This is a genomic window from Agromyces ramosus (assembly GCF_004216665.1).
Lineage (GTDB): Bacteria > Actinomycetota > Actinomycetes > Actinomycetales > Microbacteriaceae > Agromyces > Agromyces ramosus.
Genome location: NZ_SGWY01000001.1, coordinates 899033 through 956703 on the forward strand (window position 1 = coordinate 899033; position 57671 = coordinate 956703).

General features: G+C 69.9%; 51 protein-coding genes and 1 pseudogene (2 of these 52 running past the window's edge). 19 read left to right on the forward strand and 33 right to left on the reverse strand.

Features of this window, described 5'->3' with window-relative positions:
- From nrdE to nrdH, 3 genes are all read right to left on the reverse strand, one after another.
- Positions 1 to 298 carry the 5' portion of a class 1b ribonucleoside-diphosphate reductase subunit alpha gene (nrdE, locus tag EV187_RS04225; RefSeq protein ID WP_130351737.1) on the reverse strand. The gene continues 1835 nt to the left of window position 1, outside the view, so 298 of the gene's 2133 nt are visible here — the first part of the coding sequence; the start codon lies at positions 296 to 298; its stop codon lies beyond the left edge, outside the window.
- A 5-nt stretch (positions 299 to 303) separates the two neighbouring features.
- Positions 304 to 720, reverse strand: a complete 417-nt coding sequence (gene nrdI, locus EV187_RS04230) for a class Ib ribonucleoside-diphosphate reductase assembly flavoprotein NrdI (RefSeq protein ID WP_130351738.1) — start codon at positions 718 to 720, stop codon at positions 304 to 306.
- A gap of 70 nt (positions 721 to 790) precedes the next feature.
- Entirely contained in the window at positions 791 to 1024 is a 234-nt protein-coding gene (gene nrdH / locus EV187_RS04235) for a glutaredoxin-like protein NrdH (protein ID WP_130351739.1), read from the reverse strand.
- Positions 1025 to 1434: 410 nt separating this feature from the next.
- On the opposite strand from nrdH, the gene EV187_RS18300 reads away from it, so the two are divergent.
- Together EV187_RS18300 and EV187_RS04240 are read left to right on the forward strand one after the other, a co-directional pair.
- On the forward strand, positions 1435 to 1626 hold the full coding sequence (locus EV187_RS18300; RefSeq protein WP_165391103.1) for a hypothetical protein: 192 nt from the start codon (positions 1435 to 1437) through the stop codon (positions 1624 to 1626).
- 26 nt (positions 1627 to 1652) lie between these two features.
- Positions 1653 to 2450, forward strand: coding sequence for an alpha/beta fold hydrolase (locus EV187_RS04240; protein ID WP_130351740.1), 798 nt, complete (start codon positions 1653 to 1655; stop codon positions 2448 to 2450).
- Positions 2451 to 2580: 130 nt separating this feature from the next.
- On the opposite strand, the gene EV187_RS04245 is transcribed toward EV187_RS04240, so the two are convergent.
- The 6 genes from EV187_RS04245 to EV187_RS04275 form a co-directional block, all read right to left on the reverse strand.
- Entirely contained in the window at positions 2581 to 3621 is a 1041-nt protein-coding gene (locus tag EV187_RS04245; RefSeq protein WP_130351741.1) for a LacI family DNA-binding transcriptional regulator, read from the reverse strand.
- A gap of 104 nt (positions 3622 to 3725) precedes the next feature.
- Positions 3726 to 4775 (reverse strand): galactofuranose ABC transporter, permease protein YjfF, encoded by a 1050-nt coding sequence (gene yjfF, locus EV187_RS04250; protein ID WP_130351742.1) that lies wholly within the window; start codon positions 4773 to 4775, stop codon positions 3726 to 3728.
- Positions 4772 to 5818 (reverse strand): ABC transporter permease, encoded by a 1047-nt coding sequence (locus EV187_RS04255; RefSeq protein WP_130351743.1) that lies wholly within the window; start codon positions 5816 to 5818, stop codon positions 4772 to 4774. The genes yjfF and EV187_RS04255 overlap by 4 nt, the downstream gene beginning before the upstream one ends.
- Positions 5815 to 7473, reverse strand: a complete 1659-nt coding sequence (locus EV187_RS04260) for a sugar ABC transporter ATP-binding protein (RefSeq protein ID WP_130351744.1) — start codon at positions 7471 to 7473, stop codon at positions 5815 to 5817. Before EV187_RS04260 ends, EV187_RS04255 begins: the two co-directional genes overlap by 4 nt.
- Before the next feature lie 132 nt (positions 7474 to 7605).
- A complete protein-coding gene (locus tag EV187_RS04265) occupies positions 7606 to 8586 on the reverse strand; it encodes an ABC transporter substrate-binding protein (RefSeq protein WP_207221729.1) in 981 nt (326 codons plus the stop codon).
- 1038 nt (positions 8587 to 9624) lie between these two features.
- Positions 9625 to 10206, reverse strand: coding sequence for an HhH-GPD-type base excision DNA repair protein (locus tag EV187_RS04275; RefSeq protein WP_130351746.1), 582 nt, complete (start codon positions 10204 to 10206; stop codon positions 9625 to 9627).
- 139 nt (positions 10207 to 10345) lie between these two features.
- Between EV187_RS04275 and EV187_RS04280 the strand changes: the two genes are divergently transcribed.
- Positions 10346 to 10735, forward strand: a complete 390-nt coding sequence (locus tag EV187_RS04280; RefSeq protein WP_130351747.1) for a VOC family protein — start codon at positions 10346 to 10348, stop codon at positions 10733 to 10735.
- Between the two features lie 44 nt (positions 10736 to 10779).
- Here EV187_RS04280 and EV187_RS04285 read toward each other — a convergent pair whose 3' ends face one another.
- From EV187_RS04285 to EV187_RS04360, 17 genes and pseudogenes are all read right to left on the reverse strand, one after another.
- Positions 10780 to 11838, reverse strand: a complete 1059-nt coding sequence (locus EV187_RS04285; RefSeq protein ID WP_207221730.1) for a LacI family DNA-binding transcriptional regulator — start codon at positions 11836 to 11838, stop codon at positions 10780 to 10782.
- An 11-nt stretch (positions 11839 to 11849) separates the two neighbouring features.
- A complete protein-coding gene (gene araA, locus EV187_RS04290) occupies positions 11850 to 13373 on the reverse strand; it encodes an L-arabinose isomerase (protein WP_130351748.1) in 1524 nt (507 codons plus the stop codon).
- Between the two features lie 46 nt (positions 13374 to 13419).
- Positions 13420 to 15036 carry a xylulokinase gene (locus EV187_RS04295; RefSeq protein WP_130351749.1) on the reverse strand — a complete coding sequence of 539 codons (1617 nt, stop codon included), beginning with the start codon at positions 15034 to 15036 and terminating at the stop codon, positions 13420 to 13422.
- Complete coding sequence (locus EV187_RS04300; protein WP_423190866.1) at positions 15033 to 15710, reverse strand: L-ribulose-5-phosphate 4-epimerase; 678 nt, start codon at positions 15708 to 15710, stop codon at positions 15033 to 15035. Before EV187_RS04300 ends, EV187_RS04295 begins: the two co-directional genes overlap by 4 nt.
- Positions 15711 to 15745: 35 nt before the next feature.
- Positions 15746 to 15892: a hypothetical protein gene (locus EV187_RS18305; RefSeq protein WP_165391104.1), complete on the reverse strand. Its 147-nt coding sequence runs from the start codon at positions 15890 to 15892 to the stop codon at positions 15746 to 15748.
- Between the two features lie 257 nt (positions 15893 to 16149).
- Positions 16150 to 17391 (reverse strand): multiple monosaccharide ABC transporter permease, encoded by a 1242-nt coding sequence (gene mmsB / locus EV187_RS04305; RefSeq protein ID WP_130351751.1) that lies wholly within the window; start codon positions 17389 to 17391, stop codon positions 16150 to 16152.
- 30 nt (positions 17392 to 17421) lie between these two features.
- The gene (gene mmsA / locus EV187_RS04310) at positions 17422 to 18951 is read right to left on the reverse strand and encodes a multiple monosaccharide ABC transporter ATP-binding protein (protein WP_130351752.1); all 1530 of its coding nucleotides are present in this window, start codon (positions 18949 to 18951) and stop codon (positions 17422 to 17424) included.
- A 140-nt stretch (positions 18952 to 19091) separates the two neighbouring features.
- Positions 19092 to 20168 carry a multiple monosaccharide ABC transporter substrate-binding protein gene (gene chvE, locus EV187_RS04315; protein WP_207221766.1) on the reverse strand — a complete coding sequence of 359 codons (1077 nt, stop codon included), beginning with the start codon at positions 20166 to 20168 and terminating at the stop codon, positions 19092 to 19094.
- A gap of 314 nt (positions 20169 to 20482) precedes the next feature.
- Positions 20483 to 21187: pseudogene (locus EV187_RS04320) on the reverse strand (L-ribulose-5-phosphate 4-epimerase); the annotation flags it as partial.
- A gap of 249 nt (positions 21188 to 21436) precedes the next feature.
- Complete coding sequence (locus EV187_RS04325) at positions 21437 to 22456, reverse strand: LacI family DNA-binding transcriptional regulator (protein ID WP_130351754.1); 1020 nt, start codon at positions 22454 to 22456, stop codon at positions 21437 to 21439.
- 108 nt (positions 22457 to 22564) lie between these two features.
- Complete coding sequence (locus EV187_RS04330; protein WP_242609425.1) at positions 22565 to 24028, reverse strand: MFS transporter; 1464 nt, start codon at positions 24026 to 24028, stop codon at positions 22565 to 22567.
- A gap of 28 nt (positions 24029 to 24056) precedes the next feature.
- Entirely contained in the window at positions 24057 to 24887 is an 831-nt protein-coding gene (locus EV187_RS04335; RefSeq protein ID WP_130351755.1) for an aldo/keto reductase, read from the reverse strand.
- Positions 24888 to 24950: 63 nt separating this feature from the next.
- Entirely contained in the window at positions 24951 to 25898 is a 948-nt protein-coding gene (locus tag EV187_RS04340; RefSeq protein WP_130351756.1) for a cyclase family protein, read from the reverse strand.
- Positions 25895 to 27313 (reverse strand): APC family permease, encoded by a 1419-nt coding sequence (locus tag EV187_RS04345; RefSeq protein ID WP_242609426.1) that lies wholly within the window; start codon positions 27311 to 27313, stop codon positions 25895 to 25897. The genes EV187_RS04340 and EV187_RS04345 overlap by 4 nt, the downstream gene beginning before the upstream one ends.
- 82 nt (positions 27314 to 27395) lie before the next feature.
- The gene (locus tag EV187_RS04350; protein WP_130351758.1) at positions 27396 to 28187 is read right to left on the reverse strand and encodes a slipin family protein; all 792 of its coding nucleotides are present in this window, start codon (positions 28185 to 28187) and stop codon (positions 27396 to 27398) included.
- A gap of 123 nt (positions 28188 to 28310) precedes the next feature.
- Positions 28311 to 29474, reverse strand: coding sequence for a cystathionine gamma-synthase (locus EV187_RS04355; RefSeq protein WP_130351759.1), 1164 nt, complete (start codon positions 29472 to 29474; stop codon positions 28311 to 28313).
- Between the two features lie 46 nt (positions 29475 to 29520).
- Positions 29521 to 30888, reverse strand: a complete 1368-nt coding sequence (locus EV187_RS04360) for a cystathionine beta-synthase (protein ID WP_130351760.1) — start codon at positions 30886 to 30888, stop codon at positions 29521 to 29523.
- A gap of 243 nt (positions 30889 to 31131) precedes the next feature.
- Between EV187_RS04360 and EV187_RS04365 the strand changes: the two genes are divergently transcribed.
- Both EV187_RS04365 and EV187_RS04370 read left to right on the forward strand, forming a co-directional pair.
- The gene (locus EV187_RS04365; protein ID WP_242609427.1) at positions 31132 to 31815 is read left to right on the forward strand and encodes a DUF3105 domain-containing protein; all 684 of its coding nucleotides are present in this window, start codon (positions 31132 to 31134) and stop codon (positions 31813 to 31815) included.
- 2 nt (positions 31816 to 31817) lie between these two features.
- The gene (locus EV187_RS04370) at positions 31818 to 32489 is read left to right on the forward strand and encodes a DUF305 domain-containing protein (protein ID WP_130351761.1); all 672 of its coding nucleotides are present in this window, start codon (positions 31818 to 31820) and stop codon (positions 32487 to 32489) included.
- A gap of 34 nt (positions 32490 to 32523) precedes the next feature.
- On the opposite strand, the gene EV187_RS04375 is transcribed toward EV187_RS04370, so the two are convergent.
- Positions 32524 to 34431, reverse strand: a complete 1908-nt coding sequence (locus EV187_RS04375) for an ABC transporter ATP-binding protein (protein WP_423190875.1) — start codon at positions 34429 to 34431, stop codon at positions 32524 to 32526.
- Positions 34432 to 34629: 198 nt separating this feature from the next.
- Between EV187_RS04375 and EV187_RS04380 the strand changes: the two genes are divergently transcribed.
- Entirely contained in the window at positions 34630 to 36417 is a 1788-nt protein-coding gene (locus tag EV187_RS04380; protein ID WP_130351762.1) for a hypothetical protein, read from the forward strand.
- Positions 36418 to 36571: 154 nt separating this feature from the next.
- Positions 36572 to 37636 carry a hypothetical protein gene (locus EV187_RS04385; RefSeq protein ID WP_130351763.1) on the forward strand — a complete coding sequence of 355 codons (1065 nt, stop codon included), beginning with the start codon at positions 36572 to 36574 and terminating at the stop codon, positions 37634 to 37636.
- 15 nt (positions 37637 to 37651) lie between these two features.
- On the opposite strand, the gene EV187_RS04390 is transcribed toward EV187_RS04385, so the two are convergent.
- The 4 genes from EV187_RS04390 to EV187_RS04405 form a co-directional block, all read right to left on the reverse strand.
- Positions 37652 to 39343, reverse strand: a complete 1692-nt coding sequence (locus EV187_RS04390) for an alkaline phosphatase D family protein (protein ID WP_130351764.1) — start codon at positions 39341 to 39343, stop codon at positions 37652 to 37654.
- 114 nt (positions 39344 to 39457) lie between these two features.
- Entirely contained in the window at positions 39458 to 40450 is a 993-nt protein-coding gene (locus EV187_RS04395; RefSeq protein ID WP_130351765.1) for a carbohydrate ABC transporter permease, read from the reverse strand.
- Complete coding sequence (locus EV187_RS04400) at positions 40447 to 41415, reverse strand: carbohydrate ABC transporter permease (protein WP_130351766.1); 969 nt, start codon at positions 41413 to 41415, stop codon at positions 40447 to 40449. Before EV187_RS04400 ends, EV187_RS04395 begins: the two co-directional genes overlap by 4 nt.
- A gap of 112 nt (positions 41416 to 41527) precedes the next feature.
- Complete coding sequence (locus EV187_RS04405) at positions 41528 to 42886, reverse strand: ABC transporter substrate-binding protein (protein ID WP_130351767.1); 1359 nt, start codon at positions 42884 to 42886, stop codon at positions 41528 to 41530.
- Between the two features lie 269 nt (positions 42887 to 43155).
- On the opposite strand from EV187_RS04405, the gene EV187_RS04410 reads away from it, so the two are divergent.
- The 8 genes from EV187_RS04410 (at position 43156) to EV187_RS04445 (ending at position 52456) form a co-directional block, all read left to right on the forward strand.
- Positions 43156 to 44175 (forward strand): LacI family DNA-binding transcriptional regulator, encoded by a 1020-nt coding sequence (locus EV187_RS04410; RefSeq protein ID WP_130351768.1) that lies wholly within the window; start codon positions 43156 to 43158, stop codon positions 44173 to 44175.
- Between the two features lie 377 nt (positions 44176 to 44552).
- Complete coding sequence (locus EV187_RS04415) at positions 44553 to 45482, forward strand: carbohydrate ABC transporter permease (protein ID WP_130351769.1); 930 nt, start codon at positions 44553 to 44555, stop codon at positions 45480 to 45482.
- 148 nt (positions 45483 to 45630) lie between these two features.
- The gene (locus tag EV187_RS04420) at positions 45631 to 46401 is read left to right on the forward strand and encodes a carbohydrate ABC transporter permease (RefSeq protein WP_242609471.1); all 771 of its coding nucleotides are present in this window, start codon (positions 45631 to 45633) and stop codon (positions 46399 to 46401) included.
- Between the two features lie 107 nt (positions 46402 to 46508).
- A complete protein-coding gene (locus EV187_RS04425) occupies positions 46509 to 47843 on the forward strand; it encodes an ABC transporter substrate-binding protein (protein WP_130351771.1) in 1335 nt (444 codons plus the stop codon).
- Positions 47844 to 48005: 162 nt separating this feature from the next.
- Positions 48006 to 49928: a DUF6807 family protein gene (locus EV187_RS04430; RefSeq protein ID WP_130351772.1), complete on the forward strand. Its 1923-nt coding sequence runs from the start codon at positions 48006 to 48008 to the stop codon at positions 49926 to 49928.
- Entirely contained in the window at positions 49925 to 51058 is a 1134-nt protein-coding gene (locus EV187_RS04435) for a Gfo/Idh/MocA family protein (RefSeq protein WP_130351773.1), read from the forward strand. The genes EV187_RS04430 and EV187_RS04435 overlap by 4 nt, the downstream gene beginning before the upstream one ends.
- A gap of 130 nt (positions 51059 to 51188) precedes the next feature.
- Positions 51189 to 51635: a DUF805 domain-containing protein gene (locus EV187_RS04440; protein ID WP_130351774.1), complete on the forward strand. Its 447-nt coding sequence runs from the start codon at positions 51189 to 51191 to the stop codon at positions 51633 to 51635.
- A 200-nt stretch (positions 51636 to 51835) separates the two neighbouring features.
- Complete coding sequence (locus EV187_RS04445; RefSeq protein WP_207221731.1) at positions 51836 to 52456, forward strand: peptidoglycan-binding domain-containing protein; 621 nt, start codon at positions 51836 to 51838, stop codon at positions 52454 to 52456.
- Positions 52457 to 52615: 159 nt separating this feature from the next.
- On the opposite strand, the gene rplL is transcribed toward EV187_RS04445, so the two are convergent.
- Both rplL and rplJ read right to left on the reverse strand, forming a co-directional pair.
- Positions 52616 to 53005, reverse strand: coding sequence for a 50S ribosomal protein L7/L12 (gene rplL / locus EV187_RS04450; RefSeq protein WP_127792363.1), 390 nt, complete (start codon positions 53003 to 53005; stop codon positions 52616 to 52618).
- Positions 53006 to 53054: 49 nt separating this feature from the next.
- Positions 53055 to 53570 (reverse strand): 50S ribosomal protein L10, encoded by a 516-nt coding sequence (gene rplJ / locus EV187_RS04455; RefSeq protein ID WP_130351776.1) that lies wholly within the window; start codon positions 53568 to 53570, stop codon positions 53055 to 53057.
- A 460-nt stretch (positions 53571 to 54030) separates the two neighbouring features.
- On the opposite strand from rplJ, the gene EV187_RS04460 reads away from it, so the two are divergent.
- From EV187_RS04460 to EV187_RS04475, 4 genes are all read left to right on the forward strand, one after another.
- Positions 54031 to 55377, forward strand: a complete 1347-nt coding sequence (locus EV187_RS04460; protein ID WP_130351777.1) for a S8 family serine peptidase — start codon at positions 54031 to 54033, stop codon at positions 55375 to 55377.
- Positions 55378 to 55389: 12 nt separating this feature from the next.
- Positions 55390 to 55635 carry a hypothetical protein gene (locus EV187_RS04465; protein WP_207221732.1) on the forward strand — a complete coding sequence of 82 codons (246 nt, stop codon included), beginning with the start codon at positions 55390 to 55392 and terminating at the stop codon, positions 55633 to 55635.
- A 98-nt stretch (positions 55636 to 55733) separates the two neighbouring features.
- Positions 55734 to 56123: a RidA family protein gene (locus EV187_RS04470; RefSeq protein ID WP_130351778.1), complete on the forward strand. Its 390-nt coding sequence runs from the start codon at positions 55734 to 55736 to the stop codon at positions 56121 to 56123.
- A 105-nt stretch (positions 56124 to 56228) separates the two neighbouring features.
- Positions 56229 to 57671 carry the 5' portion of a DHA2 family efflux MFS transporter permease subunit gene (locus tag EV187_RS04475; RefSeq protein ID WP_130351779.1) on the forward strand. 381 nt of this gene lie beyond the right edge of the window, so only the first 1443 of its 1824 coding nucleotides appear in the window; the start codon lies at positions 56229 to 56231; its stop codon lies beyond the right edge, outside the window.

Sequence of the window (57671 nt, forward strand, 5' to 3'; positions counted from 1 at the left end):
CGAGGAACGTCTCGAAGCGGAACTTCTTCGAGTAGGCGAGGTCGTTGAGCTGCTGGATGAAGGCGAAGTCGTACTGTGCGAGCACCTCGGGCTCGTAGTACTGCTTCTCGACGAGGTAGTCGAGGCGCTCCTTCAGGGAGTGGAAGAAGACGGTGTTCTGGTTGACGTGCTGGAGGAAGTACTCGCGTGCCGCCTCGCGGTCCTTCTCGAACTGGATCTTGCCGTCTTCGCCGTAGAGGTTGAGCATCGCGTTGAGCGAGTGGTAGTCCATCCCGCTGCCCACGCGAGGCGCGTCCATGAGCGCTACGCCGTCAGTTGCCGCTGAGTTGACCAAAATGCGTCCAATCCTTCATCGACGGCGCGAACGTCGTCAGGGGTTCCGAATACTTCGAAGCGATAGAGGTGGGGCACCCCGGTCTTCGCGGCGATGATGTCGCCGGCGAGGCCGTAGGCGCTCCCGAAGTTGGTGTTGCCGGCGGCGATCACGCCGCGCAGGAGGGCGCGGTTGCGCGGGTCGTTCAGGAACCTGATGACCTGCTTGGGAACCGCGCCATGGCCGTCGCCACCGCCGTAGGTGGGCACGACCAGCACGAAGGGGTCCTCAGCGTGCAGCGCCTCGTCGCGCGCATGGAGCGGAATCCGCGCTGCCGGGCGGCCCAGTTTCTCGATGAAGCGCTTGGTGTTGCCCGAGACGCTCGAGAAGTAGACCAGGTTCGTCATGGTGCATCCTTCGCCGCATTCCCGTTGATCGGCTCTGCGATCCGTTGCCGCTGCCGTATCGGGCCGCGGCTCAGGCGAGACGAGAGGCGAGTTCGGCGATCTTGTCGGGACGGAAGCCCGACCAGTGGTCTTCGTCGGTGATGACGACCGGGGCCTGCAGGTACCCGAGTTCCTTGACCTGGGCGAGGGCGCTCTCGTCCTCCGAGAGGTCGAGCACTTCGTACTCGATGCCCTTGCTGTCGAGCGCACGATAGGTGGCGTTGCACTGGACGCAGGAAGGCTTGGTGTAGACCGTGACCGTCATGGTTTCCCCTCGTTCTCTTCGTGTTCTCGAGCCCCGGAGGAGCCCGCCCCCGTACTGCTGTTTTCGCTTCTTCAATACTACATCTAGTGTCTGCGGAACTGAACCGCCACAACATGCTGTAGTTACATCCCTGTAGTTTTCCACCGGGTTATCCACCGTCCATCCCCAACCGGATGCCCCGTGACCCGCGGATTCCCGCGGACCCCCGCCGGGTTATCCACAGTCTTCGGATTTCGAGAATTCTCGCCTGTGGACTGATCGCCCGGCGTGTCGTGATCCCGACACCTTGGGGCGATCGGATGCCGCTACCCCTACATATGGTGTTGTGACCTCAACACTGCCACTACCCACCGACATCGCCGGGGCTGGCCTGCGCGTGTCGCCCGGTGCGGTCGTGGCATCCGCTCGCCGTGTCGCCGGGTGTCGTCGCGGCATCCGCTCGCCGTGTCGCCGTGCGCGGTCGCGGCATCCGCCCGCGTGTCGCCCCCGCCGTGCGCGGTGACGTGACGCGAACCGTCCTCCGGCGCGCCGCGAACGACGATTCGCGTCACTTCGTCAGCCCGACGAACCCGATGGTGGAGGACGTCGGCCGGGCGGCGTAGCCTGTCGCCGACGCAAGGGGGCCCGAGTGACCGAGTTCGCGACATCCGCCGACGGCACGCGCATCGCGTACGACGTCGAGGGATCCGGGCCGCCCGTGATCCTCATCGGCGGGGCGATGCAGTTCCGTGCGTTCGACCCGACCACGAGCGAGATGGCGCAGCACCTCGCGGCCCACGGGTTCACCGTCGTGAACTACGACCGACGCGGGCGCGGCGAGAGCCCGGCGGATGCCCCGATCACGCTCGCCCAGACGATCGACGACCTGCGCGCGCTCACCGACGAGCTCACCGAGGGCGCGGATGACGCGGTGGCGCTGTTCGGCAACTCGTCGGGTGCCTCCATCGCCCTCGCCGCCGCCGCGGCGGGCCTGCCGGTGTCGAGGCTCGTGTTCTTCGAGGCGCCCCTCGACCCCGAAGGCGGCGAGGAGGGCGCGGCGTTCCTCGAGGAGCTCCGCGAGCGCATCGCGGCCGGCGACCGAGTCGGCACGCTCGAGGTCTACATGGCCGACATGCCGCCCGAGTGGCTCGAGGGCGCGAAGCAGAGCCCCGGCTGGTCGACGATGCTCGAGATCGCCCCGAGCCTCGAGCCCGATGCGGAGTCGCTCGCCTGGACGCAGTCGGCGCCTCGCGCCGGGCTGTGGGGCGGCATCACGGCACCGACCCTCGCGCTCGTCGGTGAGCAGACCCTGCCGATCATGACGTCGGCCGCGGCATCCGTGGTCGCTTCGATGCCGAACGCGCGCAGCCGCACCATCCCCGCGGCCGACCATCAGTGGGAGCCGCGCACGATGGCGCTCGCGATCGCGGAGTTCCTCGTCGACTGAGCGGATGCCGCGGCACGGCCTCGCCCGGGAATGCCTATCGCCGGTCGGAAGCCCGCACCGGAGGGACTCCCGCGGCGCAGCTGGATTCCCGCGAGACCGTGGCGGGGAGTCGCGCGGCGAGGGACGACCGTCAGGAGGTGACGGCGACCCGATCCCGCGTCGGCGCCGCCGTGCTGGTGCGCACGACGAGGTCGGGCACGCTCGGCGGCGGCATCAGCCGGTCGTCGTCGCCGAGCACGGCGAGCACCCCGGCCATGGCGTCCCGGCCGAGCGCGTCGAAGTCCTGGCGCACGGTCGTGAGCGGCGGGGCGAAGAACGCCGCCTCTGGGATGTCGTCGAACCCGACGACACTGACGTCGCCGGGCACCGAGAGACCGGCCTCGGCGAGCGCATGCATGACCCCGAGCGACATCTGGTCGTTCGAGACGAAGATCGCGGTCATCTCGCGGTCGGCGGCGAGTGCGCGTCCGTGCTCGTACCCGCTGCCTGGCGACCAGTCGCCGACGAGCGGCTCACGGGCCGGCAGCCCGTGCTCGCCGAGCGCAGCCGACCAGCCGCGCACGCGCTCCGCGGCATCCATCGCATTCGCCGGGCCAGCCACGTGCCGGATCTCCCGATGGCCGAGGGCGATGAGGTGGTCGACCGCGAGCCGGGCACCCGCGTACTGGTCGAGCCAGACGCGGTGCATGCCCCCGCGATCCTCCGAGGCCACGGCGATGATCGGCACGCCGAGCTCGACGCCATCGAGCGCGTCGAGCGCGGCGCGCTGGGCGGCGATGAGCACGATCGCCTCGACGTTCTGGCGCACGAGCAGCTCGGCGGCCGAGCGCATGCTCGGGGCATCCGTCTCGAGCATGCTCGCGGTGATCACCGAGTAGCGCGCGTCGCGCGCGGCCTCGTTGAAGTGCAGCGCCGTGCTCGACGGGCCGTAGTCGGGGGCACCCGTGACGATTAGGCCGAGCGTACGCGTGCGACGCGTCACCAGCGCGCGGGCCGCCGGCGACGGCACGTACCGCAGCTGCTTGATCGCCTGCTCCACCCGGGCCCGCGTCGCCGGCCGAACGTTGGGCAGGTCGTTGAGCACCCTCGAGACCGTCTGGTGCGACACGCCGGCGAGCCGCGCGACGTCGAAGATCGTCGCGACGCGCGCCTTGTCGTCCCGGTCGCTCACTCGCGCTGCGCTCCTGCCCCGCGCCCTCGGGCGCACTCGTTACGTCGATTATCCTGCCCGGGCACGGGGCCCGGGCGTCCTCCGCGCCGCGGAGCGGAAGCGGCTCAGCGCCGCCTGGCCGTCAGCACCTTCTGCAGGATGATGAAGACCAGGAGCAGGGCGCCGATGAAGATCTTCGTCCACCACGACGAGAGCGTGCCCTCGAAGGTGATGATCGTCTGGATCACGCCGAGCACGAGCACGCCGAGCACGGATCCCAGCACGAATCCGTAGCCGCCCGTGAGGAGCGTGCCGCCGATGACGACCGCGGCGATGGCGTCGAGCTCGGTGCCGATCGCGGTCAGCGGATACCCCGACAGCGTGTAGAAGGTGAACAGCACGCCGGCGAGACCGGAGCAGAACCCGCTGATCACGTACACGAGCACCTTGGTGCGCGCCACGGGCAGGCCCATGAGGAGGCCGCTCTGCTCGCCGCCGCCGATCGCGTACACCGTGCGACCGAACCGGGTGGCGTGGAGCACCCAGACGGCGATCGCCACGACGACCACGGCGATGATGACGCTCGGGGTGATCGAGAGGTTGCCGCCGAGCGGGATGCGGGTGACGGCCAGCTGCACGAAGGTCTCGTCGGTGATGGAGATCGAGCTCTGGCTGATCACGTAGCAGAGCCCGCGCGCGAGGAACATCGCCGCCAGGGTGGCGATGAACGGCTGCACCTTGAAGATGTGGATCATCAGGCCGACGAGCAGCCCGAGCACGCTCGTGAGCACGAGGATGAGCGGGATCACCACCGCGGGCGACCAGCCGGTCTGCAGCAGGCTCGCGGCGATCATGCCGCTGAGGGCCACGACCGCACCCACCGACAGGTCGATGCCGCCCGTCAGGATCACGAAGGTCATGCCCACGGCGAGCACGATGAGGTAGGAGTTGTCGACGAGCAGGTTGAGGAACACCTGGCCCGAGAAGAAGCCGCGATAGCGCACGCCGCCGACGATGAAGATCACGACGAAGAGCACCGCCGTCACGGTGACCGGGCCGTACTTCGGGCTGGTCAGCAGGTTCCGGATGCGCCGCGCCACACTCACGCGAGGGGTCGGGCCGGCCGGGCCTCCGGTGCGCACGGGACGCTCGGGAGCGTCGAGGAGCTTGGTCATGATGCCGCCACCCCCTTGCCGGCTCGCAGGGCGAGTCGTCGTCGGAAGCCGCTCAGCGCCTCGTTGGTGGTCGGCGATTGGAGCAGGCAGACGATCGTCACGACCGCCGCCTTGAACACCATCGTGGCGATCGGCGGGATGCCGACCGTGTACACCGTCGTGACGAGCGTCTGGATGACGAGTGCACCGACGAGCGTGCCCACGAGCGAGTACCGTCCGCCGGCGAGCGACGTGCCGCCGATCACCACCGCGAGGATCGCGTCGAGCTCGATGAACAGGCCCGTGTTGTTGGCGTCGGCCGCGGCCGTGTTCGCCGTGAGGATGAGGCCGGCGATCGCGGCGCAGAACGCGCTGAACGTGTAGACGACGAAGAGCAGCCCCCTCGCCCGAACCCCGGCCTGGCGGCTCGCCTCGGGGTTGATACCGACCGACTCGATGAACATGCCGAGCGCCGTGCGCCGCGTGACGAGCGCCGCGACGCCGAACACCACGGCGGCGATGATCACGGCGATCGGGACGCCGAACCAGAACCCCGAGCCCAGGGCCTTGAACGGCGGGCTGTTCACGGTGAGGATCTGCCCCTCCGTGATGAGCATCGCGACGCCCCGGCCCGCTGTCATGAGGATGAGCGTCGCGATGATCGGCTGGATGCCGAGCACCGCCACGAGGAATCCGTTCCACATGCCGAGCACGAGCGAGATGAGCAGCGCGACCGTCACGGCCACGGCGACCGTCGCCGGGTTCGCGGGTTCGGGCGACCCGAGGATGATCGAGCACGCGACCGCTCCGGAGATGGCGGCGACGGCGCCGACCGAGAGGTCGATGCCCCGGGTGGCGATCACGAGCGTCATGCCCACCGCGATGATGAGCGTCGGAGCGCCGTTGCGCAGGATGTCGATCAGGCTGCCGAACAGGTGCCCGTCGCGCAGCGTCACGGCGAAGAAGCCGGGGAACGCGACCAGGTTGATCGTGAAGAGCACGAGCAGCATCACGATCGGCCAGAACAGCCGGTTCGCGACGAGCCGGGCGAGCAGGGCGCTCATCGGCTTCCTCCTGTGGAGTCGGTGGTGGTCGGGTCGGGGTCGGATGCCGCGACGGGATCGTTCGCGCCGAGCGCCCCGACCGCGACGGCGACCGAGGCATCCGGATCGTCGTCGTCGTTCGAGCCCTCGGCGATGAGCGCGAGCAGCGAGTCGACGGTGAGCCCCTCGTTCTCGAGGTCGGCGACGACGTGGCGGTCGCGGAGCACCACGATCCGGTGACTCAGCCGCAGCACCTCCTCGAGCTCGGCCGAGATGAACAGCACGCTCATGCCGTTCTCGGCGAGGTTGAAGACGAGCTTCTGGATCTCGGCCTTGGCGCCGATGTCGATGCCGCGGGTGGGCTCGTCGAGGATGAGGAGCCGGGGTGCGATGGCGAGCCAGCGCGCGAGCAGCACCTTCTGCTGGTTGCCGCCCGAGAGGTTGCGCACGAGGGCGTCGGGATTGCCGGGACGGATGTTGAGCGCCTGGATGTAGCTCTGTGTGAGCTCGTCGCGGCGCTTGGCGGGGATGGGGCGGAACCACCCGCGGTCGGCCTGCAGCGCGAGCACGATGTTGTCGCGCACGGTGAGGTCGCCGACGACGCCCTCGTCACGCCGGTTCTCCGACGAGAACGCGATGCGGTGCGAGATCGCCTGGCGCGGGGTGCGGAGCTTCGTGGCCTTGCCGCGGATGACGAGCTCTCCCGTGTCGGCGCGGTCGATGCCGCCGAGGAGGCGCGCGAACTCCGTGCGGCCGGAACCGAGGAGGCCCGCCAGGCCCACGACCTCGCCCGCGGCGATCGGCAGGTCGGCCGGATGCACCGCGCCGCGGCGGCCGAGCTTCGTCGCCTGCACGAAGGTCGCGGCATCCGACTCGTCGACCACCACCGATCGGGCGCGCTGCTCGAGGTCGTCGAGTGCGGTGAGTTCCTTGCCGATCATCTTCTGCACGAGGTCGATGCGCAGCAGCTCCTCGACGAGGTACTCCCCCACGAGCTTGCCGTTGCGCAGCACGGTGAGGCGGTCGCAGATCTCGTACACCTGGTCGAGGAAGTGCGAGACGAAGAGGATCGCGACCCCCTGCTCCTTCAGCGAGCGGATGACCCGGAAGAGCTCGGCAACCTCGTCGGCGTCGAGGCTCGAGGTGGGCTCGTCGAGGATGAGCACCTTCGCCTGCACGTCGATCGCGCGGGCGATCGCCACGAGCTGCTGCACCGCGAGCGAGTGGTCGCCGAGGAGGGATCCCGGGTCGAGGTCGAGGTTGAGGCCCGCGAGCAGCTCGGTGGAACGGCGGCGCATGGCGCGCCAGTCGATCGAGCCGAAGCGGCGCGGCTCGCGTCCGAGCATGATGTTCTCGGCCACCGACAGGTTCGGCAGGAGGTTGACCTCCTGGTACACGGTCGAGATGCCCGACGCCTGCGCCTGGGCGGGACCGCTGAACGAGACCTGCTCGCCGGCGAGGGTGATGGTGCCGGCGTCGATGCCGTAGACGCCCGTGAGCGCCTTGATGAGCGTGGACTTGCCCGCGCCGTTCTCGCCCATGAGCGAATGCACCTCGCCGGGGAACATGCGGAAGTCGACGCCGTCGAGCGCCTTCACGCCGGGGAAGGTGATCGAGATGCCGCGCATCTCGATGACCGGCACGGCGACGGATGCCTGGGTCACGAGTCTCTCCATCGAGGTTGTGGAGGCATCGGCTCGATGCGATGCCGTGGGTCGAGAGTAGGGCACGGCGGGTGTGCGACATGGACGTCCGCACACCCGCCGAGCGTGAGCGAGCGGATGCCGCGGCATCCGCTCGCTCGGAACTCAGTACTGGCGGTCGGGCAGCGCCTCGATCGCCTGCTCCTGGTCGAACGTCGTCTCCTCGGTGATGATGCGCGGCTCCACCGTGCCGCCCTCGTTCAGGGTCTTGATGATGTCGACGAGCTGGTTGCCGAGCAGCGGCGAGCACTCCACGATGAAGTTGATCTTGCCGTCGGCGAGGGCCTGCATGCCGTCCTTGACGGCGTCGACCGTGACGATCTTGATGTCCTCGCCGGGCTTGAGGCCCGCCGCCTCGATCGCCTCGATCGCGCCGAGGCCCATGTCGTCGTTGTGCGCGTACACGAGGTCGATGTCGGGGTTGGACTTCAGCATCGCCTCCATGACCTGCTTGCCGCCGGCACGCGTGAAGTCGCCGGTCTGGCTCTCGATGACCTCGAGGTTCGGGTTCTGGCGGATCACGTCGGCGAAGCCCTCGGCGCGGTCGATCGCCGGCGCGGCGCCCGTCGTGCCCTCGAGCTGCACGATGTTGACCTTCTCGGTGCTGTCCTTGTACTGGTCGAGCACCCAGAGGCCGGCCTTCTTGCCCTCCTCGATGAAGTCGGAGCCGAGGAACGAGACGTACAGCGAAGTGTCCTTGCTGTCGACGGCGCGGTCCGTCAGCACCACGGGGATGCCGGCGGCCTTGGCCTCGTTGAGCACGGCGTCCCAGCCGGTCTCGACGACGGGCGAGAAGGCGATGTAGTCGACGCCCTGCTGGATGTACGACCGGATCGCCTTGATCTGGTTCTCCTGCTTCTGCTGCGCGTCGGAGAACTTGAGCTCGATGCCCGCCTCTTCGAACGCCGCCTGGATGTCCTTAGTGTTGGCGGTGCGCCAGCCCGACTCGGCACCGACCTGCGCGAACCCCACGACGAGTTCGTCGAGGGCCTTGGGGCCCTCCGATGCGGCACCCCCGCCGCCAGCGCAGCCGGCCAGCGCAACGAGCATCGCGCCCGCTGCGGCGATTCCCATGAGCTTCTTCATCAGCGTGAACCTCCTTGTTCAGTGGTGCCGGCGGCGTCGCGCTGCTGCGTTTCCTGGTGCGCCGGGCGGCCAGTCCGTCCTGGCCGCCCTCGAATGTTAGCGCTCACTTGTTAGCGCTCACAAGTACAACTTTCATAACGGATGCGTAACGCGGTCGCCTGCCCTGAATTCATGAGCCTCCGCGCCCATGGGAGGGCATCGGGGTGCTGTCCGCGACAGGCTGCGCAGTGGATCGACAGCCTGCGTCGGCTCAGATTGTGAGCGCTCAAACGACGCCGCACACGCGGCGGCTGGCGGCGACAGCAGCCTGCGGCGAGCGGCGAGCAGCAGGCCGGAGCGCGCGTGGAAGCCGGCGGCGAGCAGCAGACGGGACGCGGCAGACACCGAGGCGAGCAGCAGACGGAGGTAGGCGGCGGGCGGCGGGCGGCGGCATCCGTCAGCCGAGAGGAAATAGATACGGCGTTGGTCCGGCACCTCGCTACTTCGGCACTTCGGCACTTTGGCACTTCGGCACTTCGAGCTTCGGCACTTCGCCACTTCGGCACTTCGGCACGTCGGCACTGCCCCTTCGCGACTCTGCGACTTTGCGACTTCGCCACATCGCGACTTCGAGACTTCGATCGCGGAGGTTCCTGCGACGGTGCCACGCCATCGGCTGGGCAATACGCGACGCAATGCGGTCGCGACACGCTCCGTCAGCCGGGAAAGATGTCCCGCCCGCGAATGTCCGGTACTTCGGTACTTCGGATCGCGGAGCGAACGCATCCGCGGAGGGCAGCGACCGCCGCACTCGACCCCGGGCTCGGCGGCCGGCCGCCCGCAGGCCGGTGCGGCGCGGTGACGGCGCAGGCGTGTGAGACGGTCGGAGTGCAAGACCGCGAGGCTGCGAGACGGCAGGGGGTGCGAGACGGCGAGGCTGCGAGCCGGCGCGGCGCAGGTCAGGGCGGGGCGGGGCGGGGTGACGCCACAGGGCGATCGTTGCGACTGCGAAACGCCGCAGCCGAAGCGAGACGGCGGGCTCGCCCGCGCAGGCGACCCCTACTTCGACGCCTTCGCCGCCGCCTTGGCCGCCTGCTTCGTCGCGCGCACCTTGGCGAGCGATTCGGGGTCGACGATGTCGGCCACCGAGCGATGGCTCCCGTCCTCGCCGTACGCACCGGTGACCTCCCGCCATCCGGGCGCCTCGATCCCCAGCCGCTTGCCGAGCAGGGCGAGGAAGATCCGCGCCTTCTGGTCGCCGAAGCCGGGCAGCGCCTTGAGGCGCCGCAGCACCTCGGCGCCGTCGGGGTCGCCCTGCGTCCAGATCGCGGCGGCGTCTCCCCTCCAGTCGTCGACGATCGCCTGGGCGAGCGCCTGCACGCGGGCGGCCATCGAGCCGGGATAGCGGTGCACCGCCGGGGTCTGCTTGAACAGCTCGACGAAGCGCTCGGGATCGTAGGCCGCCACGACCTGGGGCTCGATCGAGCCGGCGCGCTCCCTGATCTTCATCGGCCCGGCGAACGCCGTCTCCATCGCCACCTGCTGGTCGAGCAGCATGCCGGTGAGCAGGGCGAACGCGTCGGTGCTGAGCAGCTCGTCGGCCGCGGTGTCTCCGGTGATGTGCAGTGCCATGCGCTCCATCCTTCCATCGCACGATGGCGCCGTCACGTGAGAGCTCGATCGACCAAGCGGACAAGAACTGACCGCATCGTTGCCTAGCCTCGGAGGAGGACGATTCGATGGGACGGATCGTGCCGAACACCCTACGAGGAGCGAACCCATGGACTGGAAGATCGAACTCATCCACGTGCCCGTCAGCGACGTCGACCGCGCGAAGGACTTCTACGTGAACAAGCTCGGCTTCAACGCCGACCACGATCGCACCGTGTACGAGGGGCTGCGCTTCGTGCAGCTGACCCCGCCCGGTTCAGCGTGCTCGATCGCCATCGGCGAGGGCCTCGGCGCCACGCTCGAGCCCGGCACGCTCGACGTGATCCAGGTGGTGATCCCCGACGCCGACGCGGCGCTGGCCGAGCTCCGCGCCAAGGGCGTGGAGGCGGACGGCGTCGACGAGCAGGAGTGGGGCCGCTTCGTCACGCTGAAGGATCCCGACGGCAACCGCTGGACCCTGCAGGAACTGCCCGACTACTCGGCGCAGGCTGCCGAGTGAGCTGACGAGCGGATGCCGCGGCGGATACGGCGGCGACCCGCGCCTCAGCGCGTCGGCGCCGCCGTGCTGCCCCGCACGACGAGCTCGGGCACGCGCGACGTGCGGTCGGGGGCATCCGGCTCATCGCGTAGCACGTCGAGCACCGTGGCCATGATGTCGCGGCCGAGCGACTCGAAGTCCTGCCGCACCGTCGTGAGGGCGGGCGTGAAGTAGGCCGCCTCGGGGATGTCGTCGAAGCCGATGACGCTGAGGTCGTCGGGCACGCGCACGCCAGCGTCGTGGCAGGCGTGCAGGAGCCCGAGCGACATCTGGTCGTTCGCGACGAACACCGCGGTCGCCGTGCCCTCCGCGAGCACCTCGCGTCCGGCCGCATCACCGGATGCCGCGAGCCAGTCGCCGACGATCGGGGCATGCACCTCGAGCCCGTGCGTCCGCATGGCATCCGCCCAGCCCCGGTGGCGCTCGGAGGCATCCATCGAGTCGACCGGACCCGCGACGTGGCGGATCTCGCGGTGCCCCAGCCCGACGAGGTGCTCGGTCGCGATCCTGGCCCCCCCGTACTGGTCCATCGACACCCGGTGCAGGCCCGGCGTCGGCTCCGACGCGACCACGATGAGCGGCACGCCCGCGTCGATGCCCGTGAGCACGCCCACGCCCTCGCGCTCGCCCGAGATGAGCACGATCGCCTCGACGCGCTGCAGCGCGAGCCGGTGCACGGCCTGCCGCAGCACCTCGCCGTCGAGCGAGCGCATGCTCGCCTGCGTCACGGTGTAGCCGGCCTCGTGCGCCGCCTCGTTGAAGCCGAGCGCCGCGTTCGAGGGGCCGTAGTCGGGTCGCCCCGCCTGGATCAGCCCGATCGATCCCGAGCGCCGCTTCGCCATGGCGCGGGCGGCGGGCGACGGGGTGTACGAGAGCTCGGCGATGGCCTGCTCCACGCGCAGCCGGGTCGATGCCGCGACGCCCGTGAGGTCGTTGAGCACGCGCGACACCGTCTGGTGCGAGACGCCCGCCCGACGGGCGACGTCGAACATCGTCGGCACCCCGGATGCCGCCGCCGGCTCGACCGGCTCGACCGGCAGGTCCGGGGCATCCGTGTCGCTCACGCCGTCCTCGCTCAGAACCCCTGCGCCAGCCGGTAGTACGCCTGGTTCCAGCGCACCTCGTGCTGGAAGCCGGGCAGGGTCGTCTGCTCGTCGATCACCAGCAGCTCGACGTTCGCCATCTCGGCGAAGTCGCGGAACACGTCGACGCCGACTGCGGTCGACATCACGGTGTGGTGCGCGGCACCCGCGGTGAGCCAGGCGGCGGCACTCGTCCGGAAGTCGGGCGCCGGCTTCCAGACGGCCCGGCCGACGGGGAGCTTGGGCAGCGGATGCCGCAGCTCGACGTTCTCGACGACGTTCGCCGTGAGGCGGAACCGGTCGCGCATGTCGCTCATCGCGACCACGACGGCTGGGCCGGGATCGGCCGTGAACACGAGGCGCACCGGGTCCTCCTTGCCGCCGATGCCGAGCGGGTGGATCTCGAGGGTCGGCTTCGTCGTGGTGAGCGACGGCGAGACCTCGAGCATGTGCGCGCCGAGGATGAGCTCGTCGCCGGGCGTGAGGTCGTACGTGTAGTCCTCCATGAGGGAGGCGCCGCCGGGAAGCCCGGCGCCCATGACGTTGGCGATGCGCACGAGCACGGCGGTCTTCCAGTCGCCCTCGGCGCCGAAGCCGTAGCCCTCCGCCATGAGGCGCTGCACCGCGAGGCCCGGCAGCTGCTTCAGGGCGCCGAGGTCCTCGAACGACGTGGTGAAGGCGCCGAAGCCGCCCTCCTCGAGGAACGAGCGCAGGCCGAGCTCGATCGCAGCGCCGTCGCGCAGCGACTGGTGCCGGTCGCCGCCCGTGCGCAGCTCGGGCACGACCTCGTAGAGCTCCTCGTACTCGGCGACGAGCGCGTCGACGTCGGACTCGGCTGCCGCGGCGACCGCGTCGGCGAGCTCGTTGACGCCCCACGTGTTGACCTGCACGCCGAAGCGCAGCTCGGCCTCCGTCTTGTCGCCCTCGGTGACCGCGACGTAGCGCATGTTGTCGCCGAAGCGGGCGAGCTTCATGCTGCGGGATGCCGCGAGTCCGGCCGCGGCGCGCTGCCACGTGCCGAACTCCGCCTGCACGCGCGGGTCGGACGCGTGGCCGACGATCGTCTTGCGAGGCACGCCGAGGCGGGTCTGGATATAGCCGAACTCGCGGTCACCGTGCGCGGCCTGGTTGAGGTTCATGAAGTCGAAGTCGATCTCGCCCCACGGCAGTTCGACATTCGCCTGCGTGTGCAGGTGCGCGAGCGGCTTCTGCAGCGCGTCGAGGCCCGCGATCCACATCTTGGCGGGGCTGAACGTGTGCATCCACGCGACGAGGCCGATCACGTGGTCGGCCGCGTTGGCCTCGAGGGCGGTGCGGCGGATCGCCTCGGAGTCGGTGAGCACCGGCTTCCACACGACCTTCACGGGCACGCCGGATGCCGCGTCGAGCGTCTCGGCGACCTGTCGCGACTGGTCGGCCACCTGCTCGAGCGTCTCGGGACCGTAGAGGTGCTGGCTCCCGGTCAGGAACCAGACCTCGTACCCGTCGAGCGAGGTGGTGAGGGGCGTGCGGGTCATGTGTGTCTCCCTGGTGCGATGTTCGGTGAATCGGAGGCGCGCTGGGTCACAGCGCTTCGACGGCGGCGGCCTCGGCGGACAGGCCCGCGCGATAGCGGTCGAGGAATGCGGCGAACCCGGCGACGTCCTCGGGGTCGGGGTCGACGGTGTCGAACGCGGCATCCGCGAACACGCGCTCGCTCAGGTACGTGCCGAGGTCGAGCTCACCGGCGGCGGAGAGGTACGACGCGAGCACCGCGATCCCCCACGCGCCACCCTCCGACGCGGTCTCGCCGACCGCGACCGGGGCGTCGAGGGCGCCGGCCAGCAGGCGCTGGGCGACGCCGGCGGTGCGGAAGATGCCACCGTGGGCGAACATCCGGTCGAGTTCGACGCCCTCGCCGGCGAGCACCCGCATGCCGAGCGCCAGGGTGCCGTACACGCCGTACAACTGCGCGCGCATGAGGTTCGCGAGCGTGAGCCGGCTGTCAGGGGTGCGGACCACCATCGGCCGGCCCTCGGCGAGGCCGGCGATCGGCTCCCCCGCCAGGTGGTTGTAGGCCAGCAGGCCGCCGGCATCCGCTTCGCCCTCGAGCGCCTCGCGGAAGAGCACCTCGAACACGGCGTCGGCCTCGACGGGCCGGCCGGTGGCGGCGGCGAACTGCGCGAACACGCCGACCCACGCCGCCAATTCGCTCGCGCCGTTGTTGCAGTGCACCATCGCCACGGGGTCGCCCGCCGGCGTGGTGACGAGGTCGAGCTCGTGGTGGGCGTGCCCGAGCGGCCGCTCCAGCACCACCATTGCGAAGATGCTCGTGCCCGCGCTGACGTTGCCGGTGCGCGGCGCGACCGAGCACGTCGCGACCATGCCAGTGCCGGCGTCGCCCTCGGGCGGGCACAGCGCGGCGCCGGGCCGGAGCGCGCCCGAGGGGTCGAGGAGGGCGGCGCCCTCGGCGGTCAGCTCGCCGGCCCGTCGCCCTGCCGAGAGCACCTCGGGCAGCAGCTCGGCGACGTGCAGTCCGGGCGCACGGTCTGCGACAAGGCCGTCGAACACCTCGATCAGCCGTGCGTCGTAGTCGCCCGTCGAGGAGTCGATCGGGAACATCCCCGAGGCGTCGCCCACGCCGATCGCCTTGCGTCCCGTGAGCCGCCAGTGCACGTAGCCGGCGAGCGTGGTGACGAAGGCGATCCGCGCGACGTGGGGCTCCTCGTCGAGGATCGCCTGGTGCAGGTGGGCGATCGACCATCGCAGCGGGATGTTGAGGCCGAACTGCTCGCTCAGCTCGGCGGCGGCGACCCCGGTCGACGTGTTGCGCCACGTCCGGAAGGGCACGAGCAGCTCGTCGTCCGCGTCGAAGGCGAGGTAGCCGTGCATCATCGCGGACACCCCGATCGCGCCGAAGGTCTCCGGCTCCGCGTCGTAGCGCCGCCGCACGTCGGCGACGAGATCGGCGTACGCCGCCCGGAGTCCCGACCAGACGTCCTCCAGCGAATAGGTCCAGACGCGGTCGACGAAGCGGTTCTCCCACTCGTGGCTGCCGACGGCGAGCACCTCGGTCGGATCCTCGCCGACCAGGCAGGCCTTGATGCGGGTCGACCCGAGTTCGATGCCGAGCGACGTGCGTCCCTCGAGGATCGCCGTTCGCGCATCGGCCCGGGCCTGCGGGTTCGTGGACTCGCTCATCGGCGTGCATCTCCGCTCTGTCCGTAGACGTTCTGGTATCGGTCGTAGAGGCGATCGATGGCGTCCTGCGGGATCGGCACCAACGGGCCGGCCTCACGAGCCAGGTGCACCGTCCGGGCGACATCCTCGACCATCACCGCCGCCTTCACCGCGTCCTTCGCGCTCGACCCGATCGTGAACGGACCATGATTGCGCATCAGCACCGCACGACTGCGGTGCCCCGACAACGTCTCCACGATCCCCCGCCCGATCGAATCGTCACCGATGATCGCGAACGGACCCACCGGGATCGGCCCACCGAACTCATCCGCCATCGCCGTGATCACGCACGGGATCTCCTCACCCCGCGCCGCCCACGCCGTCGCGAACGTCGAATGCGTATGCACCACACCGCCCACCTCCGGCATGTTCCGATACACGTACGCATGCGCCGCGGTATCACTCGACGGGCTCCGATCAGCACCCGGCGTGCCCTCGATCACCACCCCGTCCAGGTCGCACAGGATCATGTTCTCCGGCGCCAACTCGTCATACGAGACCCCCGACGGCTTGATCACGAACAAGTCCGCCCCCGGCACCCGACCCGAGACGTTCCCACCCGTCCACACCACCAGCCCATACCGCGTCAACTCCGCATGCAGCTTCGCCACATCCGCACGCACCCGCGCGATCATCGCCTCGGCGTCGGGCGCGAACCGCACCGCGCCGCTCATGCCCGCACCCGATCGAAGGCCCCGAACCAGCGGTCCATCCGCTCGGCGACCTCGGCCCCGTCCTCGGGCGACGACATGCCCCTGACGAAGTCGGCGAACTCGTCGAGCTCGCTGCCGATCGCAACCTGCACCTGGTCGGGCACGCGGACTCCTTCGTCGTGGGGCGGTTCGTTAGCGCTAACGGAACACGATGTTAGCGCTAACGACGCAGGGGATCAAGCGACGGTCGACGGTGTCCGGTGCATGGCGGAACGCGACTGCAGACGCGCATCCGCTGCGCACGCAAGGGCGGATGCCGCCGCAGCCGGCGTGCGCGACGAAGGTGCGGCTGCCGGCGAATCCGCCGCGCACGACGAAGGGGGCGGATGCCGCGGCATCCGCCCCCTCCTGAGACCACGTGTCAGTTGCCGGAGCGACGCCGGTTGTACACGTCGAAGGCGACCGCGAGCAGCAGCACCAGGCCCTTGACGACCTGCTGCCACTCGATGCCGATGCCGAGGATCGACATGCCGTTGTTCAGCACGCCGATGATCAGGCCACCGATGATGGCGCCGCCGATCGTGCCGACGCCGCCCTGCACCGCCGCGCCGCCGATGAACGCCGCCGAGATCGCCTCGAGCTCGAAGCCGTCACCGGCCTTCGGCCCGGCGAGGTTCAGTCGCGCCGTGAAGATGAGGCCGGCGAGCGCCGCGAGGGTGCCCATGTTGACGAACAGCCAGAAGTCGACCCGGCGGGTCTTGATGCCCGACAGCTCCGCGGCGTGGCGGTTGCCGCCGATCGCGTAGATGTGCCGGCCGAAGACCGTGCGGTTCATCACGATGCCGTACACCAGCACGAGCACCGCGAGGAGGATCAGCGTGATCGGGATGCCCTTGTACCCGGCGAGCGAGTAGGCGAAGAAGCCGATCGCCGCAGAGACGAGCACGAGCTTCGTGATGAACCACGCCATGGGCTCGACGTCCTGGCCGTACTTCTGGCGTCCGCGACGGGTGCGCACCTGCTGCACGATGATGGCGATGATCGCCAGCGCGCCGACGCCGAGCGTGAGGGGATCGAGCTCGAACTCGCCGAACACGTCCGTGAGGAAGCCGTTGCCCAGTGCGCGGTACTCAGCCGGGAACGAGCCGATGTTCGCGTTGCCGAGCACGACCAGGGCGAGCCCTCGGAAGATGAGCATGCCCGCCAAGGTCACGATGAAGGCTGGAATGCCGACGAAGGCGATCCAGAAGCCCTGCCACACGCCCACGAGCGCGCCGATGCCGAGCGAGAGGATGACCGAGAGCCACCAGGGCAGGCCCCATTGCACGGCGAACACGCCGGAACAGGCGCCGACGAAGGCTGCGACGGAACCGACCGACAGGTCGATGTGGCCGGCGATGATGACCATCACCATGCCGATCGCGAGCACGAGGATGTACCCGTTCTGCACGACGAGGTTCGAGATGTTCTGCGGGCGAAGCAGGATGCCGTTGGTGAGGATCGAGAAGAGCACGACCACCGCGACGAGCGCGATGAAGATGCCGTTCTTGCCGAGGTCGGCGAGCACGTGGCTCAGCCGGTCGGTGAACTTGTTCTCGACGGGGTTGACGTTGCCGCCGGGGAGCTGGGTTTCCTCGGATGTGGTGGGGGTCGGATTCGACATGGTGTCTCCTGGTGTATCCGCCAGCGCCGGCTAGCGGGGCTTTTCCATGGTCATGAGCTTGAGCATCGCCTCGGGGGTGGCCTCCTCGACGGGGAGCTCACCCGTGATGCGACCCTCCGAGAGCGCATAGACGCGATCGCAGATGCCGAGGAGCTCGGGCAGCTCCGACGAGATCACGATGATGCCCTTCCCGGCGGCGGCCAGGCGGTTGATGATCGTGTAGATCTCGTACTTCGCGCCGACGTCGATGCCGCGCGTCGGCTCGTCGAGGATCAGCACGTCGGGATCGGAGTAGATCCACTTCGACAGCACTACCTTCTGCTGGTTGCCGCCCGAGAGCTTGCCGGTCTTCACCAGGACGCTCGGCGCCTTGATGTTCATCGACTTGCGGTACTCGTTCGCGACCGCGTACTCCTCGTTGTCGTGCACGAGGCCGTACTTCTCGAGCTTCTTCAGCGATGCCATCGAGATGTTGCGCTTGATGTCCTCGATGAGGTTGAGCCCGTACGTCTTGCGGTCCTCGGTGGCGTAGGCGATGCCCTGGTCGATCGCCTCGGCGACCGTGCGGGTCTTGATCTCCTTGCCGCGGAGGAACACCTTGCCGGTGATCTTCGATCCGTAGCTCTGGCCGAACAGGCTCATGGCGAACTCGGTGCGCCCGGCGCCCATCAGGCCCGCGATGCCGACGATCTCTCCGGCGCGCACGTGGAGGTTCACGTTGTCGACCATCACGCGCGACGTGTCCTGCGGATGGTGCGCGGTCCAGTCCTCGACGCGCAGCAGCTCCTCGCCGATGTGCGGCGTGTGGTCGGGGTAACGGTGCTCGAGGTCGCGGCCGACCATGTCCTTGATGATGCGGTCTTCCGTGACATCCTGCTTGGCGATCGTCTCGATCGTCTTGCCGTCGCGGATGACCGTGACCGAGTCGGCGACCTTCTTGATCTCGTTCAGCTTGTGGCTGATGATGATCGACGTGATGCCCTGCCCCTTCAGGTGCAGGATCAGGTCGAGCAGGTGATCCGAGTCCTCGTCGTTGAGCGCGGCGGTGGGCTCGTCGAGGATGAGGAGCTTGACCTCCTTCGAGAGCGCCTTCGCGATCTCGACGAGCTGCTGCTTGCCGACGCCGATGTCCATGATCTTCGTCGTGGGGTTCTCGCGCAGGCCGACGCGGGCGAGGAGCTTCGACGCCTCGAAGTTCGTCTTGTTCCAGTCGATCAGGCCGCCGCGGCCCTTCAGCTCGTTGTTGAGGAAGATGTTCTCGGCGATCGACAGGTAGGGACTCAGCGCGAGCTCCTGGTGGATGATGACGATGCCCTTGGCCTCGCTGTCCGTGAGGTCCCTGAACTCCACCGTCTCGTTCTCGAAGACGATGTCGCCGTCGTAGGTGCCGTGCGGGTACACACCCGACAGCACCTTCATGAGGGTCGACTTGCCGGCGCCGTTCTCGCCGCAGATGGCGTGCACCTCGCCGCGCTCGACCCCGATGGTGACGTTCGACAGGGCCTTCACGCCGGGGAACGTCTTGGTGATGCCGCGCATCTCGAGAATGTTGGTGGTCATCCTTGCTCCTGCTTCATTGCCGGGTGGGGCCGGCCGGATGACGGATGCCTCCGCGGTCGGGACCTGAGGCGAGAGTACTCCCGCTCGGGCCCCGACACGCGGGGTTGACCGCCATCCGGCCGGCGTTTCACCGGTGGTGACTAGCCGTTGATTTCCTCTTCGGTCCAGTAGCCGCTGTCGACGAGGATCTCCGTGATGTTGTCCTTGACGACGATGGCCGACTCGAGGAGGTAGGACGGCACGACCTTCACGCCGTTGTCGTAGTCCTCGGTGTTGTTCACCTCGGGCTCCTCGCCGTTCAGAATGGCCGAGGCCATGTCGACCGCCACGGTCGCGAGCTCACGCGTGTCCTTGAAGATGGTCGCGTACTGCTCGCCCGAGTTGATCGCCTTGACCGAGTCGAGCTCGGCGTCCTGGCCGGAGATGATCGGCCAGCCCTCGCCCACGGAGTAGCCCGCGTCGGTGAGCGCCGAGATGATGCCGCGCGACAGGCCGTCGTAGGGCGACAGCACCGCGTTGACCGTCGAGCCGTCGGAGTACGTCGAGGTCAGGATGTTCTCCATGCGCTCCTGCGCGACCTCGCCGTCCCAACGGAGGATGGCGGCCTGCTCGAAGTCGGTCTGGCCCGACTTCACCACGAGGGTGCCCTCGTCGATGTACGGCTGGAGCGTGTCGATCGCGCCGTTCCAGAAGAACGTGGCGTTGTTGTCGTCGGGCGAACCGGCGAACAGCTCGATGTTGAACGGACCGGCGGGGGCGTCCGCGGCGGGCGCGCCCTCGAGGTCGGTCAGGCCGAGGCCGTTCAGGAGCGAGGTCGCCTGCTGCACGCCGACGATGTAGTTGTCGAACGACGCGTAGTAGTCGACGTTCTCCGAGTCGCGGATGAGGCGGTCGTAGGCGATGACCGGGATGTCCGCGTCAGCGGCGTCCTGGAGCACCTGCGACAGCGTCGTGCCGTCGATCGAGGCGATGATGAGCGCCTCGGCGCCCTTGGTGATCATGTTCTCGATCTGCGAGACCTGGGTGGGGATGTCGTCCTCCGCGTACTGGAGGTCGACGGTGAAGCCCTGCTCCTCGAGCTGCTCCTTGACGGCGTCGCCGTCCTGGATCCAGCGCTCCGAGCTCTTCGTGGGCATCGCGACGCCGATGAGGCCGCCGTCGCCGCCGCCCTCGCCACCGCCACCGCTGCCGCCCGAGCACGCGGCAAGCGCGAGCATGGAACCGGCCGCGAGCGTGGCGAGAAGCACCTTCTTCGTGTTCTTCACGGTGTGTCCTTTCACTGTGTCCGTCATGGACGTCGTTGTCTTGGTGACAGTCGGAGTCGGCCGCGTCCATGCCAGCCGTCTCCCCTCGCGCGGGGCCCGTGGGGGCGGGGTGCGCAAGTCTTCGGTGACCGAGCGATGGTTCATCGTCGGTCGGCGACCTTCCGGCGGGCGTCGGGCGCCTGCCCTGGGGTCTTCGGGGAGGCGCCGTCGGGCGCCTTTCCCGTGGTCTTGGGGCGGCGACCGGCGGGCTTGCCCGCGGTGCCGCTTCGGCGGGCGTCGCTCGCCTGTCCGTAGACGTTCTGGTATCGGTCGTAGAGGCGGTCGATGGCGTCCTGCGGGATCGGCACCAACGGGCCGGCCTCACGAGCCAGGTGCACCGTCCGGGCGACATCCTCGACCATCACCGCCGCCTTCACCGCGTCCTTCGCGCTCGACCCGATCGTGAACGGACCATGATTGCGCATCAGCACCGCACGACTGCGGTGCCCCGACAACGTCTCCACGATCCCCCGCCCGATCGAATCGTCACCGATGATCGCGAACGGACCCACCGGGATCGGCCCACCGAACTCATCCGCCATCGCCGTGATCACGCACGGGATCTCCTCACCCCGCGCCGCCCACGCCGTCGCGAACGTCGAATGCGTATGCACCACACCGCCCACCTCCGGCATGTTCCGATACACGTACGCATGCGCCGCGGTATCACTCGACGGGCTCCGATCAGCACCCGGCGTGCCCTCGATCACCACCCCGTCCAGGTCGCACAGGATCATGTTCTCCGGCGCCAACTCGTCATACGAGACCCCCGACGGCTTGATCACGAACAAGTCCGCCCCCGGCACCCGACCCGAGACGTTCCCACCCGTCCACACCACCAGCCCATACCGCGTCAACTCCGCATGCAGCTTCGCCACATCCGCACGAACCCGCGCGATCGCCACCTCGACCTGCGGTCCGTAGGTGCTCACGCGGTCACCGCCTCGGCGACGTTCCCGGCCCGGCCGCTCGCGCACATCAGATCGTGCGTCGCTTGGGCGGCGGTGTTCGGCACTGGGAGACTCCTTCGTCGAGGCGGGAGGTGCTCCACGATCTCGGTCTCTCAATGTGACCGTTCACATGGCGAGTCTCATGTTAGCCACATTCGCGATCGGACTGTCAACTCATCGAGGTCACGGAACGATAACGCCGACTGCGCACGGCTCGTGGACCGCGACGTCTCAGAACGCCGGTCGCCCGGTCGAGTCGCGAACGATCAGTTCGGGCACGATGGTGCCGCCCTGGTCGTCGGGCCAGTCCTCGATGTCGCCCAGCAGCAGCGCGACGCATCGGCGTCCGAGTTCCGCGAAGTCCTGGCGCACCGTCGTGAGCGGCGGCCAGAAGTGCGCCGCCTCGGGGATGTCGTCGAACCCGATGATCGAGACGTCCCGCGGGATCTCGAGGCCGGCGTCGCGCACCGCGTGCATGAGGCCGAGGGCCATCTGGTCGTTCGACGCGAAGATGGCCGTGAAGTCGCGCACGGTCAGTAGCTCACGACCCGCCCAGTAGCCGAAGTCGGCCGTCCAGTCGCCGAGGATCGGGGCGGTCGTGGGCACGTCCTGGGCGCTCATCTCCTCGAGGAACCCGCGCATGCGCGCCTCGGCCTCGATCCAGTCCTGCGGCCCGGCGAGGTGGTAGATGCTGCGATGGCCGAGGCCGATCAGGTGCCGGGTCGCCATGCGCGCCCCGGCGATCTGGTCGACCGACAGCGCGTGGTCGGGGTCGCGCCCGGTGGACTGCAGGCTGACGTACGGCACGTCGATGGAGAGCTGTGCGAGGGTGTCGAACACGCGCACCTGCGGGGCGATGACGACGAGGCCCTCGATGCCCTGCGCGGCGAGATGGGCGAGCCCGTCGGCGATCGACCGCGCGTCCACCGACTCGATGTTCGCCGTGCTGACCCAGTAGCCCGACGCCCGGGCGGCCTCCTCGATGGCCGCGATGCTCGAGGCGGGACCGTACTGCGTGCTCGACGCCGAGAGGATGCCGATGGTGCGGGAACGACTCGTCACGAGCGCCCGCGCGGCCCGGTTGGGCTTGTACTGGAGCCGCTCCATGACGTCGAGCACGCGCTGCTTCGTCTCGGGCCGGATGCTCGGATGGTTGTTCAGCACCCGTGAGACGGTCTGGTGCGAGACGCCCGCCAACCGTGCGACATCGCGGATGCTGGGGGCCTTGGCCCGCTGGAGTTCCTCTGGCACGTCGTCCTCGATCGGGCTCTCGGCATGTGCACGGTCACATTCGCCGGCACCCCATTATGCACACGCCCGCGCAGGAATGTGACTGTCACAGATGTGACAGTCACAGGGTCAGCGAGCCGGGGATGTCGCCGCAGGCGGTGTGACGCGGTTCGCGAGCAGCAGGGCGATGACGGCGATGGCGAAGGTGACCGCGAAGTCGGCCGTGAACATGTCCGCCCCGGCCGCGCTCGACACCAGGGCCGTGATCGCGAGGGCGATCGCGGCGCCGAACGACTCCGAGATCGTGAGCGCCGCGCTGTTGAAGCCCTGCGCCGACACCGGGGAGAGGGCGAGCACCGACACCGAGAAGCGGGGGTACATGAAGCCCATCGCGGCACCGGCGAGGGTCCACGCCACGAATGCGATGGCCGGTGCCAGGGTGAACGCCGCCACCACCAGCACCACCGCGAGCGAGACAGTGAGCGTCGCCGCCCCGATCACGACGGCCTGCGTATCGGACACGCGATCGGTGAGGCGGCCCTGCAGCCAGGACGCCGCCGCCCACGAGAGGCCGGCGCCGGTGAGCACGGCGCCGGCGAGGCTCGGCGAGAACTCGTAGCGTTCGATGAAGAGGTAGGGCAGGTAGATCTCGCTGCCGAAGAACGCGCCCGCCACGATGAGCTTGAGCATCACCGTGGCCGGCATGCCGCGCGCCACGCGCAGCGTTCCCGGCGGCATGAGCGGCCGCGCGGCCACGGCGGCCACCGCGATGGCCGCGATCGCCACGATCCATCGCCACGGGTCGCCGAGCTCCTTCGACAGCGAGACGGCCAGGGCGGCCGCCGCCGCGAGCACCGACCATCCCACCCGGCTCACGCTCCAGGCGACCGACGGATCGCCCTGCACCTGGTCGCGGACCCGCATGATCGGCGGCAGCATCATCGCCGCCGCCGGCACGAGGAGGCCGATGACACCCAGGAACACCCAGTGCCAGCTGAACGCCTCGGCCACGACGCCGGCGAGCGCGGGGCCGACGATCGACGGGATGACCCACGCGGCGGCGAACCCGGCGAACACCCGGGCGCGCAGGTGCTCGGGGTAGATGCGACCGACGATCACGTACAGCGGCACGATCACCGCCGCTCCCGAGAGCCCGTGCACGAACCGGCCGACGATGAACACCTCCATGTTCAGGGCCGTTCCGGCGATGACGAGCCCGATCACGAAGAGCACCGCCGACGTGACGAGCGACGGCAGCGGGCCGGATCGGTCGGTCCAGTTGCCGGCGACGACCATGCCGATGATGCCCGCCGCGAGCGGCACGGCGAACGCCAGCGCGAACATCGCCTCGCCGTCGAGGTCGCGTGCCACGAGCGGCATGATCGTCGTGACCGCCATCGCCTCGAACGCGGCGAGGAAGATGATCGAGTACATGCCGACCGAGAGCCAGCGATACGGCTTCGAGAAGGTGCCGCGTGCTGCCGCACCCGGCGCGGCGTGAGCGGATGCCGCTGCAGACGCGGCGGCCTCGGCGGCGGGAACGACCGACTGCTCCGACGTCTCGGTGTTCGGATGCCTCGTCGAGTCGCTCACTCGATCGAGCCTATCCCCGGCCGCGAGCTCAGAACTCCTCGTGGGTTTCGGGGTCGGCACCCCAGAGGCGTCCCCGCGAGAGCGCCGAGATCGCCTCGACCTCCTCGGGCGCGAGGGTGAACGAGAACACGTCGAGGTTCTCACGGCGGCGCGCGGCATCCGCCGACTTCGGGATCGGCACCGCCTCGAGCTCGACGTGCCAGCGCAGCACCACCTGGGCGGGGGTGACGCCCTTCTCGGCGGCCAGCGCGGTGATGACGCCCTCCTGCAGCAGCTCGGTGCGCTTCGCGAGCGGGCTCCAGCACTCGGTGCGGATGTCGTGCTCGTCGTGGTAGGCGCGCAGCTCCTCCTGCGGGAAGTACGGATGCAGCTCCACCTGGTTCACGGCGGGCACGACATGGGTCTCGCGCTCGAGGCGGTCGAGCATGTCGGCGGTGAAGTTCGAGACCCCGATCGAGCGCACGAGCCCCTTCTCGCGCAGCCGGATCATCGCCCGCCACGTGTCGACGTACTTGTCGATGCGCGGGAGCGGCCAGTGGATGAGGTAGAGGTCGACCCAGTCGAGGTCGAGGCGGCGGCGCGACTCCTCGAAGCTCGCGAGCGTCTCGTCGAACCCGTGATGGCGGCCCGGCAGCTTCGTCGTGATCATGAGGTCGCTGCGGTCGACGTCGGTGCGTCGCACGGCTTCGCCGACCACGTCCTCGTTGCCGTAGTTGTACGCGGTGTCGAGCAGCCGGTACCCGTCGGCGATGCCCGACACGATCGACTCGATCCCCGCCTGGTCGTTGAGCCCGTAGGTGCCGAGCCCGATCGCCGGGATCCAGTTGCCGTCGCGGAGCGAGTACGCGGGTGCGATCATTCCCCCATCCTCACCCACGGCGACGACGGATGCCACTGCACGGCGCCGCGCGGCGCGACGGGTTCAGCGGACTGGCAGCTCGGCGAACGCCCGCACCGGGAACGTGCCGAAGCCCTCCACCCTCGGCGGGACCGCGGTGAACGTCGCGCCCCGCACCGGCACCCGCTCGAGCGCGGTGAGGTGCTCGACCACGTGCACGCCGGCCGCGAGCAGGATGGAGTGCGCCGGACGCTCGCCGCCCGACTCGGTGTCGTCGATGTTGAGCGCGTCGATGCCCACGATGGCGACCCCGGCGTCGACGAGGTGCCGAGCGCCCGTCTCCGTGAGGAACGGCGAGCCGTGCGCGTACTCGGGCGTGCCGAAGTGTCGGCTCCAGCCGGTGTGCAGCAGCACGGCCGTGCCTGCGAGGTCGCGGTCGAGGAACACCTCGGCCGGGATGCCGCGGCTCGCGGCATCCGTCAGCCGGAAGACCTCGGCGGGCACGCCGACGAGCGTGGCCAGGTCGAGGCTCGCCAGGTCGCCGCCCTCCGCGTAGCGGTGGTACGGGCTGTCGAGGTACGTGCCCGTGTTGCCGGCCATCGTGATGAGGTCGATCGCGAACTCGGTGCCGGGCGCGTAGTGCTCGCGCGACGCCTCCCGTGTGAGGTGCGGCGTGATCGTCGGTGCCGGGATGCCCGGGTAGGTCACGAGCCCCGCGCGGATGGGGTGGCTGAGGTCGACGAGCTCGCCGCGCGCACCCGCCGACGTGCCGAGCCCGGCGGATGCCGCCGCGGCATCCGTCGACGCATCGCCGACGCCGCGCGACCCGCGGTGCGCCTCCTCGACGATCTCGAGGTTCGAGAGGGCGACGCGACCCACGAGCGCGAGGCCGAGGTGCCGCACGAGCAGCTCGCCGACCTGCGCCTCGGTGACGTCGGCCGACGGCAGGTCGAGGCGGAAGCCCTCGGCCCGCAGCCCTCCCCCGTTGACGAAGTCGATCTCGGCGTCGAAGTGGGCGCGGTACTCGGTCAACGGGTCTCCTGTACGCGGGTCTCGGAGGCGGTGCGGAGGTCGGACGCCATCGAGGCGGCGACGAGTTCCGACGGTGCGGCTTCGCGCGCAGCCGGCGACGCCGCGGGCTGCTGCGAGCGCCGCCGCAGTCGGCGCACCACGGTGACGACCACGGCCGCCACGGCGAGCACCAGCGGCACGATGAGGTTCGCCCACGCCAGCACGAGCAGCCCGACGGTCATGACGGTGGCGACGACCGCCAGCCACCAGCCGAACGACCAGCGGCGGAGCAGCAGGGTGGCAGCGACCATGCCCGCGGCGTAGATCGCGACCATGTTGCTGGTGTGGATGAGGATGAAGGCCGAGAGGTTCATGCCGTTCAGGAGCATCAGCACGAAGTACACGGCGACGAGCGCGGCGGTGAGCATGAGCGCACGACGCGGCACCTCGCCGGCGGCGGCGCCCTTCGCGAAGTACCGCGGCAGGTCGCCGTCGCGACCGAGCGCGGCACCCAGCTTCGCGAATGCCGGCAGGTAGGCGTTCATCACGCCGAGGCACACGATCGCCGTGACGATCGCCACCAGCGTCGACCCGATGCCCGGCGCGGTCGTGTCGACGAGGTCGAGGAGGGGCACGACGCCCGCGCCGGCCTGGTCGCCGAGCACGCCCACCGTCACCACCTGGAGGGCGAGATAGCCCGCACCGACCACCACGATCGCGATGGCGGTGGCGAGCGGGATGATGCGGCGGGGGTTCCTGAACTCGCCGGCGATGTGCGTTCCGACCTCCCACCCCGCGAAGGCCCAGACGAAGAGGCTGATCGCGACGCCGACGCCGCCCCATCCGTTGGGGAGGAACGGCTGGAAGTTCGACGACTCGACCGCCGGGAAGGTGACGGCGACCACGCCGACCACCGTGGCGATGAGCAGGCCGGTGAGCACGAACTGCGCCCAGCCGGCGACGCGCACGCCGAACCAGTTCGCGACGAACGGCGGCACGAAGATCGCCAACGCGATGATCGGCACGGCGGCCCGGTCGACGCCGAGCACGGCCACGACGTACTCGCCGCCGAGCACCGCGAGCACGGGTGCGCCGATGCAGACGCCGAAGAAGAACCAGTACCCCGTCATGCGCGCGGCCGTGTCGCCGAGCGTGCGACGCACGTAACTCGCCACGCCGCCCGGGTCGGGGTAGCGCGACGCGAGCGCGGCGAACGTGCCCGCGAGGGGAATGGAGAGGACGAGCACCGCGGCCACGGCCACGATGGACGCCGGCCCCGCTGCGGCGGCCGCCAGCCCGGGGAGCACGAGGATACCGGTGCCCAGTACGCTCGCGATGTAGAGGGCGGTGCCCTGGACGAGGCCGAGGGAGCCGCCGCGGTGCGGCTGCGTGCCGGCGTCGTCGCCCGCCGCGGTGCCGGTCTGATTCGAAGTCACCCGCTCATTCTGGAGCATCCCACCGACGCCCCGCGATGGCAGGGTCGACACCTGTCGTCGATTTCCTGCCACTCTCGGGTGGTCAGCGTCCGCGCACCTGCGCGACCGCCGACTCGCGGTCGATGAACGCGGTGAGCCCCTCGATCGAACCGAGCAGCGGCGCGGGCACCACCACGAGCGTGTTCTTGTCGACGCCGACCTCCACGAGCGTCTGCAGCGTGCGCAACTGCAGCGCGAGCGGATGCGACATCATAGTGTCCGAGGCGACGCCGAGCTGGGTCGCGGCGAGCGCCTCGCCCTCGGCGGCGATGATCTTCGCCCGCTTCTCGCGCTCCGCCTCGGCCTGCCGGGCCATCGCCCGCTTCATCGAGTCGGGAAGCAGGATGTCCTTGAGCTCGACGAGCGTCACCTCGACACCCCACGCGGTCGTCGTCACGTCGAGGATCTCGCGGATGTTCGCGTTCAGCGTGGCCGTGTCCGACAGCGCCTCGTCGAGGTGGTGCTGTCCGATCACCTTGCGCAGCGTGGTCTGCGCGATCTGGTCGATCGCCGACTTCACGCTCTCGATCGCGATGACCGCGTTCACCGCGTCGACCACCCGGTAGTAGGCCACCGCCGAGACGCCCACGCTCACGTTGTCGCGCGTGATGATGCCCTGCGACTGGATCGGCAGCGTGACGATGCGCAACGACACCTTGGTCATCACGTCGACGATCGGGATGATGAAGCGGATGCCGGGATCGCGCACGCTCTGCAGCCGGCCGAATCGCAGCACGACGCCGCGCTCGTACTGCTTCACGATCTTCACCGACATGAAGAACAGCACGATCGCGAGCACGACCACGATGATCAGGATCACCCAGAACCAGGCCATGGAGCTCATCTCCTCGGGCGCCGGTGACGTGCCGTACGCCAGCACTCCAATTCTCGCACCGCGGGGCGTCGGCCGGGCGGATGCCCCGAAGCCGGGCGGATGCCCGAAGCCGGGCGGATGCCGCTACAGGCGCGCGAGCGCCTCGTCGATGTCGGCGAGCAGGTCGTCGACGTCCTCGATGCCGACCGAGAGGCGCACGACCGACTCGGGCACCTCCGCCTCGGTGCCGCGCACGGAGGCGTGCGTCATCTCCGACGGGTAGTTGACGAGCGACTCCACGCCGCCGAGCGACTCAGCCAGCTGGAACAGCGTCGTCGACTCCGCGAACCGGCGCGCCGCCTCGGCGCCGCCCGTGAGCGAGATCGAGATCATGCCGCCGAAACCCGACATCTGGCGGGCGGCGAGCTCGTGTCCCGGGTGCGATTCCAGTCCCGGGTAGAACACGTGCTCGATGCCCGCGTGGCCCTCGAGTCGCCGCGCGATCGCCAGCGCGTTCTCGCTGTGCCGCTGCATCCGGATGCCGAGCGTCTTGATGCCGCGCGACGTGAGGAAGGCGTCGAACGGACTCGACACCGCGCCGGCCGCGAACTGGGTGAACCCGACCTGCTCGGCGAGCTCCTCCTGCCCGGCGGCGAACACGAGGCCTCCGCCCACGATGTCGGAGTGGCCGCCGAGGTACTTCGTGGTGGAGTGCACGACCACATCGGCGCCGAGCGCGACGGGCTGCTGCAGCGCCGGCGAAGCGAAGGTGTTGTCGACCACCACGAGCACGCCGGCCTCGTTGCCGAGCTCCGCGAGCGCCGCGACATCCGAGATCTTCATCAGGGGGTTCGAGGGCGTCTCGACCCAGAGCACCTTGGTGGTGCCGAGCTCGATCGCCCCCCGAACCGCGTCGAGGTCGCTGGTGTCGACGGTGGTGTGGCGGACGCCCCAGGCGCCGAAGATCCGGCGGACGAGGCGGTGGGTGCCGCCGTACACGTCGTTGCCGATCACGACGTGGTCGCCCGGCGTCAGGACCGTGCGCAGCAGCGCGTCCTCCGCGGCCAGGCCCGACGCGAAGGAGAGGCCGCGGATGCCGCCCTCGAGCGCCGCGAGCTGGGTCTCGAGCGCGGTGCGGGTCGGGTTGCCGCCGCGCGAGTACTCGTAGCCGTTGCGGAGGCCGCCGATGCCGTCCTGCACGTAGGTGGAGGTGAGGTACACGGGCGGGATGACCGCGCCGGTGGTGGGATCGAACTCCTGGCCCGCGTGGATGGCGCGGGTGTCGAAGCGTGCGTCGTCGAGCAGCATGGTGCGTGCGCCTTTCGGAACGGATGCCGCGGCGGCATCCGGTGGATCAGGAGGAGAGGTAGGTGAGCAGGTCGGTGCGGCTGATCACGCCGAGCGCCTTGCCGCCGTCGGTGACGAGCATCGCGGAGGCGTCGCCGAAGGCCGCCCGCGCCGTCGAGACGGGCTCGTTCACGCCGATGAGCGGCAGCGCCTCGCCGACGACGGCGGACACGTCGTCGGTGAGCTTCGCCCGACCCGAGAACACGAGGTCGAGCAGCTCCTCCTCGTGGAGGGCGCCGAGGACCTCGCCGAGCACGACCGGCGGCTCGGCCGACAGCACGACGAGCTGCGAGACGCCGGTGTCGGTCATGCGGTCGATGGCCTCGCGGATCGTGTCGGTCGGGTGCACGTAGACGAGCGGCGCGGTGCGGTCGGCCTTCGCGGCCAGCAGGTCGCGCACGGTGTGCCCGGCGGGGGCGTTGCCGAAGCCGTACGCGCGCAGCCACTTGTCGTTGAAGATCTTGCCCAGGTAGCCGCGGCCCGAGTCGGGCAGCAGCACGACGAACACGTCGTCGGGCCCGGCGGATGCCGCGGCCTTCAGCGCCGCGACGACCGCCATGCCGCTCGACCCGCCCACGAGGATGCCCTCCTCGCGCGCGAGCCGCCGCGTCATCGCGATGGACTCGGCGTCGGTGACGGCGATGATCTCGTGCGGCACGGCGGGGTCGTACGCCTCGGGCCAGAAGTCCTCGCCGACGCCCTCGACGAAGTAGGGCCGCCCGGTGCCGCCGGAGTACACGGAGCCCTCGGGATCGGCGCCGATGATGCGCACGGTGTCGCCCGAGACCTCGCGCAGGTAGCGGCCGGTCCCGCTGATGGTGCCGCCCGTGCCGACGCCGGCGACGAAGTGGGTCACCTTGCCGTCGGTGTCGCGCCAGATCTCGGGCCCCGTGGTCTCGTAGTGCGACCGCGGGCCGTTGGGGTTGGAGTACTGGTCGGGCTTGAACGCGCCGGGGATCTCGCGGGCGAGCCGGTCGGAGACCCCGTAGTAGGACTCGGGGCTGTCGGGTGCGACGGCGGTGGGCGTCACGACGACCTCGGCGCCGTACGCCATGAGCACGTTGCGCTTGTCCTCGCTGACCTTGTCGGGGCACACGAAGATGCACCGGTAGCCGCGCTGCTGCGCCACGAGTGCCAGCCCCACGCCGGTGTTGCCCGACGTCGGCTCCACGATCGTGCCGCCCGGCTTCAGCTTGCCGTCCCGCTCCGCGGCGTCGATGAGGCGGCTGGCGATGCGGTCCTTCACCGAGCCGCCGGGGTTGAAGTACTCGAGCTTCACCAGCACCGTGGCATCCGTCACCCCCTCGGTGACGCGGTGGAGCTTGACGAGCGGGGTGTCGCCGACGAGATCGACGATCGACTCTGCGTACTTCATGCCGTGTTCATTCCTCGTGTCAGTGCGTCTTGGGCGCCGGATGCGGTGCGCGACGCTGAAAAGGGGTCGCCTCGTTCAGCGACGACAACACGGCATGGAAGAGCTCACGCACACAGACTAGCGGGACTTCGCCGCCGCACGCGCGGCCGACCCCTCGCCCGGCCGACCGGCGCGGCTCGCCGGGCGTTCTCCCAGCCGCATGCGTTCGTATGGAACGAACGTCCCGATGAGAGAGGCCCCCGAGTGACCGCGACCCCGCCCATCCCCCCGTCTGCGAAGAAGGCCGCGAGCGTCACGCAGCAGCGCGCTGAGGCCCGCGCGAAGAAGCTCGAGGAGCACCGGCTGCGGGAGGCGAGGGGTCGGCGCAACCGCCGCATCGGCATCGGCGCGGCCATCGCGGGCGGCGTCGCCGTGGTGGCCCTCGTCGTCACGACGGTCGTGCTCACGCCGCAGGCCGCCTCGTACAGCGCGGGCGGCGACGGCGCCGAGGTCGAGGGCGTGCAGACGTTCGACAACACCTCGACCCACGTCGAGGGGATCGTCGACTATCCCCAGACCCCGCCCGCCGGCGGACCCCACAACCCGGCGTGGCTGAACTGCGGCGTGTACAGCGAGCCCGTGCCCGCCGAGAACGCCGTGCACTCCCTCGAGCACGGTGCCCTCTGGGTCACCTACGACCCGTCGATCTCGGATGCCGCGCTCGAGTCGCTGCGGTCGGTGCTGCCGTCGACCTACGTGATCCTCTCGCCGTTCGACGACCTGCCCGCGCCGATCGTGCTCAGCGGGTGGAACAGCCAGCTGCAGGTCGACGACGCCGAGGACCCGCGCATCGCCGCGTTCATCGAGGAGTACTGGCAGAGCCAGGCCGTCCCCGAGCCGGGCGCCCTCTGCACCGGCGCGGTCGACGCGCCGGGCAAGGTCTCCTAGCGATGGCCCGACCGGATGCCGCGCCCGTCACGCGCGTCGGCCGCGTCGCGGTGCTCGTCGCGGCATCCGTCGCCGTGGTCGTCGTGGCCGTCGTCGCGTTCTCGGTCGGACGGCTGAGCACCCTCGCCGAGTCGCCGCCGACGGACACGAGTGCAGAGGCGGGGTTCGCGCGCGACATGCAGGTGCACCACCAGCAGGGCGTCGAGCTCGCGATGATCGTGCGCGACGCGAGCGACGACCCCGACGTGCGGCTGCTCGCCGACGACATCGCAACCACCCAGGCCCAGCAGTCGGGGCAGCTCTACGGCTGGCTGCGAGGCTGGGGCCTGCCGCAGGCGGGCGCGGAGCCGTCGATGACCTGGATGACGCGGGCCTCCGCCGACGACGCCGCGACGCACGGGGTGCACGACGCCGACGCCCACGCGCCGGGCACCCCGATGCCGGGGCTCGCGACGCCCGACCAGGTCGCCGCCCTTCGCGCGGCGACGGGTGTCGACGCCGAGCGGCGGTTCCTCGAGCTCATGATCGCCCACCACCGCGGCGCGATCGAGATGGCGGATGCCGCGCTCGCGCGCTCCTCGAACGACCTCGTGGTGCCCTTCGCGAACTCGATCCTGCAGAGCCAGGAGGCGGAGATCGCCCTCATGGAGGACCTGCTCGCCGGGCGGAGCTGACCCGGCCCAGCCCGGGCCGGCGGTGCGGCCGGCGTCAGTTCTCGAAGACGGGCCGCTCCTCCTGCTGCCGGTAGAGCGACGCGTACACGCCCTCCGACACCACGAGCTCGGCGTGCGTGCCCTTCTCGACCACCCGACCGGCGACGATCACGAAGATCACGTCGGCGGACACCACGGTGGAGAGCCGGTGCGCGATCGCGATCGTGGTGCGTCCGCGGGCGGCGTCGTCGAGCGCCTGCTGCACCACGCGCTCCGAGATCGTGTCGAGCGCGCTCGTGGCCTCGTCGAGCACGAGCACCGCCGGGTCCTTCAGCAGCACGCGTGCGATGGCGATGCGCTGCTTCTCGCCGCCCGACAGGCGGTAGCCGCGCTCGCCCACCACGGTGGCGTAGCCCTCGGGGAACGAGGCGATCGTCTCGTGGATGTTCGCGGCGCGCGCGGCCGCCTCGAGCTCGGCGTCGGTCGCGTCGGGCTTGGCGTAGCGCAGGTTCTCGGCGATCGACGCGTGGAAGAGGTAGGTCTCCTGGCTCACGATGCCGATGTTCGAGATGAGCGACTCCTGGCGCAGGTCGCGCACGTCGTCGCCGGCGAATCGCACCGTGCCGTCGGATGCCTCGTAGAGCCGCGGCACGAGGTAGGACACCGTCGTCTTGCCCGCGCCCGACGGTCCGACGAACGCCGCGTACTGCCCCGGCTCGATCGTGAAGCTGACGCCGTCGAGGGTCGGACGCGTCTCGTCGTCGGCGTCGGGGTACCGGAACGTGACGTCGTCGAACTCGACGCGCCCGAGCGCCGGGCCCGCGGCCACGTCGCGGGCGCCGGGGGCATCCGTGATCGACGGCTTCAGGTCGAGGTACTCGAAGATGCGCGCGAACAGGGCGCTGGAGGTCTGCAGGTCGAGCGCCACGCGCATGAGGCCCATGAGCGGGAACAGCAGGCGCGCCTGCACGGTGGTGAACGCCACGATGGTGCCCGCCGTGACGTCCGCCGTGCCCCCGGCGATCAGCCACCCGGAGACGAGGTAGACGATCGCCGGAATCGCGGACATGAAGATGCCCACCATCGCGAAGAACCACTGGCCGGTCATCTGCTGCTTCACCTGCAGCCGGATCTGGTTCTGGTTCTCGTCGGCGTAGCGGTCGATCTCGCTCCGCTGCCGGGTGAAGCTCTTGGAGAGGAGGATGCCCGAGACGGAAAGGGTCTCCTGCGTGATCGCGGTCATCTCCGACAGCGACTCCTGCGTCTTGCCGGCGATGCGGGCCCGCACCTGCCCGACGCGTCGCTGCGCGATCACCATGAACGGCAGCAGCACGAGCGCGATGACCGTGAGCTGCCAACTGAGGATCAGCATGGCGACGAACGCCGAGATCACCGTGACGGTGTTGCCCAGCACGCTCGAGACGGTGTTGGTGAGCACGGATGCCACGCCGCCGACATCGTTCTGCAGGCGCGATTGGATGACGCCCGTCTTCGTGCGCGTGAAGAAGCTGAGCTCCATCGACTGCAGATGGGTGAAGAGGCGCACGCGCAGGGCGCCCATGACCTTGTTGCCGATGGTGGCGGTGAGGTAGGTCTGCCACACGCCGAGCAGCGCCGAGACGACGTAGACGAGGATCATCGCGCCGACGATCGCCGTGAGCACCTGGAGATTCGGGCCGGTGACGTCGCCGTCGGGGCCGACCGGGAAGAGCCCGTCGTCGAATGCCCGCTGGGTCAGCAGCGGTGGGATGACGCTCAGCGCCGCGCCGATGAGCACGAGCACGACCGTGGTGATCAGGGCGGCCTTGTGCGGCGCGAACAGCTCGGAGATGCGACGGAAGAGATGGGGGATCTTCGGAGCTTCGGCGTTCTCCGCACGCTGCGCCGACTCGTCGGCACCGCTGATGCGCGTGCGGGGCTTGCCCATCCTCCCGGACTGGCCGCCGGGCGCGCTTGCGTGCATGCTCACGGATTCACCCTACGTCGCGCCCGCCCCGCGACCGCCAGCCGGACGGCCGATGCGCGGCGCGTTCGCTCACCGCGTGATCACGACCCGGCGTCCGCTTCGCCGGCCCGCCCCGAACTGGGGTCGTTCGGACCGCGTCGGCGCGGGTATACGTTGAGCAAAATTCGGCTTTTGTCCGACCCAGGGAGTGCTGCCATGTTGCACAGTGTCGTGCCCACGAAACATCCGGCCCATCGCGCCCGTCCGAGGGGACGCGCGCTCCTGGCGACGCTGCTCGTCGCCGGCCTCGCGACGTTCGGTATCACCGCGCTCGCGTCGCCTGCGGCCGCCGACCCCGGCAAGCCCGACACGGGTGCCGACCAGTCGTCGGTCGCGACCGGGGAAACGGCCGTCGAGGCACCGGCGGTGGAGCCGGCCGGCCCACTCGCCGAGGAGGCCGCAGCGCCGCCCGCGGAGGAGTCCACGACTCCGCCCGCGGAGGAATCCGCGGCTCCGCCCGCCGAGGAGGCTGCGACTCCGCCCGCCGACGAGGCCGCTGCGGCACCGCCGGCCGAGGCGGCGACGGCGCCCGCGACGGAGGATGCGGCGACCGCCGAGGTGCAGTTGCTGCTCGTGCCGCCGGCCCCCGGTGAGGTCGTCGACAAGGTCGAGATCTGCCACCGCACGGCGTCGTACCGCAACCCCTACGTGGACATCGAGCCGAGCATCGACGCGATCCTGGGCAGCAACAACACGCAGAACGCGCACTACGAGGAGCACCAGGGTCCGATCTTCTGGCCCGACATCCCGAAGCACACGGAGTGGGGCGACATCATCCCCCCGTTCAGCTACCTGGATGACGAGGACCAGGTCCAGTCGTTCCCCGGCTACAACTGGGATGCGCAGGGTCAGGCGATCTACGCTGCGGACTGCGCGTTCGCCGTGCCGAACCCGACCTTCGAGTACGTCATCGATGCGTGCGTCGACGGCGATCTCAGCTACTTCGAGTTCACCCTGAGCGGCTTGCTCGACACGGTGCAGTACCGCGTCGACCTGTACACCGAGGGCGGATCCGGTGTCGAGTACTGGACGATCACCGACACCGAGGGTTCGTTCACCGGCTCGTACCACCTGCCTCCCGGCGGGTACTACGTCGAGGTCTGGGTCTACAACGATGCCGAGGAGGTCCAGGATTGGGAACTCGTGCAGACGATCGAGTTCTGGGTCGACGAGTGCCCCCTCGCCGTGACGGCGGCGGGCACGGCCTGCAGCCTCGGCGATGACGGCACCGCCCTGGTGAGCATCTCCGGCCTCGTCGTCGGCGAGGACTACGACTGGATCCTCAGCGGCGACGCGTACCTGCTCGAGGGAGTCCTCGAGGACGTCGAATCCACGTCGTTGGACGTGCCCTTCGGCGACCTGCCACCGGGCAACTACTTCTTCGGTATCAGCACCGGCAGCGGAGAGGGCCTCGTCCTGGCGTCCACGACCTTCTTCGTCGATCCGTGCCCGCCTGAGATCACGGTCGTGGTCAACGAGTGCCCGGCGTATGGCGGTCAGGGCTCGGCGCTGCTGCGTCTCTCGGGGCTGGTCGAGGGCGTCGAGTACGACGTCTGGGTGACGGCGAAGGGCGACGTCGACGGGACCGTCTACGGCGGTGTCCACACCGTGGTCGGCGACTCCAGCCACATGGCTGACGTCAAGACCGGAGCGCTCCCGCCCGGGATGAGCTACACGGCCTGGGTCGAGGGCGTGTGGATGGTGCCCGAGGGCATCGAGGTGCCCGAGCCGGTCGAGTCGGTCGTCCTGGCGACGAGCGTGGACTTCACCCTGAAGCCCTGCCCCGCCAAGGCGGTGACGCCGGCGAAGCCGGCCGGCCTCGCGGCGACCGGCGTGAACGACCCGATGGGTCCGATCACGGCAGCCCTGCTGCTGCTCGGCCTCGGGGGCGCCGCGCTCGTTGCACGAGCTCGTCGTGAGGGGCTCCCCCATCGCGGTGAGTGATCGCTGACGCGGCAGTGGCGGGCGTCCGGATCGGCGCCCGCCACTGCGGCGTCCGAGGCGTCGTGGCCTGCCCCGAACTGGGGTCGCCCGCGTGCCGCGCCGTGAGAGTAGCTTGAGCGGGAAATCGGCTTTCCCGACCCGAGGGAGTGCAGAAATGGACTACGACGTCGTGCCCGCGAGACATCCGTCGCCTCGTTCCCGATCCATCCGGCGCGCCGCGCTCGCCGCGGTGCTCGTCGCCGGCCTGGCCGCGATGGGAGTCACCACGCTGGCGGTGCCCGCCGCGGCCGAGGAAACGGGCGGCACGGTCGCATCCGGTCCGGTCGCCGACGCGGTCGCGACCGACGCGGCATCAGAGCCACGTGACGAGGAGGAGAGTCTGCAGCCGCTCGACATCGGCGTCGCGGTGACGCCGCTCTCGTGCAGCACGGACCGCGACGGCAGCGCCCTGCTCGCCCTCACCGGGCTCGTCGCGGCCGGGATCGTCGCCTACGACGTGCAGGGCCCGAACTTCGCGGTGGGCGGGTCACTCGACGAGTTCGGCGAGACCGAGGAGATCGAACTCGTCGGCATGCCGCCGGGCAACTACTACGCCTACGCCGAGTGGCACCCGTTCGACGGCGACGCGCCGGCGCCTGCGCCCGTGCCGAGCTTCGATTGGGTCGGCTTCGCGATCGAACCGTGCCAGCCGGATGTCACGGTCGCCGTGACCGAGTGCTCGAGCACGGGCGGCGCGGGCACGGCCGTGGCAACGCTGTCGAACCTCGTCGCGGGCGTCGAGTACGTGGCCTGGGTCACCGACGTCGGTGCGCCGGACGGCACGCCCTACGGCGAGCCGCAGGCGGTCGTCGCCGATGCGACCGGCACCGCGACGGTGACGTTCTCCTCGCTGCCTGGCGATCGCGACTACACCGCCTGGATCGACGGCGTCTGGGAGGCGATCCCGCCCTGGGAGGAGCCGCCGTTCATCGGCAATGGCGGGAACTTCGTGCCGCTCGAGACCGTTCCGCTCTCCGCGGGCGTGGACTTCTCGACCCAGCCATGCCCGGCCGCGGCCGTGAAGCCGTCGACGACGACCTCGTCGACGACGACGACGCCGACGCTGGCGGCGACGGGAACCGACGGTGTCGGCGGTGCGCTGGTCGCGGCGGTGGCGCTGCTGGGGCTGGGCCTCGCGTCGCTCTCGGCCGGCCGACGCCGGAGCACGCCTCGCAGCTGAGACGAGCGCGGCCGCTCAGCGCAACGACCTGCCCCGCGACACCAGGGCGGCCTCGCGCCGTGCCGGCACGGTGACGGATGCCACCTCCTCGAGTCGGGGGTGCCGCTCGTCACCGTGGTCGACCACGCCGGTGTGCCACGTCAGCGTCAACCCTCCGGGACCGTCCTCGAGCAGCGCCAGGTTGTTGTCGAACCATGGCCCCTTCACGGTGCGCCACCGGAAGGGCGGATCGGGCACCTTCACCGACCGCGCCGCCAATGCGCCGATCGGGGTGGCCACCCCGTAGGACATGACGACGGCGAACCACCGCAGCAGCCGCGGAAGCGGATTGCGCACGGGTGAGCAGACGGCCTGCAGGATGCGGCCTCCGCTGTCGCGCTCCACCTCCGCCAGGAAGGAGTAGTGCACATCGCCCGACAGGAACGTCACGGTCTGCGGCGCCGGGCCGCGGTCACCGTCGGCCACCTCCGTCACGATCCGGGCGACGGCCTGGAAGCTGTTCTGGAAGGCCGCCCAGTGCTCGAGGTCGACCGCCTGCCGCAGTCGCTCGCCGATCCACGCGGCCGGTCGCCCCCACGCGCCCTGCGCGATGGCCTCATCCCAGGCCTCGACGTGGTGCAGGCCGAGGGGCAGCAGGAACGGCAGCGAACTGGCCACGAGCACGTGCCGGAATCCCCCGTGCATCTGCTCGTCGAGCCATTCGAGCTCCTGGGCATCCAACAGGCCACGAGCCGAGGGCGTCAGGTCCCGTGCCACCCGCGAGTCGACGACCACCAGCCGCACGTCGTCGAAGTCCCGGCAGTAGCTCCAGCCGTAGCCGTCGGGTTCCGCGTCGCATCGCTCGGCGAACTCGTCGAGCACGTCGGTGAGGTCGAGCTCGTCAGTCCCGTCATGGTCGATGATGCGTCGCCACACCTCGTCGGACGCTCGTGCCCCGGGCGACAGGTTGCCCAGGTGCTGGTACACCCAGTACGACGCGAGGCCGGCGACGATGCGCCCGTGCCACCACGACGTGGCCTCCATCTTCCGCTTCCAGTCGAGCGAGGCATTCCAGTCGTCGCGGATGTCGTGGTCGTCGAAGATCATGGCACTGGGGAGCGTGGACATCAGCCATCGATTGGCCCCGTCCGACCACGCGAGCTGGTAGAGGTGCCCGTACTCCTCGTAGTCCTTGAGCTCCTTGCCCGGCTCCTCATGGATGTCGCGCCGGCGTCGGATGAAGTCCTGCATCTCCTTCGAGGTCGAGTCCGCGTACACCTGGTCGCCGAGGAAGAGGAGCAGGTCGGGGCGGTCCGCCCGGCCATCGGCGACGGCGAGGGCGAACGCGCGCAGCGAGTCCACGCCGTGCGTGCGATTGCCGTGGCGGTCGTGCGAGACGCTCGTGCGGCACGACCCGAAGGCGATCCGCGCCGGCCGGCCCGGCGTGCGGGTCGCGATCACCGGCGGCGGGTAGGCGGAGTCCGCCTCAGGCCAGACGCGCCGGCCCTCGATCCGAACCTCGTAGGGTCGTTCCGTGCCCGGCTCCAGGCCGTCGACCTCCACGAGGGCGTAGTGGTGGCCGTGGACGGCGAAGGTGCGGGCGTGCCATTCCCGACCGCCCGCCTCGACGGTCACGCGGCAGTCGGCTCGCGTCTCCACCCAGATGCTGGCGGATGTCTCATCGACGAACCGCAGCATCGGACCGAGTACCAGTGGCGAGGCCGGCATGCTTCCCGTTCTACCGCGTCGCGTCCATCTGTGCCACGGGGTTGCATGGCGGATGCCGCGAGCCCCCGCTCGCGGCATCCGTTCCCCCTGCCCGTCCGGGTGGTGACCCGGGGCCTACCCCTTCGTGGATCCCGCCAGCAGGCCGCGCACGAAGTAGCGCTGCAGGCTGAAGAACACGATGAGCGGGATGATGATCGAGATGAACGCGGCCGCCGTCAGCAGCTGCCAGTCCTGGCCGCGCGTGCCCGTGAGCTCCGCCAATCGCTGGGTGAGTGGTGCCACGTCCGAGGTACCGCCGGAGAAGATCAGGGCGACGAGCAGGTCGTTCCACACCCAGATGAACTGGAAGATCGCGAAGGAGGCGATCGCCGGCACGGCCAGCGGCAGCACGATCCGGAAGAAGATCTGGCCGTGCGTCGCACCGTCGACCCTGGCCGCCTCGATCACGTCGGCGGGGATCTCCGAGATGAAGTTGTGCAGCAGGAAGATCGCCAGCGGCAGCGCGAACATCGAGTGGGCGAGCCACAGCGGCAGGTAGTTCTGCTCGGGGATGATCGGGATCACGTCGTGCAGCCAGGCCTGCATCGGCCGCAGCACGGTCGAGAAGATCTGCAGCAGCGGCACCAGGGCCATCTGCAACGGGATGATCTGCAGCGCGAAGATGATGATGAACAGCACGCCCACGCCGCGGAACCGCATCCAGGCGAAGGCGTAGGCCGCCATCGAGGCGAACACGAGCGGGATGAGCGTCGCCAGCAGTGCGATCGCGATGGAGTTCACGATGTACGAGCCGAGCTGGGGCGACGACTGCGACGACGAGAACAGCACGTCGCGGTAGTTCTCGAGCGTGAAGCCCGGATTCGCGAAGATCGTCCACCATCCCGTGGTGCGGATGAGCTCCGCGGGCCGGAACGAGCTGATGAAGAGCCCGAAGGTCGGGATCGTCCAGAGCACGGCGATGATGAGCGACGCGATCGTCGCGGTGCGGGACGTGAGCTGCTTCTTGACCCGCATCGTCTTGGGCTGGGCGTACTCGGCCTGCTCGACGCCCTCGAGGGTGCCGAGGTTCTTGCCGACGGGAAGGTCCGCCGGGGCGACGCTGCTCATCGGATCTCCCTCTGCTTGCGAAGCACGTTGACGTTGTAGATGACGATCGGCAGCACCAGCACGAACAGGATGAGCGCGAGCGCTGAACCGCGCCCGATCTCGCTCGCCCGGAACGCCTGGGTGTACATCTCGTTCGCCACGATGCTCGTGTTGAAGTTTCCGGCCGTCATCGTGCGCACGATGTCGAAGACCTTCAGGGTGGCGATCGAGATCGTCGTGAGCACGACCACCAGCGCACCCCGGATGCCCGGGATCGTGACGTTCGTGAAGCGTTGCCACGCGTTGGTGCCGTCGAGCTGCGCCGCCTCGATCTGCTCGGTCGCGATGCCCTTGATGGCGGCGCTGAGCACGACCATCGCGAACCCGGTCTGCACCCAGATCATCACGACGATGAGGAGGATGGTGTTGATCGGATCGGTCTGCAGCCATTGCACCGGCTCGCCGCCGAATGCGACGACGATCGCGTTGAGCAGGCCGATCTGCTCCCGCTCGCCCGAGCGGTACTCGTAGACGAACTTCCAGATGACGCTCGCTCCCACGAACGAGATGGCGATCGGCATGAACAGGATCGCCTTGTAGTACCGCTCCCCGCGGGACCGGTCGATGAACACGGCGTACGCCAGGCCCACCGCGGTCGCGAACGTCGGCACGAGCAGCACCCAGATGACCGTGTTGATCAGGGTGCGGATCGCCGCGGGCTGCGTGAACGTCCACACGAAGTTGTCGAGGGTCCAGGCGCCCGACGAGTCCTGGAACGCCAGGATGCTCGTGCGGATCGCCGGGTAGACGAGGCCGACGGCCACGAACAGCAGCGCCGGGGTGAGGAAGCCCGCCAGCTGCCAGTAGTCGCGGCCCTTCTTCGGAGCCTTGTCGATGAAGAAGATGAGGAGGCCGACGACCGCGGCGAACACCGCGAGCCCCATCACCACCTGCAGGATCTTGCCGAGGAGATCGGCCGTGGTCATCGTGCCTCCCGGGTTCGTCGTTGAAGCTGGGGTGCCGAGGGGCGGGGTCCTTCAACCCCGCCCCTCGATCATGCCGCGTCCTCGGCGCTCGCCGGGCGCGACGCGCGGACGGCTAGCTGGACGGCCAGGTGGACTCGATGGTGTCGAGCACCTGCGCGGTGCTCTCGCCGCCGACCCAGGCCACGATGCCCTTCCAGAAGGAATCGGCACCGACGGCGCCGGGCATCAGGTCGGACCCGTCGAACCGGAACGTCGTCTCGGGATCCTGCAGGATCTCGATCGACTGCACGAGCAGCTCGCTCGACGCGTTCTCGGGGTCGACGCCCTTGTTCGCGCTGATCACGCCGCCCAGGCTCACCCGGTTGTTCGCCCAGGTGTCGCTCGAGAGGAAGGTGCGGAACGCCTCCACCTCGTCCGCCTCGCGGAAGGCCACGACGATCTCGCCACCACCCGTGACCGACAGCGGGTCACCGGCGTTCACGGGCGGGAGCAGGAAGCCGAACACGTCGCCGTCGGAGGCCACCGACACGGCGTCGCCGCCCTCGGGGTTCCAGAAGGTCTCGTAGAACGACGCCTGGTGGTGCAGCGAGCACTCGCCGTCGAGGATCGGCAGGCCGGCCTCCTGGAACGACTGCGTGATCTGCGTCGAGACATCGCCGATGCCGCCGTTGACCATCTCGTCGCTCTTCAGCACCTCGCCGACGCCATCGAACGCCTCGGCGATCTGCGGGTCGTTGAACGGGATCTCGTGCGTGACCCACTGGTCGTAGACCTCAGGACCGGCCTGGCGCAGCACGTAGTCCTCGACCCAGTCGGTGCCAGGCCAACCCGTGGCCTCACCGGACTCGAGGCCGACGCACCATGGCTTGTGGTCACCCTCTGCGGCGATGTCCGCGGAGAGCTGCATGAGCTCGTCGATCGTCTGAGGGATCGCGTAGCCCTTCTCCTCGAACTCGGTGGGCGAGTACCAGACGTAGCCCTTGATGCTCGCCATGAGCGGGGCCCCGTAGAAGGTGTCCTCATAGGTGCCGTACTGCTTCCAGTCCTCGGACCAGAACTCGTCGACGTTCGCCTCGACGCCCTCGGACCCCGGGATGAGCCAACCGCCTGCGGCGAGGCGCGCCATCAGGCCCGGCTGCGGCACGAAGCCGACGTCGGGCGCGTTGCCGCCCTCGGCGAGCACCGCGATCTGGGCCTCGAACTCGCTCGAGCCCTGGTACTCCACCGAGATGCCGGTGCAGGTCTCGAAGTCGGCCCACGATTCGTTGAGCCGGTCGGCCTCGAGGTCGAGGATCGTGCCGGCCGCCGTGACCTCCGCGCCGTCGAACGTGCCGTACGTCTCGTAGTCGCTGCAATCGACGTCGGCCGCGTCCTGTTCGGCGACGTCGCCCGTGCAGGCCGTGAGTGCGAGGCCGACCGCGGCGGCCGCCACCACGGGGGCCATCCAACGGCGATGCCGTGTGAGTCTCATGTCATCTCCTCGTTGAGTGTGGTGCAAGGGGAAAGCCGGGAACCGGTTCCAGCCTCCACGGTAGGACAACAGGGTGATTCCTCACAAGGGACGGGAGGTCACGGTTCGGATACCGAACGTCGTTCCGCCGGGAACCGGCGCGAGAGCGCTCCCACCGCCCGCGGGCGCCAGGATCTCGGCGTCGGCATGGGGCATCCGGAAACGGTTCCACATTCGCTCCCGCGAGCACTACACTCTGCATCGGAGCAGCCCGACGGAGGGAGGCGCTGATGGCCGCCATCGGCGATGTCGCGCGCCTCGCGGGGGTCTCGAAGGCCACCGCCTCCCGCGCCCTCTCCGGCCGCGGCTACGTCGCCGACGACACCAGGCGCCGGGTCGAGGCCGCCGCCGCCGAGATCGGGTACATCGCGTCGCCGGATGCCGCGAGCCTCGTCACGGGTCGCACGAAGAACGTCGGCGTGATCATCCCGTTCGTGAACCGCTGGTTCTTCGGCGAGGTGCTCGAGGGCATCGAGCGCGCGTTGCTCGGCGCGGGCTACGACCTCACGCTCTATAACCTCTCCGAGCCGGGGCCCGGCCGCGCCCGGGTGTTCGACTTCTTCCTCGCCCGCAAGCGCGTCGACGCCGTGATCGCGGTCGGCGTCGACCTCGACGAACACGAGGTCGCCTCACTCGACCGGCGCGAGAAGCCGCTCGTCTGCCTCGGCGGGAGCGGCGGCGCCGCGGCCCGGCTCTCGGTCGACGACCGTGCGGTGGGGCAGCTGGCCACCGAGCACCTGCTGCACCTCGGGCACACGCGCATCGCGCACCTGGCCGGCGCGGGCGCGGCCGCGATGCCGGCGAGCGTGCAGGGGCAGCGCCGCCGGGGATTCCTCGACGCCGTCGCGGCGGCCGGGATCCCGGCGGGCGAGCACGCGCACATCCTCGAGGCCGAGATGAGCATGCCCGGCGGCCACACCGGCGCGCTCCAGCTCCTCGGCCACCCGGGCCGCCGGCCCACCGCGCTGTTCGCCGCATCCGACGAGATGGCCTTCGGCACGATCCGGGCCGCCGAGCGTCTGGGCATCGACGTGCCCGCCGACCTCTCGGTCATCGGCGTCGACGGCCACGAGTACGCCGAGATGTTCGAGCTCACGACCGTCGAGCAGTACCCCGGCGAGCAGGGGCGGCTCGCGGTCGACGTCGTCCTGCGGCTGCTCGACGAGGCGACGGCCGATCCGCTGCCCGACTCCGGTGCACCGCTGCCCACCAGGCTGGTGGTGCGCTCCACGACGAGCGCCCCACGCTGAACGGCCGTGCGGCCCGGCCGAGGCGCCGGATGCCTCGGGCTCGCGTCGCCGTCCGTGACGGCCTCCGCCACGGCGAGCGCGGGCTCCGGTGCGGGTGGTCGTCGGTCACGGGGCCCGCGGCGGCGAGGCCGACGGCCGGGAGCGACAGCGCGATCCAGCGCAGGCGCTCAGAAAGCCCTTTCTCGCGAGTTCGCGCCAATGGCACGAATTCGCCAAGATCGTGGTTGCACCATCCCGTGATCGTGGGGTAGAAACGTCTCCAGCGGCTGAGATAGCGCTTTCTCAGAGCGGTCAACGACGACGACTGGAGACCACGTGTTCCCGATGAGACGACCCGGCGCCCTGCGGCCGGTCCTCCGGCCCGGGCCGGGGCGGCGATGAGCGCCCTCGGCGAGCTTCGCCGCATCAAGGGCTCGACGCCGCCGAAGCAGCGCAATCAGAACCGGGCCGCGTTCCTCTTCCTGCTCCCGTGGTTCCTCGGCCTCGCGCTCGTGACGATCGGTCCGATGGCGGCCTCGCTCGGCCTGTCGTTCACGCGGTACAACCTGCTGAGCCCGCCGCGCTTCAACGGCATCGACAACTTCGTGCGGATGCTCGAGGACGAGCGGTTGCACACGTCGCTCGGGGTCACGTTCCAGTACGTGTTCATCTCCGTGCCGTTGCAGCTCGGTCTCGCGCTGCTGCTCGCCGTGGCGCTCGACCGGGGCCTGCGCGGGTTGTCCTTCTACCGGTCGGCGTTCTACCTGCCGTCGCTCCTCGGAGCGAGCGTGGCGATCGCCATGCTGTGGCGCCAGATCTTCGGCGTCGACGGGCTCGTGAACACGGTCCTCGCCTGGTTCGGCATCGAGGGACAGGGCTGGATCTCGAATCCAGACACGGCGCTCGGCACCCTGATGGTGCTCAACGTCTGGACGTTCGGATCGCCGATGGTGATCTTCCTGGCGGGGCTGCGCCAGATCCCCGCGATGTACTACGAGGCGGCAGCGGTCGACGGCGCCAGTCGCCGGCAGCAGTTCTGGCGCATCACGATGCCGCTGCTGACGCCGATCATCTTCTTCAACCTGATCCTGCAGCTCATCGGGGCGTTCCAGTCGTTCACCCAGGCGTTCATCGTCTCGGGCGGCACCGGCGGGCCCGTCGACTCGACGCTCTTCTACACGCTGTACCTCTACCAGCGCGGCTTCGCGAACCTCGACATGGGCTATGCCTCCGCGATGGCCTGGTTGCTGCTCGTGATCATCGCCGCATTCACCGCCATCAACTTCTGGGCCTCGAAGTATTGGGTGTTCTACGATGACCAAGACTGATCCCGCCGTCGACCTCGCGCCGCTCACGGAGTCGGTCGTCACCGGGCTTCCGCCCGAGCAGGTCCGAGACGACCGCCGCAAGAACGCCTTCCGCAAGCCCGTCTCGAGCCTCATCCGGCACGCCATCCTCATCGCGGCGGCGCTGCTGATGCTCTACCCGGTCATCTGGATGGTCGTGAGCTCGGTCCGGCCGAACGACGTGATCTTCCGCGAGCCGGGGATCATCTTCGACAGCTTCGAGATCTCGAACTACGTCGACGGCTGGAACGCGCTGTCGTACCCGTTCAACACGTACCTGCTGAACTCGGCGCTCGTGGTGCTCGGCAGCATCGTCGGCAACCTCGTATCGTGCTCCATGGCCGCCTACGCCTTCGCCCGGCTCGACTTCACGGGCAAGCGCTTCTGGTTCGCCATCATGCTGCTCAGCATCATGCTGCCGATCCACGTGATCATCGTGCCGCAGTACGTGCTCTTCTCCCAGCTCGGATGGGTCAACACCTTCCTGCCGCTCATCGTGCCGAAGCTGCTCGCGACCGACGCGTTCTTCATCTTCCTGATGGTGCAGTTCATCCGCGGCATCCCGCGCGAACTCGACGAGGCGGCCCGCATCGACGGTGCGGGGCATCCGCGGATCTTCCTGCAGATCATCCTCCCGCTCATGGTGCCGGCGCTTGCGACCGTGACGATCTTCACGTTCATCTGGACGTGGAACGACTTCTTCAGCCAGCTCATCTACCTCACGAAGCCGGCGCTCTACACCGTCCCGCTCGCGCTGAATGCGTTCCAGGACGCCCAGAGCGCGACCGACTTCGGCGAGATGTTCGCGATGAGCGTCGTGTCGCTCATTCCCATCTTCCTGATCTTCCTCTTCGGCCAGCGATTCCTGATCAAGGGCATCGCGACGACGGGGATCAAGTGATCGGCCTGCCCGATCCTCGGCCGGCGCGCATCGTCGTGCGCCCGTCGACGGCACCACCAGCACGAACCACTCCCCCGCACCACGAGACATCCAGGAAGGACACCACCATGCGAGGCAACCTACGACGCCGTCTCGGCGTCGTCGCGGCCATCGGCGCAGCGACGACGCTCGCCCTCACGGCCTGCGCCGGCAACGCCGCCCCCGCCGACGAGGCGCCCGAGCTCGAGCTCTCCGACGAGCCGGTCACGCTCTCATTCACCTGGTGGGGCAACGACACCCGCCACGCGATCACCGAGGAGCTCATCGCCGCGTTCGAGGAGGAGCATCCGAACATCACGATCGAGCCGCAGTACACCGACTGGGCCGGCTACTGGGACAAGCTCTCCACATCCGTGGCGGCGGGGGACATCCCCGACATCATCCAGATGGACGAGAAGCAGCTGTCGACGTACGCCGCCAACGGCGTGCTCATGGACCTCGGCGGCCTCTCCTCGGTGCTCTCCACCGGGGACTACCCCGCGGCCGTGCTCGGCACCGGCGCGCTCGACGGAACGCAGTACGGCGTGCCGGTCGGCATCAACTCCTACACGATCATCGCCAACAGGGACCTCCTCGACCAGTACGGCGTCGACCTGCCCGACGACGAGACGTGGACGTGGGACGACTTCGTCGACACCGCCGCGGAGGTCGCGGAGGCCAGCGGCGGTGCCATCGCGGGTACCCAGTCGTGGGGCTTCGAGGACGGCGGACTGAACAACTGGCTGCGCCAGCGCGACAGCGCGCTCTACACGACCGACGGCGAGGTCGCCGCCACCGAGGAGGACCTCGAGTCGTGGTGGGAGTTCCTGCTCGAGGCCACGAAGGCCGGCGCGACGCCCGCCCCCTCGGCGACCATCGAGCGCGAGTCCGGCGGCCTCGCCGAGTCGTTCACCGCGACGAACCAGTCCGCGTTCGGCCCGTGGTGGTCGAACCAGGTGCAGGCGCTCCGTGACGCGAGCGGGCAGGACCTGGTCGCCCTGCGCGTGCCGTCGACCGACGGCGCATCCGACGGCTGGCCCTACTACAAGCCGTCGATGTTCTGGTCGGCGTCGTCCAAGACCGAGCACCCGGCCGAGGTCGCGACGTTCCTCGACTACCTGGCCAACAGCGAGGACGCCGCCGACCTGCTGCTCGCCGAGCGCGGCGTCCCGGCCAACGAGAGGATCCGCGACTACATCACGCCGAAGCTCGACGACGTCAACCAGACCGTGGTCGGGTTCCTCGACGACCTCGCCCCCGAGGTGGGAGACGCTCCGCCCGCCACGCCCCCGGGCGGCGGTGCGATCGAGGCGATCATCGACCAGCACACCCAGAAGGTGCTCTTCGGCGAGCTGACCCCCGATCAGGCCGCGACGAGCTTCCTCGCGGAGCTGCAGCAGGCGCTCGACGACGCCGCCGTCTGATCCCCCGCCGACGGCCCATCCTCCCGGTCCGTCACCCCGAGCGGCTGCCGCGTCTGCCTGCGCGGCAGCCGCTCACCTCCCCGCCGACCCCGCGTCGGCACCGCGTTCGCGCCCCACTCGGCGTAGCGTCGTTCCCAGCCACTTCCCCGACGGAGGTCCACGTTGCCCAACTCGCCCAGGCAGGTCACGATCGCCCAGGTCGCCGAGTACGCCGGCGTCTCGCAGGCGTCGGTGTCCCGGGTGCTGAATCGCAACCAGACGGTCGACCCGGCCATCTCGGCCAGGGTGCGCGACGCGATCGAGAAGCTGAACTACTCGCCGAGCCAGATGGCGCGCAACCTCGTGCGCGGGCGCAGCAATACCGTCGCGCTCGTCGTCCCCGACCTCGAGAACCCGATGTTCCAGGGCGTGCTGAAGGGGTTGAGTCGTGAGGCCGCCCTCGACGGCTACCGAGTGCTCGTGGCCGACACGGCCGAACGCGTCGCCGATGAGGAGGAGATCGCCGTCGAGGCCCGCTCCCGATGCGACGCACTCGTGCTCGTCTCACCCCGCATGCCTGCGGAGCGGCTCGAGGCGCTGCTCGCCCGCTCGGGCCCGATCGTCGTCGTGAACCGCCCGGTCGCGAGCGACCCGGCAGCGGAGCTGTCGGTCGACTACGAGCACGCCGTCCGCACGCTCGGCGAGCACCTCGTCTCGCTCGGCCATTCGCGCATCGCCTACCTCTCAGGTCCGCCGCAGGCCTATGCCGACGGACTCCGTCGTCGCGGGCTCGCCGAGTTCGTCGCCCGGCACGCCGGAGTCGAGGTGCTCGACATCGCGGGCGGGTCGCAGGTGGAGGACGGATATCGCGCCGCCGAGGACGTGCTCTCGTCGAGCGCCACCGCGGTCATCGCCTTCAACGACCTCGTCGCGCTCGGCCTGCTGGCGCGCCTTCGCGAGCTCGCCGTGGACGTGCCCGGGGAGATCTCCGTCACGGGCATCGACGACATACCCCTCGCCAGGTTCGCAGCCCCCGCGCTCACGACGATGTCCGTTCCGCGCGTCGAGCTCGGCGCACAGTCGTGGCGCCGGCTCCGCGATGCGATGTCAGGCGCGCCGGCGACGCATCCGCTCTCCTACCGGGCGATCCTCGAGGTGCGCGGAAGCACGGGACCCGCGCCCGAGGCGTCGGGCTGGCTGTCCCCCGGCCGTCCGGTGCTGCGGATCGGCGATCGGGTGGTGGCGCGGTACGAGGAGGGCACGAGCATCGACTCGGTGCTCTCGCCGCGGCCGTTCCTCCACCCGGTCGAGACCCTGGCCGGCGTGCGGGTCACCGACAGCCACCCCACCGACCACCTCCACCACTTCGGCATCGGCGTGGCCCTGCCCGACGTCAACGGCACGTCGTACTGGGGCGGTCGCACGTACGTGCAGGACGTCGGCTCGATCATGCTCGAGAACCAGGGCGTGCAGCGACGCGACGAGCTCACGGTCGACGGCGACGCGCTGGTGGAGCGGCTCACCTGGATCGACGAACGCGAGGTCGCGCAGCTCAGCGAGGTGCGCGTGCTCACCGGCCGGCCCACCCGAGTGGGCGAACGCGACGCCTGGACACTGGGGTGGCGCAGCACGCTCGCTGCGAACTTCGGCGCGCTCGTCTTCGGGTCCCCCGCGACCAACGGACGCGAGGGCGCGGGCTACGGCGGCCTGTTCTGGCGCTTCCCCCGCTGGGATGCCACGGTGATCACGCGCGACGGCGAGGGCGAGGCGACCGCGCACGGGTCCACCTCGCCATGGCTCGCGGTCGTCGATGCCGGTCGCCACGTGACCGTGCTGCTCGCCCAACCGGCGGGCGGCCCCACGCTGCCGTGGTTCGCGCGCGTCGGGGAGTACCTCGGCATCGGGCCGGCGGTCGCGTGGAGCGAGTTGCTCACGGTGCCCGAGGGCGGCACGCTTGAACTCGGCCTCGACGCCCTGCTCCTCGACCGGGCCGTCACCGACCCCGGGGAGCTCGAGCGGCTCGCCGGGTTGCTCGGCCCGAACGCCAACGCCACCGTCGAGGGCCTCGAGAGCGGGCTGCTCGCCAACCCCGACGGGCTCGCATGAGCGAGCGGATGCCGCGGATCGGCGTCGCGGGCACGCACGGCCATGGCGCGACCCACGTGGCCGCGGCCCTGGCGCTCGAACGGCAGGGCCGCGCGGTGCTCGCGGCGGTGGCGGACCACCGCCCGCCCGGCGCCGACCTCGCGGGCACCCCCGCCTACCGTGAGGCGAGCGAGATGATCGCCTCCGCGTCGCTCGACGTGGTCGTCCTGTCGACGCCGATGCACACGCACCTCCCGCTCGCGGAGGCGGCGCTCGCGGCCGGCGCGCACGTGCTGCTCGAGAAGCCGCCGACGCCCACGCTCGACGAGTTCCATCGCCTGCTGGCCGCCGCCGACGAGGCCGGCCGGGTCGTGCAGCTGGGATTCCAGAGCCTCGGCTCGTCGGCCGTGCCCGAGATGCGGCGGCTCGTCGCCGACGGCGCGGTCGGCGACCCGGTGCGCTACGGTGCGCTCGCCACCTGGGTGCGCACCGAGGAGTACTGGCGGCGCACGCCGTGGGCGGGCCGACGCGAGCTCGACGGGGTGCCCGTGGTCGACGGCGCGGTGACGAACCCGCTCGCACACGCGGTGGCGACCGGCTTGGCGATCGCCGGCGCCACTCGTGAACCGGACGTCACCGGCGTGCGTCTCGACCTCTATCGTGCCAACGACATCGAGGCCGACGACACCTCCTCGCTCGTCGTCGACCTCGTCAGCGGCGACACGCTGGCCTGCGCGCTCAGCCTCACCGCGTCGCGGCGCGGCGAGCCGTGCATCGTGATCGAGGGCACGACCGGGCGCCTCGTGCTCTGGTACACGCTCGACGTGATCCAGCTGTTCGAACCCGGAGCGGCGTTCCCGACGACCACCGGCTATGCGCGCACCGGCCTCTTGGCCAACCTCGTCGACCACGTCGTCGACGGCGTGCCGCTGCTCGTGCCGGCCGCGTCGACCGGCGCGTTCATGCGCGTGCTCGAGGCGGTTCGCACGAGCGCGGCACCGACCCCCATCGCACCCTCCTTCATCGACCGGCGGGTGGGCGACGAGGGCACGCGCCGCGTGGTGCGCGACCTCGAGGCCTGGAGCGCACGCGTCGTCGCCGAAGGCCGCACGTTCGCGGAACTGGGCGCGCCGTGGGCCCGGAACGGCTGAGCGGGCGGCGGCCCAGGGCTGCGCCGCTGCGGCGCGGCGCGCCGGCGCCGCCTCCGGGGCGCGCGATCATGACCCTGAGCTCGGCGAACCCACGCCGTGGCGTGATTCCACTCGACCTGAGGAGTTCCCCGTGACCGACGTCACCCCCAACAGCGGCCAGGCGCCGCTCGACGCTCCGCTCCGTGGCGCGAGCTTCGGGCAGGCCTTCACCCGGTTCTTCAAGAAGTACGTGATCTTCCACGGACGCGCGAGCCGCAGCGAGTTCTGGTGGTGGTTCCTGGCCAACTTCGTCATCAGCGGCGTGCTCTACGGCATCTCGTACACCATGGGCACGCCCATGACCGTCAACGAGAGCGGCGTCCCCACGCCGGTCTACACGGCCGCACTCATCCCGTACACGCTCTGGGGTATCGCGACGTTCATCCCGTGGCTCGCCCTCTCGTGGCGCCGCTTGCACGACACCAACCGGTCGGGCGCATGGTGGTTCATCGGCCTCATCCCGTTCGTGGGCGGCATCATCCTGCTCGTCTTCTTCCTGCTGCCGCCCGACCCGGCGGGCGCTCGCTTCGATCGCTGAGGCGCGCCCTGGGCGCGGCGGGCGCTCGGAACGACGGATGCCCCGTGGCGAACGAATCGGCACGGGGCATCCGCGTGTCGCCTGCATGTCTCAGGGCCAGCCCGGTGGTCGCCTGACGAGCGGCGTCGTAGCGTCCGCATCGGGCGACCTGCGGCACCGATCCGGTCCGTGCACGCCCAGCACCGATGAAGGAGGGCACCATGACCACCGAAACCGCCGCCGCCTCGAGCGCGGCAATCGCTTCCGCCGACGGCATCACGCTCCAGCGGATCGCCCGGGCGGGCGGATACGCCGGCCCGAACGACGGCGTCCCCGGGCCGAACACCTGGAAGGGCCTCCAGCAGACCGGCAAGGGGTACGCCTACGCCGGTCACATCGACGGCCATCCTGGCCCGGCGACGTGGGAGGGCCTCCAGCGGCTCGCCGTCAAGGGCGGATACACCGGTCCCATCGACGCGGTCATGGGGCCCGCGTCGTGGAAGGGCGTCCAGACCGTCCTCGCGGGATTCGGCTACGCCGGCCCCGTCGACGGCATCCCGGGTCCGGCCACGAACACGGCGCTGCAGGTCCTCGCCCGCATCGGCGGCTACTTCGGCCCTTACAACGGGGTCCTCGGCCCGAACTCCTGGAGGGGCGTGCAGACCGTGCTGTCCGGCGCCGGGTACGCGGGTCCCGTCGACGGCGTCCCCGGACCGAACACCTGGAAGGCGCTGCAGCGCATCGCACAGCGAGGCGGGTACGCGGGGCCGGTCGACGGCGTCCCCGGACCGAACACCTACGCCGGGCTCGCCGCGCTCCTTCTTCGGAGTGAGCACGACTGACCAGGACGACGGATGCCCCGTGCCGAATGAATCGGCACGGGGCATCCGTGTGTTCAGGTGACGCCGGTCACCTCAAGCTGCGGCGCTCTCGCGAGCGCTCACGACTACTCGAGGGTGACGGTCGCGCTCAGGTGTCGCTGCCCTCCTCGAGGGCGGCCACTACTTGAGGGTGACGGTAGCGCCGGCCTCCTCGAGGGCGGCCTTCGCCTTGTCGGCGGTCTCCTTGTTCGCGCCCTCGAGCACGGCCTTGGGAGCACCGTCGACGACGGCCTTGGCCTCGCCGAGGCCGAGCGAGGTGAGCTCGCGGACGACCTTGATGACCTGGATCTTCTTGTCGCCGGCAGCCTCGAGGACGACGTCGAAGGAGTCCTTCTCCTCGACCTCTTCGGCAGCAGCGCCGCCGCCGGCGGCAGCGGGGCCGGCAACGGCCACGGGGGCGGCCGCGGTGACCTCGAAGGTCTCCTCGAACGCCTTGACGAACTCAGAGAGCTCGATGAGGGTCAGGCCCTTGAACTGCTCGAGCAGTTCCTCAGTGGACAGCTTCGCCATGATTTTTCTCCTTAGATTCTTGGTTACTCACCGCTTGAGAGGCTCGCGCCTACGCAGCGGACTCCTGCTTCTCACGCAGCGCGTCGACCGTGCGAACGGCCTTCGACAGCGGTGCGTTGAACAGATATGCGGCTCCGAACAGCGAGGCCTTGAAGGCACCGGCGAGCTTCGCCAGCAGCACTTCGCGGGACTCGAGGTCGGCGAGCTTGCCTACCTCTTCGGCGGTCAGGGGCTTGCCATCGAAATAGCCGCCCTTGACCACGAGGAGGGGGTTCGCCTTGGCGAAGTCACGCAGCGCCTTCGCGACGGCGACCGGGTCACCGTGCACGAATGCGATCGCGGAAGGACCGGCGAGCTCGTCATCGAACGACGAGATGCCGGCGTTGTTCGCCGCGATCTTGGTCAGCGTGTTCTTCACCACGGCGTAGCTCGCGTCCTCACTGATGGACTTGCGCAGCGTCTTGAGCTGGGCAACAGTGAGGCCGCGGTATTCGGTCAGCAGAACGGCGGTCGAGCTCTCGAACAGGTTCGTGAGTTCGGCAACCGAGGCTTCCTTGTTCGCCATGGCCACTCCTTGTGTCTTCAACGCGTCCCGCGGGAGCGGGGCACGGCCTCGGAGCGCTGGCAAACTCGGGAGAAAGAAAAGAGCTCCGGCGCAGTTGCGCGGAGCTCGGCCCGATCGAACGGGAAGTCTTCGTCACACCTGCGCGGGCACTTGCTTTCGCAAGACTTCGGTCGGCTCCCAGCATGTGATCAACACGGTGCTGCGCGCACGACAACCAGCGGTCTTCGGCTCCGACAAGGGTAGCGGATGCCGCGGCCGCCGCCAAATCGCGGTCGCCCTCGCCGTCGCCAAGCGTCCGCGGCCTCCGGGCACCGGAGTCCGGACCGCCCTAGCATGATGGGTGCTTCAGTGCATCCCCCGATGCGGCGCGCTCCTCGCGGATCGAGACTGTGCCCACCGCGGGCGTCGTGCCCCGATCCGCGGGGCATCCCGTCGGCGCCCTTGAACGAAGGAACCGATCATGAACACTGACAGCGCCGGCGGACGGGTACCTGAGGGCCCGACCGGACGGCAGATCATCACGTTCGCCCCGGTGGACGACGCCACGGCCACCCGCGAGCTGCGCGACGTGGCCGACCTCGACGTCGGCACGTCCCGGGGCCTCGACGACCCGGCGGCGGCTGCGACCGGGAACGTCTACCTCGAAGAGCTCAGGATCGCGATCGTCGACTCCGCGCCCGACCAGCTCGGCGCGCTGTCGCGCGCGGTCGGCGACTCGGCGAGCCCGATCCTCGCGGTGGAACCCGAGGTGTACGTGTACCCGTTCGGCGCCATCGACGCGCCGCCCGCAGTGGCGCAGGACGACTCCGACGCAGAGACGGAGGACGACGAGGTCGACGCGGCCGAGACGTACGCCGACACCGACACCTACACCTGGGGCCTGAAGGCCGTGCACGCGGTGCCGCCGATCCTGGCGACCGCTCCCTGGGCGGGAGCGGGGATCCGGATCGCCGTGCTCGACACGGGGATCGACCTCGGTCACCCCGACTTCGCCGGACGCGTGATCGCGAGCCAGTCGTTCATCCCCGGACAACCGGTGCAGGACGGCCACTCGCATGGCACGCATTGCGCGGGCACGGCCGCCGGACCGAAGTCGCCCCCGGGCACGCAGCGGCGCTACGGCGTCGCGCACGGCTCTCGGCTCATCGTGGGCAAGGTGCTGAGCGACTCGGGCAGCGGCACCAGCGGCCAGATCCTGGCCGGCATCGAGTGGGCCATCCAGCAGGGCGCCCACGTGATCTCGATGTCGCTGGGCTCGGCCGTCGCCGTGGGCCAGACGTACTACACCTACTACGAGCAGGCGGCGACCGCGGCCCTGAACGCCGGGTCGCTCATCGTCGCCGCAGCGGGCAACAGCGGGTGGGCGCCGGTCGGCGCCCCGGCCAACAGCCCATCGGTGCTCGCGGTGGCCGCTCTCGACCAGGCGCTCCAACGCGCTCCGTTCTCGTGCGTCGGGCTGAACGGCAATGGCGGCGAGGTGAACATCGCGGCGCCCGGCGTCGCGACGTACTCCTCCGTGCCCGTCTCGAAGGGCTCGTACGGGTTCAAGAGCGGCACGAGCATGGCCACCCCGCACGTCGCCGGCGTCGCGGCAACGCTCGCCCGGAAGACCGGCCTGCGCGGCCGTGCGCTCTGGCAGGAGCTCGTCCGCACGGCGCTGCCGCTCCCGCTTTCCGCGCAGGAGGTCGGCGCCGGCCTCGCGGTCGTGCCGACGCGTCGTCGGCCGATCTGGGACTACCGGCCGATCCCGTGGCGGCCGGGACCGATCATCGACCCGGGCCCGCTCGAGCCGAATCCCATCCCGTAGGGAGGACCGACGATGTCCGAGCCGGATGCCCCGGGCGGCCGCCGCGTGCACGTGACCGTGACGGGCCGCGGCGTCGACGACGCGCTCGCCGACCTGCGGGACGCCGGGCTCGAGGTGGACGAGGCCCTTCGTGGTCTCGGCATCGTGACCGGGCGCGCGGCGCCCGACGCGGTCGAGCGGATGCGCGGCCTCCCGGGGGTGACCGTCGAGCCGGAGGACCAGGTGCAGCTGCCCCCGCCCGACGCGCCGGTGCAGTAGCACGGACGCACCGGAACCGGGCCCGCTCAGCGGGCCCGGTTCCGCCCTGCCGGGCCGGATGCGCCTCGTCGTCGGGGGGTCGCGGTAGACCGGAGGGCATGGAGATCACACACCTGAATCCCGACTCGCTGTTCACGAACCCGGCGTTCAGCCAGGGCGTGCTCGTGCGCGGGGCGTCGAACACGCTCTACGTCGGCGGCCAGAACGGCACGGATGCCTCGGGCGCCATCATCGAGGGCGGCCTCGGCGCCCAGACCGAGCAGGCCCTGCACAACGTGCTGGCGGTGCTCGCCGAGGCGGGCGCCGACCAGGCCAATGTCGTGCGCATGGCCGTGTACGTCGCCGCCGGCGAGTCGGTCGACGAGGGCTTCGCGGCGTCGATGCGGGTCTGGGGGCAGCATCCGACCGCTCTCACGGTGCTCTTCGTGGCGGCGCTCGGGCGCCCCGACGCGCTCGTGGAGATCGAAGCCGTGGCCGTACTCGACTGAGCGCCGGCATCCGGTCGTCGATGCCGGCCGGCCACTCCTTCGATAGTTGACGAAGTCCACTATTCCGATATAGTTGACGTCCGTCAATCAATTTTCTGGAGTCACATGGCCACCGCTCAGCGCACACGCGCGCGCAACACGACGGATGCCGCCGCACCCGCCAAGCTCTCCGACAACGGCATGACGCACCGCGAGGTGCTCACCGCCCTGTCGGGCCTCCTGCTCGGCATGTTCGTGTCGATGCTCGCCTCGACGGTCGTCGGCACCTCGTTGCCGCTCATCATCTCCGACCTCGAGGGCGACCAGTCCGCCTTCACCTGGGTGGTCACCGCGACCCTGCTCGCCACCACCGTGTCGACGCCCATCTGGGGCAAGCTCGCCGACCTCTTCAACCGCAAGCTGCTGCTGCAGCTCGCCCTCGTCATCTTCGTCGTCGCGTCGGCGGTGGCCGGATTCTCGCAGGACACCGGCACGCTCATCACGATGCGCGTCTTCCAGGGCCTCGGGGCCGGCGGCCTCGCGGCCCTCAGCCAGATCGTGATGGCCGACATCATCAGCCCCCGCGAGCGCGGCAAGTACGCCGGCCTCTTCGGCGCGGTCATGGCCGTCGCCACCGTCGGCGGCCCGCTGCTCGGCGGCGTGATCACCGACACCCTCGGATGGCGCTGGAACTTCTTCGTCGGCCTCCCCATCGCGATCGTCGCCCTCGTGCTCCTGCAGCGCACGCTGCACCTGCCCAAGCGCCCGAAGACCAAGGTGACCATCGACTACCTCGGCATCGTGCTCATCTCGGCCGGCGTCTCGCTGCTGCTGCTCTGGGTCACGTTCGCCGGCAAGGACTTCGACTGGATCTCCGTGCCGAGCCTCCTCATGGTCGGCGGGGCCGCCCTGCTGCTTCTCATCGCCGTGATCGTCGAGCTCCGGGTCACGGAGCCCGTCATCCCCCTCGGTCTCTTCAAGAACCGCACCTTCACCCTCTCGGTGATCGCGTCGATCTCCGTCGGCGTCGCGATGTTCGGCACCGCGGTGTTCCTCAGCCAGTACATGCAGCTCGCGCGCGGCGCCACGCCCACCGAGTCGGGCCTGCTCACGATCCCGATGATGGCGGGCGTGCTCATCTCCTCGACCGTCATCGGCGCCCTCGTGAGCCGTCGCGGCAAGTGGAAGGGCTTCATGGTCACGGGCGGCGTGCTCCTCGTCGTCGGCAGCCTGCTGCTCTCGCAGCTGCACTACGACACCGAGTTCTGGTACGTCGGCGTCTCGATGTTCGTGCTGGGCGCGGGCGTCGGCATGCTCATGCAGAACCTCGTGCTCGTCGTGCAGAACACCACCGAGGTGCGGAACCTGGGCGTCGCCACGAGCGCGGTCACCTTCTTCCGCAGCCTCGGCGGCACGATCGGCGTCGCGGTGATGGGCTCGATCCTCGGCACCGTCGTGGCCGAGGACATCAGGAGCGGGATCGGCGGCCTGCCCCCCGAGCAGCAGCTCCAGGCCGCGCAGGCCCTCGGTGCCGGGACGATCCCGCAGATCAGCGCCCTGCCCGAGTTC

Excerpts from the sequence above, each read along its gene's own strand:
- nrdI (WP_130351738.1), bottom strand. The coding sequence starts at position 720 with ATGACGAACCTGGTCTACTTCTCGAGCGTCTCGGGCAACACCAAGCGC.
- nrdH (WP_130351739.1), bottom strand. The coding sequence starts at position 1,024 with ATGACGGTCACGGTCTACACCAAGCCTTCCTGCGTCCAGTGCAACGCC.
- yjfF (WP_130351742.1), bottom strand. The coding sequence starts at position 4,775 with ATGACCAAGCTCCTCGACGCTCCCGAGCGTCCCGTGCGCACCGGAGGC.
- EV187_RS04255 (WP_130351743.1), bottom strand. The coding sequence starts at position 5,818 with ATGAGCGCCCTGCTCGCCCGGCTCGTCGCGAACCGGCTGTTCTGGCCG.
- EV187_RS04260 (WP_130351744.1), bottom strand. The coding sequence starts at position 7,473 with ATGGAGAGACTCGTGACCCAGGCATCCGTCGCCGTGCCGGTCATCGAG.
- EV187_RS04265 (WP_207221729.1), bottom strand. The coding sequence starts at position 8,586 with ATGAAGAAGCTCATGGGAATCGCCGCAGCGGGCGCGATGCTCGTTGCG.
- EV187_RS04275 (WP_130351746.1), bottom strand. The coding sequence starts at position 10,206 with ATGGAGCGCATGGCACTGCACATCACCGGAGACACCGCGGCCGACGAG.
- EV187_RS04280 (WP_130351747.1), top strand. The coding sequence starts at position 10,346 with ATGGACTGGAAGATCGAACTCATCCACGTGCCCGTCAGCGACGTCGAC.
- araA (WP_130351748.1), bottom strand. The coding sequence starts at position 13,373 with ATGACCCGCACGCCCCTCACCACCTCGCTCGACGGGTACGAGGTCTGG.
- EV187_RS04295 (WP_130351749.1), bottom strand. The coding sequence starts at position 15,036 with ATGAGCGAGTCCACGAACCCGCAGGCCCGGGCCGATGCGCGAACGGCG.
- EV187_RS04300 (WP_423190866.1), bottom strand. The coding sequence starts at position 15,710 with ATGATCGCGCGGGTGCGTGCGGATGTGGCGAAGCTGCATGCGGAGTTG.
- mmsB (WP_130351751.1), bottom strand. The coding sequence starts at position 17,391 with ATGTCGAATCCGACCCCCACCACATCCGAGGAAACCCAGCTCCCCGGC.
- mmsA (WP_130351752.1), bottom strand. The coding sequence starts at position 18,951 with ATGACCACCAACATTCTCGAGATGCGCGGCATCACCAAGACGTTCCCC.
- chvE (WP_207221766.1), bottom strand. The coding sequence starts at position 20,168 with ATGCTCGCGCTTGCCGCGTGCTCGGGCGGCAGCGGTGGCGGTGGCGAG.
- EV187_RS04335 (WP_130351755.1), bottom strand. The coding sequence starts at position 24,887 with ATGATCGCACCCGCGTACTCGCTCCGCGACGGCAACTGGATCCCGGCG.
- EV187_RS04350 (WP_130351758.1), bottom strand. The coding sequence starts at position 28,187 with ATGGCCTGGTTCTGGGTGATCCTGATCATCGTGGTCGTGCTCGCGATC.
- EV187_RS04355 (WP_130351759.1), bottom strand. The coding sequence starts at position 29,474 with ATGCTGCTCGACGACGCACGCTTCGACACCCGCGCCATCCACGCGGGC.
- EV187_RS04360 (WP_130351760.1), bottom strand. The coding sequence starts at position 30,888 with ATGAAGTACGCAGAGTCGATCGTCGATCTCGTCGGCGACACCCCGCTC.
- EV187_RS04370 (WP_130351761.1), top strand. The coding sequence starts at position 31,818 with ATGGCCCGACCGGATGCCGCGCCCGTCACGCGCGTCGGCCGCGTCGCG.
- EV187_RS04375 (WP_423190875.1), bottom strand. The coding sequence starts at position 34,431 with ATGCACGCAAGCGCGCCCGGCGGCCAGTCCGGGAGGATGGGCAAGCCC.
- EV187_RS04380 (WP_130351762.1), top strand. The coding sequence starts at position 34,630 with ATGTTGCACAGTGTCGTGCCCACGAAACATCCGGCCCATCGCGCCCGT.
- EV187_RS04385 (WP_130351763.1), top strand. The coding sequence starts at position 36,572 with ATGGACTACGACGTCGTGCCCGCGAGACATCCGTCGCCTCGTTCCCGA.
- EV187_RS04390 (WP_130351764.1), bottom strand. The coding sequence starts at position 39,343 with ATGCCGGCCTCGCCACTGGTACTCGGTCCGATGCTGCGGTTCGTCGAT.
- EV187_RS04395 (WP_130351765.1), bottom strand. The coding sequence starts at position 40,450 with ATGAGCAGCGTCGCCCCGGCGGACCTTCCCGTCGGCAAGAACCTCGGC.
- EV187_RS04400 (WP_130351766.1), bottom strand. The coding sequence starts at position 41,415 with ATGACCACGGCCGATCTCCTCGGCAAGATCCTGCAGGTGGTGATGGGG.
- EV187_RS04405 (WP_130351767.1), bottom strand. The coding sequence starts at position 42,886 with ATGAGACTCACACGGCATCGCCGTTGGATGGCCCCCGTGGTGGCGGCC.
- EV187_RS04410 (WP_130351768.1), top strand. The coding sequence starts at position 43,156 with ATGGCCGCCATCGGCGATGTCGCGCGCCTCGCGGGGGTCTCGAAGGCC.
- EV187_RS04415 (WP_130351769.1), top strand. The coding sequence starts at position 44,553 with ATGAGCGCCCTCGGCGAGCTTCGCCGCATCAAGGGCTCGACGCCGCCG.
- EV187_RS04420 (WP_242609471.1), top strand. The coding sequence starts at position 45,631 with ATGCTCTACCCGGTCATCTGGATGGTCGTGAGCTCGGTCCGGCCGAAC.
- EV187_RS04425 (WP_130351771.1), top strand. The coding sequence starts at position 46,509 with ATGCGAGGCAACCTACGACGCCGTCTCGGCGTCGTCGCGGCCATCGGC.
- EV187_RS04435 (WP_130351773.1), top strand. The coding sequence starts at position 49,925 with ATGAGCGAGCGGATGCCGCGGATCGGCGTCGCGGGCACGCACGGCCAT.
- EV187_RS04445 (WP_207221731.1), top strand. The coding sequence starts at position 51,836 with ATGACCACCGAAACCGCCGCCGCCTCGAGCGCGGCAATCGCTTCCGCC.
- rplL (WP_127792363.1), bottom strand. The coding sequence starts at position 53,005 with ATGGCGAAGCTGTCCACTGAGGAACTGCTCGAGCAGTTCAAGGGCCTG.
- rplJ (WP_130351776.1), bottom strand. The coding sequence starts at position 53,570 with ATGGCGAACAAGGAAGCCTCGGTTGCCGAACTCACGAACCTGTTCGAG.
- EV187_RS04460 (WP_130351777.1), top strand. The coding sequence starts at position 54,031 with ATGAACACTGACAGCGCCGGCGGACGGGTACCTGAGGGCCCGACCGGA.
- EV187_RS04465 (WP_207221732.1), top strand. The coding sequence starts at position 55,390 with ATGTCCGAGCCGGATGCCCCGGGCGGCCGCCGCGTGCACGTGACCGTG.
- EV187_RS04470 (WP_130351778.1), top strand. The coding sequence starts at position 55,734 with ATGGAGATCACACACCTGAATCCCGACTCGCTGTTCACGAACCCGGCG.